We start from the raw sequence: 56,024 nt of genomic DNA, 5'->3' as shown, positions 1-56,024 counted from the left end.
AACATAGGCGGGAGCCAGTTCGTCAGGCTGTCCGGCGCGCCCGAATGGGGTGTCGGAACCAAACTTTTCTACTTTTTCAGCTGAAAAAGTAGAAGGAATCAGAGGCGTCCAAATAGGCCCCGGCGCCACACCGTTTACGCGAATGCCGTCTTTAGCCAGCGAGCCGGCAAGAGAACGGGTAAAGGAGACGATTGCTCCTTTGGTCGCCGAGTAATCAATGAGCGCTGGATTGCCTTGATAGGCGGTGATAGAAGCTGTATTAATAATGCTTGCCCCTTTTTTCAAGTGAGGGAGCGCGGCTTTTGTCATATAAAAGTAGCCAAAAATGTTTGTGCGGAAGGTTTTTTCCAGCTGCTCGGCTGTAATATCCAGCAGGCTGTTTTGCGGATGCTGTTCGCCCGCATTATTGACAAGCACGTCAATTTGTCCGAATGTATCAAGTGTTTTCTGAATGGCTTCTTTACAAAAATCTTCAGAACCAATGTCGCCGGAAATGAGCAGACATTGCCGGCCTTCCTGCTCGATCAGCTTTTTTGTTTCCTTCGCATCTTCGTGTTCTTCTAAGTAAACAATCGCCACATCGGCCCCTTCCCGGGCAAAATAGACGGCCGCCGCCCGGCCAATGCCGCTGTCAGCACCTGTCAGCAAGGCTTTTTTTCCTTCTAGCTTGCCGCTTCCTTTATAATTGTTGTCAATATGATCAGGCTGCGGATTCATCAGCTCAGTTTTACCAGGCTGTACGTCTTGGTGCTGCTTAGGAAAGGTTTGCTTTTGTTCACTCATCTAATCACTCCTTCTGTAAATTCGTTATCCACTGTATGTTTACCCGGAGTGTCTGTATTTAACCATGAGAAAACCGGCAGGAAGGGCTCCGGCCGGTTCATAACAATATTAGCGAAAGTTTACAAATTGCACATCAACCGTCAAATCGGTTTCGCGGACTGCAGCCATCACTTTTTGCAAATCATCTTTATTCTTGCCGGTGACACGCAGCTGATCGCCTTGGATTTGAGACTTCACTTTAAGTCCGCTGTCTTTAATCAGGGCATTGATTTTCTTTGATGTTTCTTTATCAATCCCTTGGACTAACTTAGCGCGCTGGCGGACAGTGCCGCCTGAAGCGCCTTCTATTTTTCCGTAATCTAAATTTTTAACGGGAACCGCCCGTTTAATTAATTTGCTGAGCAGGACATCTTTCAATTGCTCCAGCTTAAACTCATCGTCGGAAGTAAGCACGATTTCTTCATTATCGAGAGACAGGTTGCTTTTGCTTCCTTTAAAGTCGTAACGGGTTTGAATTTCTTTTAATGCTTGAGTAATTGCATTTGTTACCTCTGAAAAATCAACTTTTGAAACAATATCAAATGAATTTTCTTTAGCCATTTCTTTTCCGCCTTTCTATTTGTTATCTTTAAGAGGATAGATCTGCATTTAAGAAAAATAAAGCAATGGTGCCTGGTCCGGCATGAGAGGCGATAGCTGATCCAATAATATGGGTAAAGATCTCTTGACAGTGAAACCGTTCATTGATCATGGATTTCAGCAGTTCCGCAGCCTCGGGATCGTCGCCGTGGCTGATAGCGATTCGCTGGCTGCTCAAATGTACGCCGCGCTGTTCCATTATATCGAGCATGCGATTAAATGCTTTTTTTCGGCCGCGGATCTTTTCAATCGGGATCAGCTTTCCGTCTTCGACATGAAGAATCGGTTTAATGTTTAATAGCCCGCCAATCCAAGCGGCTCCATTGGAAAGACGGCCGCCTTTGGCCAGGTGGCCCAAATCTTCAACAGTAAAAATGTGCTCCATGTGTTGACAATGGAATTGAATGTCCGCTACAATATCCTCCTTCGGCCATCCTTTTTGCAGACACTCAGCCGCCTGTCTGACAATCAAACCGTAGCCTAGGGAGGCGGCTTTTGTATCAATAATGGTCAGGTCAAGGTCAGAATATTTCTCTTGTACTTGATCACGAACCATTACAGCAGTTTGGTATGTACCGGAGAGGGCAGAAGAGAAGGCAAGATAAATACCTGGTTCGCCGCTCTCAGCAAGTTCTGTAAATAGCTTTTCAAGCAGAAGCGGGGAAGCTTGGGAAGTTTTTGGCATTTCTCCTTGGCGAATAGCCTCGTATACTTTTTTGGGATTAATGCCTTTTATATCTTCATAGTCTTCACCGTACAAATGAACACGAAGCGGAATGAGTGTGACCTGATGGCTATCAAAAAAATCGAGCGGCAGATCACAGCCTGAATCAGCAAATAGCTTCATTTGTTGAATACCCCCTTTATCTGTAATAATTGTAAAGGCTTCATCGAAAAATAACAATTAAATTTACCCCCGGCTGCAAAAGCAGCGGAGCAAGGAGGAGAGAAGTTGGTAAAAGAGTCTGTTTGGAGTGTAACTAAGAAAGTGATTATGGTGGTCATTGGCGCTTTTTTAAATGCCCTGTCCATGAATTTTTTCCTTATTCCGGCCAATGTATATGCCAGCGGATTTCAAGGCGTAGCCCAGCTGTTGTCAAACATTTTTACTTCCTTTACGCCGATTAGCATATCGGTAGGTTTTTTACTGGTCTTATTAAATATTCCTGTAGCAATTCTCGGCTGGATGAAAGTTGGAAAGTCCTTTACCATTTTCAGCTTTTTGTCTGTTGTCATCACGACGATCTTCCTTGAGCTGATACCGGTCAAAGCTTTATCCGAGGACATTATTTTAAATGCTGTTTTCGGCGGTGTGATCGGAGCAACAGGCGTTGGCCTCACCTTAAAATGGGGGGCTTCGACTGGCGGTCTTGACATTGTGGCTATGATTCTTTCAAGAATGAAGGACCGGCCGATCGGGAATTATTTTCTCATTATGAACGGGGTAATCATTGCACTCGCCGGCTTGATTTTCGGCTGGGAGAAAGCATTATATACATTGGTGGCATTATATGTTTCCACGCGTGTAGTAGATGCGATTCATACGCGCCATGCCAAGCTGACTGCCATGATTATTACGGATAAATCGGAAGAAGTAAAAACGGCGATTCATGCCAAGCTTGTCCGGGGAATTACAGTCGTACCGGCAAAAGGAGCGTTTTCAGGCAAGGAACGCGAAATGCTGATCATTGTCATTACCAGATATGAACTGTATGACTTGGAAAGAATTTTAAAAGAAGTCGATCCGAATGCTTTTACCAACATTGTAGAAACGGCAGGAATTTTCGGCTTTTTCAGAAAAGAGTAAAGACGAGAGAAACGCCGGCTTGTACGCATAAAAAGCGTACGATACCGGCGTTTCTTACATGGCAGACTTTTCATCCGCCGCCAAGTTTAATTTATGCTCCAAAAAGGCGGCAACCCCGTCTTCTTCGTTAGTTAAAGTAATTTCGTTGGCAATGTTTTTGAGCTCATTGATGGCATTGCCCATTGCCACGCCGGTTCCGGCATACTCAATCATTTCTAAATCATTGTCCTCATCGCCAAACGCGATAATCCGCTCTTTAGGAATATTTAAGTCAGCTGCCGCCCGCTGAATGCCGATCGCTTTATTCAAGCCTAATTTTACAAGCTCAATGACGTGCCACGGAGCATTCCATCGTCTATGGTGAATGACTTCGGCATGTACCTCGCTTAAATGGCCGCGAATCAACGGAGCTGTTTTTTCGGTAGCCTGGATCAGCATGCAAGTAGGATCATCCATGAGCATTTGACGCAAATCGCCGGTTGTAACGGCGGGATTGCCCAGATTGAACAGATTGATGAGCCGTTCATCATGATAATGAAAATACAAATCATCCTGCACTTCGGCAATGATATTGTGAAAGTCGAAGTCATGGCAGGCATCTACGATTTCGGCAGCCGTTTTCAGATCCATCGGTTCATGGTACAGTCCCCAGCTATTATTTCTTGGATGATGCACAAAGGCGCCATTGAAATTTACCATTGGCGTGACAAGACCTAACTCTTGATAATAAAGCCCGCTGGAACGATAAGGCCGCCCGGTGGCAATCATTACTTCATGGCCTTGCTCCATTGCTTTTCTCAGCACCTTTTTTGTACGGACAGAGATTTTTTTGTCATCTGTCAGCAACGTGCCGTCTAAATCGACGACGATTAAATGTTTTTCAGCCATTGACCTGAAGACACTCCCTTTCATCGTTTTCTTTTTTAAGTGTACGCTTAATTCCATACTTATGTCCAATGAAGCCTAGTTATTTGCATGAAATTTACCTGTTGGCTGGAAAATAAGCGTTACAGGTGATAATTTGTCCCAAGCTTTGTTATCATAAGGATAATGCGAAGCCAGAAGGAGGAAGAAAATAATGGAGCAGGATTTAAAAGAAAATATTTTGGGAGCGCTGGAGCAAGTAATCGATCCTGAGCTTGGTATTGACATTGTCAATCTTGGCCTGGTGTATGATGTTGATATGGATGAATCCGGACATACAAAAATAACGATGACGTTGACTTCCATGGGCTGTCCGCTTGCCGGGGTCATTGTCGACCAGGTAAAGGCGGCGCTTGCTGATATTCCGGAAGTGAAGGATGCAGAAGTGGATATCGTCTGGAATCCGCCATGGTCCCGGGATAAAATGTCCCGCTACGCTAAAATTGCGCTCGGCATTCAATAAGAAAAAACTGCCCGCAGAGATACTTGCGGGCAGTTTTTTTGTATTTGACAGCACCGGCAGCTGACTAATTAAAGAAAGATCAGCGCGAGCGGTCCGACGATAAAGCAATAAATGGCGAAGTATTTCAAATTCCCTTGCGCCATGATATTCATGAACCATTTTAAAGAAAAATAAGACATGACGAATGAACCGATGAAAGCTACTGTATAAGGAATGGCCAGTTCTTGCAAATTAGGGTTGCCAAGAATGTCCGAGAAGCCTAAAATCATGCCGCCGACGCTGACCGGAATAAACAACAGAAAGGAAAAGCGAAGAGCGGTTTCTTGCTTCATGCCAAGTCCCATAGCAGCTACAATTGTGGCTCCGGAACGGCTGATGCCGGGAATGAGGGCAATCGCCTGGGCACAGCCGATAATAATGGCGTCTCTCATACGCATGTCGCCATCGTTCTTGCGTCCCCGCAAATTACGAATCGTCCATAAGGCGATTCCCGTAATGATCAGTGTAATGGCTACCGTGCGCACACTGGATAATTGCTGCTCGATAAAGTCGCCGAATACGACGCCGATGACTCCCGCAGGAATCGTGGCAATAATTAAATAGATAATAAACATGAACTCGGACCGGTCTTCAGGCTGCCGGGTTTTTACATAATTCAGCCCGTTTGTTGCCAGCCGCATGATATCGGCGCGGTAAATAACGAGCACGGCAAGCAAGGAAGCAGAGTTGACGAGCAGTTCAAAGGAAAGATCCTTCATTTCTATCCCGAAAAAGTGCTTAGCCAGCTGTAAATGACCGCTTGAAGAGATCGGAATGGGTTCAGTAAATCCTTGAAACAAACCTAAAAATAAATATTTTAATAGCAAATAAGCATGATCCACAATAAAATCCTCCGTTTAATCCATTTCGCTAGAGTGATAGGGCAGCATAAGCCCGCTTCTTGATTGATCGGCACAATAAAGATAAAGGAGTCCAAGACGAATAAGGCATTCACTTTTATACTTTAGCATGATTGGGAAAGAAAGTATAAAGATATCCTTTTTTACAAGCAGTTCATTCAATCAAATTTCTTTGCTAGTCCCCCTTATCGCTTTACATTTTATGTGATCAGCCTCTATAATTTAATAAAAGGTCAAAAAAGGTCAAAAGAGGTGGAGAGAGTTGGATATCGAACGGATGACGTTATCAGTGCAGGAAGCGTTGGCAGGGGCCCAAAGGATAGCGGAAGAGAATCAGCATACAGAAATTGACTTAGCCCATTTTTTGCTCGCGCTGATCGACCGCCCGGATAGCCTGATGGCAAGAATTATTGAAAGGACAGGCAGTCAGCCGGCTCGTTGGCTGGAATTTCTTCGAGGCGAACTGCCTAAGAAACCGTCCATTGCCGGATCGGGAGTAAAGTATGGAGCTTACCTTACAGCGGCTTTGCAATCAGCCTTGAATGAAGCGGAACGGTTAAAAGAAAAATGGGAGGATGACTATCTTTCTGTCGAGCATATTGCATCGATCCTCCCTGGCACCACCGATTACGCGATCAACAGTTTTTTGCAGAAGGAACAGCTTACACAGGAAAAAATCAATGAAGCAATCAAAGAAATAAGGGGGAATCAAAAGGTGACATCACAACAGCCGGAAGCAGGATATGAAGCATTAAAAAAATACGGACGGGATTTAGTGGAAGAGGTTCGTTCCGGAAAGATTGACCCGGTGATTGGCCGTGATAATGAAATTCGCCATGTGATTCGCATTCTTTCCCGAAAGACAAAAAATAATCCGGTCTTAATTGGAGAGCCCGGGGTTGGGAAAACGGCTATTGTGGAAGGATTAGCACAGCGGATTGTCCGTAAAGATGTGCCGGAAGGGCTGAAAGACAAAACAATTTTCGCCCTTGATATGAGTGCGCTGATTGCGGGCGCAAAATTCCGCGGAGAATTTGAAGAGAGGCTGAAGGCTGTTTTAAACGAGATCAAAAAAAGCGATGGACGCATCTTATTGTTTATTGATGAACTTCATACAATCGTTGGAGCCGGAAAGACAGAAGGGGCCATGGATGCCGGAAACATGCTAAAGCCAATGCTTGCCCGCGGAGAGCTGCACTGCATTGGTGCAACTACGCTTGAAGAACACCGGAAATATATTGAAAAAGATCCGGCGTTAGAGCGCCGCTTCCAGCAGGTGCTCGTTCAAGAGCCGACACCGGAAGATACCATTTCCATTTTACGCGGCTTAAAGGAACGCTTTGAAATTCACCATGGCGTCAAGATCCATGACCGGGCGCTTGTTGCCGCCGCCGTGTTATCCAACAGATACATTACCGACCGTTTCCTGCCTGATAAAGCGATCGATTTAGTGGATGAGGCATGTGCCACCATCCGGACAGAAATTGATTCTATGCCGAGCGAACTAGATGAAGTGACCCGGCGTGTCATGCAGCTGGAAATTGAAGAAGCGGCTTTGCAGAAAGAGACAGATATATCCAGCAAGGAAAGGCTGGAGCAGCTGCAAGAAGAGCTGGCGAATTTAAAAGAGAAAGCTGCTGAAATGAGAGCGCGCTGGGAGGCTGAAAAAGGAGCAATCGGGCAAGTTCAGGAGAAAAGAGAGCTTCTTGAACGGCTGAGAAGGGAACTGGAGGATGCTGAAGGCCGTTATGATTTAAACAAGGCTGCTGAGCTTCGCCATGGGAAAATCCCGGCTGTTGAGAAAGAACTGGCTCACTTGGAAGAAGAAATGGAGAAAGCGAACGAAAGTGAGAACCGTTTGCTGCGAGAGGAAGTCACAGAAGAGGAAATTGCTGATATCGTTGCCCGCTGGACCGGCATCCCGGTTACCAAGCTGGTCGAAGGAGAACGGGAAAAGCTGCTGCGCTTAGAGAGCATTATGCATGAGCGGGTCGTCGGACAAGATGAAGCAGTTCAACTGGTCAGCGACGCCGTCCTCCGTGCCCGGGCAGGAATTAAAGATCCAAACCGGCCTATCGGTTCCTTTATCTTTTTAGGACCGACTGGCGTAGGGAAAACGGAGCTCGCCAAAACACTTGCGAATACACTGTTTGATAGCGAGGAACAAATGATTCGCATTGATATGTCCGAGTATATGGAAAAGCATGCGGTATCCCGCTTAATCGGCGCTCCTCCCGGATATGTCGGCTTTGAAGAAGGCGGTCAGCTGACAGAGGCGCTGCGCAGAAAGCCGTATTCGGTTGTGCTGCTTGATGAAATTGAAAAAGCGCACCCGGAAGTATTCAATATTTTGCTTCAGATGCTCGATGACGGACGGATTACTGATTCCCAAGGGCGGACGGTCGACTGCAAGAATACAGTAGTCATCATGACATCGAATATTGGCTCCGAGTATTTGCTGGACCGCAAAGAGAATGAGGAAGAGATCCAAGAGGCAACGAAGGAAAAAGTGATGCGGCAGCTTCGCAGTCATTTCCGGCCGGAATTTTTAAACCGTGTGGATGACATTGTCCTCTTTAAGCCGTTAAGTCTCGAAAATATTAAAGGCATTGCTGAGCGAATGGTCAATGACTTAAAGCGCCGGCTGGAAGATCAGCAAATCAGCCTTGTTTTGACTGAAAAAGCGAAAGAGTTTATTGCACAGGAAGGGTTTGACCCGGTGTATGGAGCACGGCCGCTGAAGCGGTTTATCCAGCATCAAATTGAAACGAAGCTGGCACGCGCCATTATTTCCGGCGATATTCTTCCTCATAGTGAAGCGGTAGTGGATGCGGAAAATGGAGAGCTTGTCATTAAATAAAACCTGATTAAACCAAAAAAAGCGGCTGCTTGGGCAGCCGCTTTAAATTGAAGCTGAAAACTTTCAGCTTAATGCTGTTCAGCCTGATCGTCTGTGATAAGCGCAGAGAAAATGAACAGAAGAATAGTTGCAATGATTGAAAGAATCAAGCCTGTCATAAAGTTGAATTCAGCCCCGTTCATTGAGCTGACAACATATGTTAACATTTCAGTCAATAAAAAAGTCCAAAAGAAAGTCATGATATATTGCATCGAATATCCCTCCTCCAAAAGAAGATATGTATATAAACCACCATTAATCATAGCACATAAAAGAAGCAGATTTAAATGAATTTTTGTCATTATTTTTAACATTTTTATTCATCCTATCCGAAAAAACTTTTTCTTCTCAGCAAATACAGTTAAGATATAAAAGGTAGGGGTTGTGTATAAAGGAGAAAGAATATGTACAACAAAAGATTACTGCTTATATTAGGAATTTGTTTACTCGTATTTCTTGCAGGTTGTTCAGAGGAAAAAGAGTCAAAGAAACTGGAGAAAGTCGGTTTGCTAGTTCCTGATACTATTAATGACCAAGTATGGGGAACGAACGGATACATGGGCATGTTAAAAATCCAAAAGGCGTATGGAACCGATATTTTTTATAAGGAAAATATCCATTCTCAAGCGCTGGTCGAACGGGCTGTAGAGGAATTTTCACATAAAGGCATCAATATTGTATTTGGCCATGGCAATGAATACGCCGATTATTTCAATAAACTGGCCCCTGATTATCCGGATATGCATTTTGTCAGCTTTAATGGCAATGCCAGCGAAAAAAATACAACAAGCTTAAAGTTTGAAGCGCATGCTATGGGGTTTTTCGGCGGGATGACAGCTGCTCACTTTTCTAAAACCGGCACGGTGGGTGTGGTAGCCACTTATAAATGGCAGCCAGAAGTCAAAGGGTTTGTTGAAGGAGCGAAATTTGAACGGAAAGACATCCATGTAGCCGCTCGATATGTAGAAAACTGGGATGACAGCGAAAAAGCGCTGCAGCTGCTGGATAAGGTAATTGCTGAAGGCGCAGATGTTGTTTATCCGGCTGGAGATGGCTATAATGTAGCTGTTATTGACAAATTGAAGGCAAAAGGCCTGCATGCAATCGGTTATGTATCAGACCAATCGGATCTCGGAAAAGAGACGGTTTTGACAAGTACTGTCGAGCATGCCGATAAACTGTATTTGCTTGTTGCTGACCAGTTTGTTAAAGGAAAATTGAAGTCTGGCAATCTTCATTTTGACTTTGCAGACGGGGTGATTTCATTAAGCCCCTTCAGTGAAGAAGTAGATAAAGATTTTCAAAAGAAAATCAACGGGTATATTGACCAGTATATCAAGACAGGCAAATTGCCAAACAAACAAATGGAGGAATAAAAATGAACGAAAACAAAAACATGGAATTTGTTCAAATTGCGATGAAATATTTGCCGGAAGCACAGGAAAAATTAAAAGAAGCGGGAATTGACTTTTCTGTAGATTTAATAGAGCCATTTATGGGGCTGTTTTTAAATGTTATGAATGAGGCCTATGAACTGGGTAAACAAGATGCTCAGCAAGAGAATCAATAATAGAAAAAAGGACCGCCCCAACCGTGAGGGACGGTCCTTTTTCTATCGTTCGAGCAGGAAGCGACAATATTCGCCTATTGCAAAAACGGTCTTTCTTCAGTAAAATTAGTACCAAGTCTTAATAATTGATTATATAATAAAGCACTTGAAAGAAGGGGTCCTGATGAACGCAGGAATTATTGGTATGGGCCAATTTGTGCCTGAAAAAGAATTAACAAACTTTGACTTGGAAAAAATAATGGATACATCCGATGAATGGATACGGACAAGAACAGGCATTGAAGCGAGAAGAGTTGCCGATGATGATATGGATACATCCGATATGGGGGTTAGAGCAGCTGAGCAAGCTGTAAAGAACGCAGGCATTTCTCCGGAGGACATTGACTTAATTATTGTAGCAACCGTTACTCCGGATTATCGTTTTCCTTCAGTAGCCACCATGATCCAGCACCAAATTGGAGCGAAAAACGCTGCAGCTATGGATATTAGTGCTGCCTGTGCCGGCTTTATGTATGGCATTGTGACAGCGAAGCAGTTCATAGAAACGAACGATTACAAATATGTGCTTGTTGTAGGCGTAGAAAAGCTCACAAAAGCAGTCGATTGGTCAGACCGCAATACAGCGGTTTTATTCGGCGACGGTGCGGGTGCCGCTGTTGTAGGACAAGTGTCGGAAGGACGGGGAATCCTGGCCTTCGAGTTGGGTGCGGACGGTTCTGGATTAAAGCATCTATACCAAAAGGAGTATATTCAAATGAATGGCCGTGAGGTATTTAAGTTTGCGGTTCGCCAGATGGGAGAATCTTGCGTAAATGTACTCGAAAAGGCAGGGCTTCAAAAAGAGGATGTCGACTTTTTGCTTCCGCATCAGGCTAATATCCGTATTATGGAGGCAGCCCGCCAGCGGCTCGATTTACCACAGGAGAAAATGTCGGTGACCATTAATAAATATGGAAATACCTCCTCTGCTTCTATTCCGCTCACTTTAATAGAGGAGCTGGAATCAGGAAGAATTAAAGAGGATGATGTATTGATCATGGTAGGCTTTGGCGGCGGACTTACATGGGGCGCAATTGCCATGAAATGGGGACGCTAGATTTATATAGTAATGGAATAACTGTGAAGGAGTGGAAATAGTGGAAAAACGAAGAGTAGTCATTACAGGGCTCGGAATTGTTTCGCCTGTTGGAAATACAGTAGAAGAAGCCTGGGCTAATATTTTAAGCGGTATCAGTGGAGTTAAGCCGTTAACGCGAGTGAATCCGGATGATTATCCGGTAAAGGTAGCAGCTGAAATTGATGATTTTAACCCGGAAGACTTTATGGATAAACGGGATGCCCGCAAAATGGACCGCTTTACGCAATACGCGGTTGCTGCAGCCAAGATGGCTGTGAAAAACGCAGATTTAACCATCGATGAATCAAATGCTGACCGTATTGGTGTCTGGGTCGGCTCTGGAATCGGGGGCATGGAAACATTTGAAAATCAATTCAAAACCTTCCTTGACCGCGGATATCGGCGTGTCAGCCCCTTCTTTGTTCCCATGATGATCCCGGATATGGCGGCTGGACAAGTCTCTATTTTTCTAGGGGCCAAAGGGGTTAATTCTTGTACCGTAACCGCGTGTGCAACCGGTACGAATTCCATTGGTGATGCCTTTAAAGTGATTCAGCGCGGCGATGCTGATGCAATGATCACTGGAGGAAGCGAGGCGCCAATTACTCAAATGTCTGTCGCAGGCTTCTGTGCCAATACCGCTTTATCCACAAATCCTGATCCGAAAACAGCAAGCCGTCCATTCGATGCTAATCGTGATGGCTTTGTTATGGGAGAAGGAGCAGGCATTATTGTATTGGAAGAGCTTGAACACGCGAAAAAGCGTGGAGCGCATATTTATGCAGAAATCGTTGGATACGGAGCTACCGGTGATGCCCACCATATTACAGCACCGGCACCGAATGGGGAAGGCGGCGCAAGAGCCATGAGTATAGCGCTTGAAGACGGCGGAATTCAGCCGGAAGAAGTCGATTATATTAATGCCCATGGAACAAGCACCCCGTATAATGATGAATTTGAAACAGCAGCCATTAAACACGTATTTGGTGAACATGCTTATAGCTTGGCAGTCAGCTCGACAAAATCAATGACAGGCCATTTGCTCGGCGCAGCAGGAGGCGTAGAAGCCATCTTTACGGCATTGGCCATTAAGAACAATATGCTCCCGCCGACAATCAATTATGAAACACCAGATCCGAAGTGTGATTTGGACTACGTGACGAATGTGTCGCGGAAAAAAGAAATCAATGTGGCCCTCAGCAATTCTCTCGGTTTTGGCGGCCACAATGCAACCATCGCTCTGCGTAAATACAAGCCGGAATAAGAAGCATGCAAAAGGTGAATCAAAGCCGCTCGGCTTTGATTCACCTTTTTTTATTGCGCTATTCGCTGTTGGTCCGTGCTTTTTGGCATTTTCTTTATTTGCCGGCATACATATATAGGACAAGCTGCTGCAGCCTAATCAATTGATAAAGGAAGAAGAAAATGGCCTTACGCCTAGTTGCCTTTTTAATCGGCTTTGGTTGGTCCATCCTCGGCGGGGTAAGCTGCATTATGTATTTAAATTTGCTGACAGCCGGGTTTTCTATAGGAGAGTACGTCCAATTTGTTTCTGAACGGGTGGAGTGTTATTTGCTGGCCGCTGGGATTTTCATGATGACGGTCGCTATTTATTTTCCCACAAGGCAATAAAGAAAAATTAGTCGCTGAAGGAATAATTTTACTTCGCGTTGCCCATACTTGAAGACAAATAGATGAAGAAGTGAGGAGGTTCATTATGTTATATCTTCATGATGTTTGGGTAAACTGGTTTGAAGGAGAGGAGAACGGATACAATGTGTGCCACTATCATGAATGGCGCAAGGAGGATGCCGTTGAGCTATTGGATCAAGTGCCTCTGCTTTTAATAGACGAGGAATTATTTAATTATATTGAAAATCATCTAGCTGAATTGCCGAAACAATTGCTTGAGGACGTACGCAGAAAAGCCTTTTTGAGAAGAAACCACGAGCGAATACAGCTTGAGCACTGCTTTGTCGTTACAGATGGAAAAGGCATACTTGCTGTTGATACGATGGGGTATACGATTCCGGTTCGGAAAAGCCGGCTTGTGCCGAGACAGGAACAGCTCGCTTTTGAAATGTTTGAGGTTCATCCGGTTACAACGTATGAACTCGAATGGGAAATGGAAGAAAAAGAGTATCACATTTTATCTCTTTCCCCTGAATGCATGAAAGGGCTGACGAGAAAGGAAAGACAGCTGAAACAGCTTTTATTTATGGCGCTGGATCAACTGTTTGCGTCAAAAAATTCAGCAGAAATTCGCTATTGGTATACGGAGTGGATGCCGGAGCGTTACGCTGATATTCAAACGATGAACGTAGAGGACATCAAGCGGATCTTCATGGAAGAAACGATGGAAGGGTGGACAGGCCGTCACAATCGCCTTTGTGAAAACTTGATAAAAGGGCAGCCCTTTTTCGAAAAACTGTGGGAAACGGAGCATACCTCAAAAATGAATCAATTGAACGAAAAAAGCTGAACCTGATTTGTCAGGTTCAGCTTTTTGTGCGGCAAGGCGGATAAGCAGCTCTTATCTTCTTTTTCTGCCAAGGCCCATGGCATTTTCCATTTTCTTTAGCATTTTGCCGGCCGTTTGATTCGCTTTGAGCGCTCCTTCATCAAGGATATGGTCCAGTTCCTCAGACTCAAGCAGCTCATAGTAGCGCTTTTGAATCGGTTCTAAATGGCGGATGACTACTTCAGCCATTTCAGCTTTAAAGTCGCCGTAGCCTTTTCCTTCGTAACGCGTTTCCACTTCCTCAACCGATAATCCGCTGAGCACAGCATAAATAGAGATCAAATTAGAAATGCCCGGTTTGTTTTCCTTGTCATATTTTACGATGCCATCTGAATCGGTCACAGCGCTTTTGATTTTCTTTTCGATTTGCTTCGGCTCATCGAGTAAGGAAATAAAGGCTTTTGTGTTTGGATCTGATTTGCTCATTTTTTTCAATGGGTCCTGCAGTGACATTACGCGGGCGCCCGATTTCGGAATACGGACTTCCGGAATAGTGAATATATCGTTATATTTGCGGTTGAATCTTTCGGCAAGATCTCTTGTCAGCTCCAAATGCTGCTTTTGGTCTTCGCCAACCGGCACTAAATCGGCGCTGTACAATAAGATATCAGCAGCCATAAGCGGCGGATAGGTAAGCAATCCAGCGGAAACAGCTTCCTTGCCGGCAGATTTGTCTTTAAATTGTGTCATGCGCTCTAACTCGCCAATATAGGCCACGCATTGAAGCATCCAGCCGGCCTGAGCATGGGCGGGCACCTCGGATTGAATAAATAGGGTGGCTTTTTGAGGATCAATTCCGACAGCTATGTATAAAGCGGCAAGACTGCGAATATTTTGGCGTAATTTAAGGCGGTCTTGCGGCACTGTAATCGCATGCTGATCGACAATGCAGAAGTAGCAGTGATAGTCATCCTGCAGTTCAGTAAATTGCTTAAGGGCACCAATATAGTTGCCAAGGGTGATTGTACCGCTCGGCTGGATGCCAGAAAATATTGTTTTCATAAATAATCCCTCACTTCTCAGTTGACAAAATTATAAACAAATCCTCTCTAACTTTCAAGGCAGTCCGGTAATGGATAGGAGCAAAACAGCGTCTTGCCGCTTTTAAAACTGACAGGGGCCGGGTGTTTGCCCGCTGTTTTCTTTTGCAGCCATTTTACAAACTGTCAAAAGAAGTGATCGGCCTCATCTTATTCATCAAAAAGAATAAAGATACAAGTATAGGGGTAGGGGAAAGAGATATGTTTTAACTTAGCCTATTTCCATTAAATAATAGAAATATAGCAAAAACAGGAAATGATTATGGCTTTTTGTTATAATGAAACTCTGAAATAAAAAAGGGATTCTTTAATAAAGTTATACCATAAAAGTTTTAATAGAAAAATTATTCGGAATAATTAGTAAATGAAAGCGCTTTATCACGGTGAATTATTATTCAATTAAATTCAAAACCTGTTAACAAGCGTGTTTTAGGGGATGTAACATTTGTGTAACAAAAACATATTTATTTTTTTGAAAAATTTCAAATAATTATTGCAAAAAAACTAAGAAAGTTTATAATTAGTAAAGAAATCTTCTGAATAATCAGGAAGAAAATAAAGAATAAGGGGGATTCAGATGAAGAAAAGAAAATATGCTCTTTTTCTCGCTTTATTGCTTGCGCTAAGTACGTTCCTGGCAGCCTGTGGCGGCGGAAACGGCGGCGGTGGCGACAAAGCCGGAGGAAATGGGAAAGAGGATAACAAAAAAGAATTAAAAGTCAACATTAAAACAGAGCCGTTTTCTATGCATCCGGGCTTGGCTAACGACAGCACATCCGGATCTGTATTGAGAAATACGTTTGAAGGGTTGACGCGAATCAACAAAGACGATAAGCCGGAAAATGCAGCCGCTGAAAAAGTGGATGTATCTGAAGACGGAAAAGTGTATACGTTTACAATTCGAGATCATAAATGGTCAAACGGCGATCCTGTAACAGCCCAAGACTTTGAATATGCGTGGAAATGGGCGCTTGATCCGAAAAACCAATCTCAATATGCTTACCAGCTTTATTATTTAAAAAATGGTCAAGCAGCGAACGAAGGAAAAGCTAAAATTGAAGATGTAGGTGTTAAAGCGAAAGATGAGAAAACACTTGAAGTAACGCTTGAAAACCCTACACCTTATTTCTTGGAATTAACTGCTTTCTATACTTATTTACCTGTTAACAGCAAAGTGGCTCAAAAGAATCCAAACTGGTATAAAAATGCCGGCGAGGATTATGTATCCAACGGTCCTTACGTGATGGATCAATGGGAGCACAGCGACAAAATCGTTCTTAAGAAGAATGACCAGTACTGGGATAAAGACACTGTCAAGCTTGATAAGATTGACATGCTGATGATCAATGACGTAAACACAGAGCTATCCATGTTCAAAAAAGGCGAGCTTGACTGGGCAGGTTCACCGTTCAGCGCGCTGCCAACTGATGCAATGGAAAGCTTAAAGGCGGATAAAACTTTAAATATTAAACCAATTGCCGGTGTTTATTGGTACAAGTTTAATACTGAAGTGGAACCGTTAAACAATGTGAACATCCGTAAAGCGCTTGCTTATGTAATTGACAGAAAGTCTATTGTAGAGAAGATTTCAAAAGGCGGTCAAATTCCAGCGATGGCTGCAGTTCCGCCAAGCATGTTTGAAGAAAATGAAAAAGGCTACTTCAAAGATCATGATGTGGAGACTGCAAAAGAATATTTAGAAAAAGGCTTGAAAGAGCTGGGAATGAAAGATGCTTCAGAGCTTCCGGAAATTACGATTTCCTACAATACAGATGAAGCTCACCAAAAGATTGCTCAAGCAATCCAAGACACTTGGAAGAAAGAATTAGGCGTTAAAACAAAGCTTGGAAATGAAGAATGGGCTGTCTACATTGAAAAACTTCACTCCGGTGACTATATGGTTGGACGTATGGGCTGGCTTGGAGACTTCAATGATCCAATCAACTTCCTTGAGCTGTTCCGTGAGAAAAAAGGCGGAAACAATGATACAAACTGGGAAAATCCAGAGTTTAAGAAATTGCTAGTTGATTCTCAAAAAGAAATGGATCCTGCCAAGCGTTCTCAAATGCTGAAGGATGCAGAAAAAATCTTTATCGATGAAATGCCAGTAGCTCCAATCTATTTCTATACGAACTCTTGGGTACAAAGAGATAACCTGAAAGATGTAGTGATGTCCGGTCTGGGCGACGTACAGCTGAAATGGGCTCACTTTGAGTAATTAATTTCTTAATCAAGGGTATGTGGGGAATTTCCCGCGTACCCTTGAGTTTTGACTTTCCTGCATAATATTGGAGGTGCACACAATGATCAAATATTTTGGCAAGAGATTTTTCTACATGTTTTTGTCCTTATTAGTCATCATTACAGCAACATTCTTTCTTATGAGGCTTGCTCCAGGAAACCCTTTTACCTCTGAAAAACAATTACCCCCAGAAATAGAAGCAAACTTAAATGCTCATTATGGGCTTGATCAGCCATGGTATGTTCAATACTTTGATTATTTAAAAAGGATTGCTACTTGGGATTTCGGCCCTTCGTTTAAATATAAAGGGCAAACGGTTAATGATATTATCAGCGAAGGTTTTCCAGTGTCGTTAGCGCTAGGAATTGAAGCCATTTTTATTGCTTTAGCATTGGGCGTTTTGCTCGGCGTTCTTGCCGCCCTTTATCACAACAAGTGGCAGGACTACTCATCAATGATATTCGCCGTTGTCGGCATTTCAGTCCCATCATTTATTATGGCTGCCTTGCTGCAGTATATCTTTGCGATTAAACTCCAAGTGCTTCCTGTAGCCCGATGGGATTCGTTTGCACATACCATTCTTCCTGCATTGGCATTAGCGACTACTCCGCTGGCGTTTATTGCCCGGTTAACTCGTTCATCCATGCTTGAGGTTTTGTCCAATGACTACATTAAGACAGCCAAAGCAAAAGGATTGAGCCGCGGGGTCATCACTGTTAAGCATGCGGTCCGCAATGCGATGATGCCAGTTGTTTCTTATCTCGGCCCATTATCGGCGGGAATTATTACCGGAAGCTTTGTTATCGAGAAGATCTTCGGTATTCCGGGATTAGGATCGCATTTTGTCACCAGCATTCAAAACCGCGATTATACAGTGATCATGGGTGTTACCGTGTTTTACAGTATTTTGCTACTTTTATCCATTTTTATCGTGGACATTATCTATGGATTAATTGATCCGCGGATTAAATTAAGAGCACACAAGAAGGGAGCCTAAGCTGAAATGAGCGCATTGCCAAATAAAAAGGATAAATTTGTAGTTGTCGGTTCACAGGCAGATCATGCTGAAAAAATTAATAAACCGAGTTTGTCATTTTGGAAAGAAGCTTGGCTTCATTTTAAAAAGAATAAATTAGCTATGTTTGGCGCACTTCTTCTGATTGTACTGATTACTATGGCGGCTATCGGTCCTCATATCGTGAAATATGATTACGCCACAAATGATTTAATGAATTCAAACCAGCCGCCGTCTAAGGAGCACTGGTTTGGCACCGATGACCTTGGCCGTGATGTCTTCGCCCGTACATGGGAAGGCGCGAGAATTTCTCTCTTTATCGGGATTGCCGCTGCTTTAATCGATTTGGCGATCGGCATTATCTGGGGAGGCATTGCTGGTTATAAAGGCGGCCGTGTGGATGAGATTATGATGCGTATTGCCGATATCTTATACGGTATTCCGAACCTTCTTATGATCATTATTCTCATGGTCGTGCTCGGGCAAGGACTGGGAACGATGATTTTAGCAATGACGATTACCGGCTGGATTGGCATGGCGCGGATCGTGCGCGGACAAGTGCTTCAACTGAAAACACAAGAATTCGTATTAGCTTCCCGCACGTTGGGCGCTGATTCCAGAAGAATTCTCTTTAAACACTTGATTCCTAATTCAATGGGGCCGATTCTTGTTACTCTTACTTTAACTATTCCAACCGCTATTTTCACGGAAGCCTTCTTAAGCTTCTTGGGATTAGGGCTAAATCCTCCTCTGGCAAGCTGGGGAACGATGGCTTCAGATGGATTGCCGGCGCTTGAGTATTTTCCATGGCGGTTATTTTTCCCGGCAACCTTTATCTGTTTAACGATCTTTGCTTTTAACGTAATCGGAGACGGCTTAAGAGACGCGCTTGATCCGCGGTTAAGAAAATAGGAGGAAATATGCGATGGAAAAGCTACTGGAAGTAAAAAACTTAGAAGTCGGATTTCAGACGTATGGCGGTTATGTACAGGCCGTCAGAGGCGTCAGCTTTGATGTAAACCGAGGAGAAACACTCGCGATTGTTGGTGAATCCGGATCGGGAAAAAGTGTAACTACACAGGCGATCATGAAGTTGATCCCAATGCCGCCAGGTGAAATTAGAAACGGTCAAATTTTGCTGGATGGAGAAGATTTGGTTCCGAAAACGACTAAACAAATGGAGAAAATTCTCGGACAAGACGTTAGCATGATTTTTCAGGATCCAATGACTTCTTTAAATCCTACGATGAGAGTTGGCGCACAAATTACAGAAGTAATCTTAAAGCATAACAATGTCAGCAAGGAAACAGCCAATAAAAAAGCGATTGAATTATTGGAGCTGGTTGGTATTCCAAGAGCCGAAGAACGGGTGAGACAATACCCTCATCAATTTTCAGGCGGGATGAGGCAAAGGGTCATGATCGCTATTGCTCTTGCAGCTAATCCGAAGCTGCTGATTGCCGATGAACCGACTACCGCGCTCGACGTAACTATTCAGGCACAAATATTAGAACTCATGAAAAGCATTAAAAAGGAAGTAGGATCTTCTATTATTTTCATCACTCATGATTTAGGGGTTGTTGCCAATGTGGCCGACCGGGTAGCAGTGATGTATGCCGGACAAATTGTGGAAATTGGCACAGTAGATGAAATCTTCTACGATCCGCGCCATCCTTACACATGGGGACTCATGGCTTCCATGCCTAGCTTGGAAACGGTGGATGAAGGACAATTGGAAGCGATTCCAGGAACGCCGCCTGATTTGACTAATCCTCCAAAAGGAGATGCATTTGCTCCAAGAAATCCGTATGCGCTGCAGATTGACTATGAAGAGGAGCCGCCGATGTTCCAGGTTTCTCCAACACACTTTGCCAAAACATGGCTTTTACACCCGGAGGCACCAAGAATCGACCCTCCTGAAGCTGTCCTTAAAAATAGAAGGAAGCTGGCAGGAACGTTTGAAAAGCCGGTTATGGTAATGGAGGTTTAACGATGAAAGAAAAGCTGATTGAAGTAAAAGGACTGAAACAATATTTTAACATCGGCTCTCCCAACGAAGTCCGGGCTGTAGACGATGTGTCATTCGATATTTATAAAGGGGAAACGCTCGGCCTTGTCGGCGAGTCTGGCTGCGGAAAATCAACAACCGGACGGACGATCATTCGGCTGTATGACGCCACAGACGGAGAAGTGCTGTTCAAAGGCGAAGATGTCCACGGCAAGAAATCAAAAAAAGCATTAAAAGAATTTAACCGAAAAATGCAAATGATCTTCCAAGATCCGTATGCTTCATTAAATCCGCGCATGAAGGTAGCAGATATTATTGCAGAGGGCATCGATATTCATGGCTTGGCCAAATCGAAAAAAGAGCGTATGGAAAAAGTGTACAAGCTGCTGGAAACAGTTGGATTAAACCGCGAGCATGCGAATCGCTATCCGCACGAGTTTTCCGGCGGCCAGCGCCAGCGGCTCGGCATTGCGCGCGCCTTGGCCGTGGAGCCTGATTTCATTATCGCAGATGAGCCGATTTCGGCACTGGATGTATCGATTCAGGCACAGGTGGTTAACCTGATGCAGCAGCTGCAAAAAGAAAAAGGCTTGACCTATTTATTTATTGCCCACGATTTATCCATGGTAAAGTATATTAGCGACCGGATTGGGGTTATGTATTTTGGCAAGCTTGTAGAACTGGCGCCAAGTAGTGTGCTGTACAAAAAGCCGCTGCATCCATATACACAGTCGCTGCTTTCAGCGATTCCGCTTCCGGACCCGGATTATGAACGGAATCGTGTACGGAAAACTTATGATCCCGCAGTTCACAACTATGCCGCCGGTGAAGAAGTAAAGATGAGAGAAGTAGCACCGGGTCACTGGGTGTATTGCTCTGAAAAAGAATTTCAACACCATAAAGCGACGTATTAATCACTAAAAAAGGAGTCTTCCATATGGCCAAATGATGGCCGGCTAGGGAAGATTCTTTTTTTGCGCAGAATCAGACGGAGGCAGAAAAACATTAGAAAGAAGCTTCTCCCGAAAAAATGGGTCAAAGGATAAACGTTCCATCATTTATCGACAGAATAGGTGGAGTAAAAGGCAACAGACGCGGGTAAAAAAGTAGTGAAAATGAAAGAAAAAAGGGGAGATAGGGAAAAAGACATAGCGGCATAGAACCATACAAATGACTGACAGAGTATGTTAAGGTGAAAAACAGGAAGCAGAAGGCCACACGTACTGCAGCCATTCACCTCTTACGACCTCAAGAATTTATTCTTTCGGCGCTGTGATTAGATGCTGTTGATTTCTTAACCGCTCATGTAAGCGCACCTGAAGCAAAATCTCTAGAAACATTCACCATATTATGTAACAGAGCCATTCTTTCTAATCAAGCGGCATAAACAAAAGGAGATTGTGGAAAGCTAGCACTAGGTGTATGCCTGATGTGGATGACACACTATGATAAGGAAAGGAAGATTCAATGCATTGGTATGAAAAATTAAATCAGTATTTCCCAATTGAAGAAATGAAATCAAAAGAACATATGGAATTGCTTCTAGAAGAACGAAGCGATATTTATCATAAAGATGAAGGGCCACACCACGTGCTTATTTATGTGGAATTTGATGAGTTTGTATTTGTTGATTACTTGTTCGTGTCCAAAGATGCCCGAGGCCAAGGACTTGGCCATCAATTGATTGACAAATTGAAAGCAAAAGAAAAAGCGATTATTCTCGAGGTAGAACCGGTGAATTATGAGGATACAGATAGTGAAAAGCGGCTGCGCTTTTATGCGAGAGAGGGGTTCAGCCATGCGTCAACTATTGGATATTCCAGGCGTTCACTGGCTACAAATGAAGTAAATGATATGGAAATCCTTTATTGGGCTCCTCACGATGAAACAGAAGAAAAGATTTATGAAAGCATGAAAAAAACCTATTCACTTATTCATAAATATAAAGACAAAGAACTATACGGCGAGCCGTTTGATCCGGTACAAGAGGTTTTATCCAGAGATAAAACTAGAGATGAAGATATATTAAAAGAGTTAATATAAAGAAAGGCGGTCCCAAATTAGAAAGCCAGATTCGATTGACAAAAAGAGCTCCATAACGAGCAGATGGAACCTGGCCATTTGAGGGCCGCCTTTTATTTTTTTAGTAAAATATTTATTAGTGGTTTAGACGGGAAAGAGAACGGGTAAAAGTAAGGAATAAGAGAATATAGAACAAGTCTATATTTCAGAGAACAAAGTGTAGTGAAACCGCTTATCGGCTATGGCTGGCTTATTCGGCCGCCGAAAGCCATTTAAAAAATGAAAAAAGTTTGTAATTATTATTACAATGTAATGAAAACTGTATTCATGAGCCGTTCCATCATGTATAATATATATTGTAGCCGGAGCACTTGAAGCTATTGATATCGACTGCTTCATGAATGGATATTCCTCATGAAAAACAGGTATTATATTCTAATCTTTAAGGAGTGTGTTTGAGGAATGGTTACTTTATATACTTCACCAAGTTGTACTTCCTGCCGTAAAGCAAAAGCATGGTTAGAAGAACACGAAATTCCATACGTTGAAAGAAATATTTTTTCCGAGCCTTTGAGCATCGAAGAAATTAAAGAAATATTGCGAATGACAGAAGATGGCACGGACGAAATCATTTCCACACGCTCAAAGATCTTCCAAAAGCTCAATGTAGATCTTGAAGCGCTGCCTCTGCAAAACCTGTTTGAACTGATCCAATCTAATCCAGGGTTGCTTCGCCGCCCGATCATTTTGGACGAGAAACGGTTGCAAGTAGGCTATAACGAAGATGAAATTCGCCGCTTCTTGCCAAGAAAAGTGCGTACATTCCAATTGAAGGAAGCGCAGCGGCTCGTCAACTAAAGAAGAGAACCTTCATACCAGAAGTATGAGGGTTTTTATTTTTATTTCCAGGTTGTAATTTTAGGAAAATTCGGATAGAATAACGAAACACTCTTTTTATTTTGGAATCATTATATTTTCATTTGTGGTGTGTTTAGCATACAATAGAATCAGGTAGATGTATACCATCAGGCCATTTAGGGCAATGCCTAATAATAAGGGGAGTCGTCCTCAGGTACCCTTAGACGGAAGGGAGAGGTAGTTATGGAAATCGAACGCATTAATGATAATACAGTGAAGTTTTACATTTCATACTTGGATATAGAGGAAAGAGGCTTTGACCGCGAAGAAATTTGGTATAATCGTGAGCGGAGTGAAGAGCTTTTTTGGGATATGATGGAAGAAATACACGATGAAGAAGACTTTACCGTTGATGGTCCGCTCTGGATTCAAGTTCAAGCTTTGGATAAAGGGCTGGAAATATTGGTGACTCAGGCGAACTTAACGAAAGACGGTCAACGAATCGAACTGCCGCTGCCCGGAGATAAGTACCGGGATTTCCCAGTTGATGACCGCTTAGAGGAGCTGCTTGATGAACATTTTCAAGCTAATGAAGACGATGATGAGCCCAAAGAACCAATGCTGGAATTCATGCTTTCATTTAATGACTTTGAAGATCTTATACAGCTAAGCAAGCGTGCCTTTCTTGATGAACTGGCTACACAGCTGTATGCTTATAACGGCAAATATTATTTATTTGTGGAATTTCCAGAGGAAACAATGGATGAAGAAAAAGTAGAGAATACATTAAGCTTGCTGCTGGAATATACAGATGAGTCCGGCGTTACTATCCACCGCCTTCAGGAATATGGAAAATGTGTGATGGAGAGCCATGTATTTGAAACTGTCCGTAAATATTTTAATTAATAAAGACCGCGCAGATTTCTGTTGAAATCCGCGCTTTTTTTATGGCATCCAGGCGATGAATCATCGGCGCCGGCTCATTTGCCGGCTTTCATACAGAAGTCAAAGAATATCCGTCTCTCTGCCGGAAAAAAGGGTATAATAGCAGGAAAGCAGTAACAGGGGCAGAAGAGGCAGGCGAGGAAGGATGAAAAATACGATAAAAGCGGCTGGCTTTATTGCAGCTATAATTGTCGCTTATATTTTATGGGCAGATCACTATATGGGCGGGCTGCTCAAATATATGAGTGTGGCGTTAACCCTTTCAGTGATCGTTATCAGCTTTTTAATCTTTTTTGAAAACAGGCATCCGACACAAACCGTTACATGGCTTGTTGTATTAGGAGCTTTTCCGCTTTTTGGATTTATTTTTTATTTGCTGTTTGGGAGAAACTATCGGAAAGAGCGGATGTTTAAGAAAAAATATATTCTTGACCAGGAAACATATCAAAAATACAGTTTTGCCCACACAACCGAAGATTTAAGGCAGCACTTTCAAAAGTACGGAGAGCATAAGATTTATGCATTGGCTGAACGGCTTGGGAATACGGAGATTTCTTTTCATACAGAAACAGAGCTGCTGACTAATGGAGAAGAAACCTATGAGTCCATCTTGAATGAGTTGCGAAAAGCGAGGCATCATATTCATTTAGAATATTACATTGTGCGGGCGGACGGCATTGGCCATGAAATTAAAGAGATACTTATTGCTAAAGCACAGGACGGGGTGAAGGTGCGTTTTTTATACGACGCCGTTGGTTCTTGGATGTTATCGAAGGGCTATATTCAAGAGCTGCGTAATGCCGGCATTGAGATGGTGGCATTTGGGCCAGTGAAAATCCCGCTTTTGAATAGCAAGTTTAATTTTCGCAATCACCGCAAAATTATTGTCATTGACGGAAAAGTAGGGTTTGTCGGCGGTTTGAATATTGGAGACGAGTATTTGGGGAAAGACCCCCAATTTGGTTTTTGGCGTGATACCCATTTATATGTGCGCGGGGAAGCGGTTCGGTCGCTGCAGCTGATTTTCCTGCAGGATTGGTATTATATGACCAATGACAGCTTTATTACACCGGGATATTTGACTCCGGAGCCAGAGAGGGAAGTGCGGCGGACGGGCGGCGTTCAAATGATTGCCGGCGGCCCGGACAATGAGTGGAGTGTGATCAAAAATATTTTCTTTTCAATGATTACATCGGCCCAGAAATTTGTTTGGATTGCTACCCCTTATTTTATTCCTGATGAGGACATCTTTTCGGCCTTGAAGATCGCTGCTTTAAGCGGAGTAGATGTGCGCTTGCTTGTTCCGAAGCGTCCGGATAAACGAATTGTTTTCCACGCTTCCCGGTCGTATTTTCCGGAGCTTCTGGAAGCGGGGGCGCGGATTTTTGAATATAAGGAAGGTTTTATGCACAGTAAGTTCATCATCGTAGATGGGGAAATAGCTTCTATAGGCACTTCTAACATGGATATGAGAAGCTTCCACCTCAACTTTGAGGTGAACGCTTTCTTATATCATACTCACAGCATTGAGTCGCTCGTGAGGGAGTATATTAACGACATCCATGCTTCTGATGAAATTAATCTGGAGGACTTTAACGGCCGCCATCTTGGTTACCGCCTCATTGAGTCGACGTCAAGGCTGCTGTCACCGCTATTATAAAGCATCATACGAAGGAAATGACCCGGAGGCGGCGCTTTCGGGTCATTTTGAATGTCAGGCAGAAAAGGCTTGAAGGCTCTCCTTTCTTAAACAAATTGAAAGAGAACCAGCTGTAAAAGCGGACGGCCCGGTAACGAAAGGGTTAACAGAAATGACATATTCTTAAATTATTTGTAATAAATAGAAGTGTTTGTTAAAATCATGTCGAAGTAGGTTTTTTTTATGGAAAAAGATGGTGATAGCAATTTTTTAAATAGATAGAAAGAGAAATAGACCGGGAAATTGAAAAGGGGAGATAACGAAGTGAGTAAAAAGAAAAAATGGATTATTGCAATTTCAACTATTATCATACTAGGCTTGGGGATTGGCGGTTACATATTCACAAAGTCCAAGTTTAATAGCGAAGAAGGCGCGGGAGAAATTTTCCCGACAAAGGTAAGCGATATGATGGGCGGAATGGAAGCTAGCGCCGGCGGTTTATTTGCCGGGGTAGTTGAGCCGAAGGAAACAGAGAAGATCTTCTTATCTTCAGAACGCGGCACTGTGAAAGAGGTATTTGTGAAAGAGGGGGACGTGGTTAAAGCGAATGACCAGTTGTTTTCTTATGAGAATGCCGAAGGGGAGATGGAGCTGAAACAAAAGGCGATCGACCTCGACATTGCCAATAGCAGCGTTAAGCAGAAGAAATCAGAAATTTGGTCGCTGGAAAAGCAAATCAAAAATGCGGCTGCTGAAGAAAAATCTGCGTTAAGAGAGCAAGTGGCACAAGCGGAAACAGATTTAAAACTAGCTAAATTCGAAGTGGAAAAAGCAAATTTAGAGTACCAGGAAATGAAAAAGAAAGTAAACAATAACATCGTTAGAGCGAAAGTAAATGGCCTGGTGCAAAAAGTTGATGAAGAACAAAAGCAATCAACGGGCGGAGAGAATCAAGGGGAGCAGCAGCCGTCAGGCCCCTTTATGCAAATTTATAATACGGATGCCTATTTTGTAAAAGGAAATGTCAATGAGCTGATTAAAGATGAACTCCAAGTGGGACAAGAAGTGAATGTAGTCAGCCGAAAAAACCCGGAACAAAAATGGCCGGGAAAAATTATTGAAATCGGCAAGCTGCCGGTAGATGAAGGCACTGATGAGATGGGCGGTATGGGAATGGACGAGATGGCAATGAATCCGCAAGCATCCAACTATCCTTTCCAAGTCCAGCTCACAGAGCATGAAGGGCTGGAATTTGGCTATCATGTATTCATTGAACTAAAAGGGGAAGAAGCTTCCCAGGAAGTGATGCTTCCAACGGATATGATTGTGATGGACGGAGAAAAGCCATTTGTATGGACGGTTGCAGATGAGAAAGTGAAGAAACAAGAAGTCGAGTTGGGCAAGGAAATGCCGGATATGATGATGACGGTCATTAAGAGCGGCCTAACTAAAGATGATTACGTTATATTCCCTGATGACACAGTAAAAGAAGGAAAGAAGGTAACTATTGATGATTCACTTGAAGAACATCAATAAATCATATTGGATTGGAAAAGAAGAAGTTCCAATCCTTCATAACATTAATTTGTCTATTGAAGAAGGCGAATACGTATCGATTATGGGACCTTCCGGATCAGGGAAATCGACGATTATGAATATCTTGGGCTGCCTGGATACCCCTACATCAGGAGAATATATATTAGATGGAAACAGCGTGCTCTCGCGCAAAGAGAACGAGTTGTCCAAAATTCGAAACGAATATATCGGCTTTGTTTTCCAAAACTTTAACTTATTGCCGAGGTTAACGGCATTAGATAATGTGCAATTGCCTCTAGTGTATGCCAAGGTCAATAAAAAAGAGCGAAAAGAACTGGCAATAGATGCACTGGCCAAGGTAGGGCTGAAAGATCGGATCAACTTTAAGCCAACGCAATTATCGGGCGGGCAAAAGCAGCGGGTAGCTATTGCCCGGGCACTTATTAATAAACCAAAATTTATTTTAGCGGATGAGCCGACAGGGGCGCTCGATACTGCTTCAAGCGAGCAAGTGATGAATTTGTTTACAGAGTTGAATAAAGAAGGCGTAACCATTGTTTTAATTACCCATGAAGAGGAAATTGCACAATACGCCAAACGAAGCATCTTTCTGCGTGATGGGGCCATCATCAAAGATGAAAGGAGAGAGTTGCATGCTAGATAATTTAAAACTATCCTTTCAATCTATTTTTGCCCATAAAATGCGTTCTGTTTTAACAATGTTGGGAGTCATTATCGGGATCGCTTCCATTATTGCGATTGTAGCGATGATTGAAGGCCAGAAAGAAAGCTTGAAATCAAGCCTTGTCGGAACAGGAAACAATTCGATCGCTATTATGTTTCAATCGCCTGAAGCAGCCGCAATGGGCGGCAGCGATATGGTCATGATGGGCGGCGGTGAGGAAAATCCGCCTGACGTCATCCCAACAATTACCGATGAACAGCTTGAGGAAGCGAAAGTGCCGGACTTAGTCAAATCGATTGCTGTCTTCTATCAAAACTATACACAGGCTTATCATCTAAATAACTTGTCGGATTCCGAACTTTATGCGGTCGATGATAAGTATTTTTCAATCTTTCCAATTAAGATGTTGGAAGGAAGAAAAATCGCGCCGGTTGAGCACAAGAATGGCAGTCAAGTCGCCATGATTAATGAAGCGACCAGGGACGCTTTGTTTCCTGAAGGAAGCGCGATTAATCAGGTCATTGAACTGAATAAAGTGCCTTTTCGCGTCGTAGGCGTATATGCAGATGAAAAAAGTGAAGAAGATAATATGTTTATGATGGATGCAGGAATGGGGAAAATCTATTTGCCGAAGTCCGCATGGCCCCATTTAGGAAGCTTCAATGATATCCCTCAAGTGCTCGTTCAGGCTTATCATTCAGACCAGCTGGAGGAAGCTGGACAAGTGGTTGCCGATTCCTTGAACAGCCAGCTGCCTGCGACGTCCACTTGGCAGTACAGCATTCCGGATTTGCAGCAAATCATGGAAGACATTAATGAGTTTAACCAAGCCTTTACGCTGTTATTGGGGGGGATTGCAAGTATCTCCTTGCTTGTCGGAGGCATTGGTGTAATGAATATTATGCTCGTATCTGTGACGGAAAGAACGCGGGAAATTGGCATTAAAAAAGCTCTTGGAGCGAAGCGGTCTGTTATTCTTTGGCAGTTTTTAACAGAGTCAGCCGTGCTTACCAGCATCGGCGGCATTATCGGTGTACTGGTGGGATTAGGGGGCGCCAAGGCCATCTCCTACTTTGCACACCTGCCATTTGCTGCGCCGGTCCCTGCCATTATCGGATCTGTTGTTTTCTCCATGGCAGTCGGCATTATTTTCGGTTTAATTCCATCCATGAAAGCAGCAAAAATGAAGCCGATCGATGCCCTTCGATATGAATAATAAGATGGCTGAATCTGAGGCACCCCTTTCCCTATGCAGGGAAAGGGGTGTTTTTAATTCAGAAAAAAACAGCTTGCTGATTAAGCATTATTTTCTTAGTGAATGGAGCGCGAGCCAGCAGGAAAGAGCGAAGAAGGAGCGAATAGATGTAAGTATGAAAGGAGTGGTTGCAGATGCTTATTGCTATCGATCAATCTGGCGAGGTCATTAGTTTAGCCCAACAGCCCAATGAACAAATGCTCGGAAAAATTCGTGCTTCCATTTATTTTTGCCCTGCATGCCGCGAGCCGGTCATTTTAAAGGCAGGAGCTGTCAAAATACCTCATTTTGCCCACAAACAATCACACGCATGCAAGTCATTTTCAGAAGGAGAGTCCGCTCGCCATTTAAAAGGCAAGTCCGATTTATACCGATGGATTCGCTCCACTCATGAAGTGAAGCTGGAAGCTTATTTGCCGGAGATTGCCCAGCGTCCGGATTTGCTTGTTGAAGAAAAAACAGCTATTGAATACCAATGCTCCGCTTTGCCAGCGGCCCTATTTTTGAAAAGAACAGAAGGCTACAGGCAGCAGCACGTTTTTCCCTTTTGGATTTATGGCGGGCCGCCAATTAAAAAACAAGGACCATTCTATAGCTTTTCTCTGTTTCACCGCCTCTTTTTTCATTACTCTCTGTCCTTCGGGTTTTGGCTCTTAGCTTATTGCCCTGATCAGGAATGCTTTACACTCTACTCACAGCTTACTCCAGTATATCCCTCTCTTTACGCAGCTGCCGTACAAAACATCCCTCTCTGTTCTTTAGCTTATCCCCCAGCCTTTGATGCGGCTTCCCCTTTCCAGCCTTTTTCTTTGTCCGACTGGTTTCTTAGGACAGAACGATGGCTGCAGCAGCAAATATATTTCACCAAAGGGCTATCCGGCCCGTTTTTCCATACTGTTTATCAGTCGAAGAATCATCCTTCCTTGTTGCCTCTTTGTATTGGTTTGCCTGTCCGCTTTATGGCTCTCATTAAAAGCCACCCGATAGAATGGCAGTTTTATTTATGGCACGATTTGCTGGCCTATCAGGAGAACGCAACGGCAGAGGAGGCAGCAGCCGTTATTAAGAAGAGGATCAAAAAAGGGGATGTGCAGCTTAACCAGCTACCGCTGTGCTTATCACCGGATCTTCCCGATGTGATGGAAGAATATTTAGCGATTTGGCGGGCGGCGGGCGCAGTAAATAAAGAGCCGTGCCGGACAGTATGCGAACAAATGGAAAGGAAAAGAGCATTTATTCGAAATTTTGAAGAGTTCATCATTTCCCGGCTTATTTTTTGAGTTTTTCCGCATACAATAATATGATGAAGAGGAAGAGAAAATATGGAAACAGGAGGGACTTGGGATGACAAATGAACAAGCAGTCAAGCAGCTTCCGTCAAGGGAGAGTGTGCCAGAACAATTGACATGGCGCCTGGAGGATATTTTTGAAACGGACGAGCGCTGGAATGAGGAATTTGAACAAGTGAAAAAGCTGTCAGAGCAAGCGCAAAGCTATCAGGGGAAGCTCGGCGAAAGTGCTGAAAGCCTTTATAATTTTTTCACTTATCAGGACGAGCTGCTTGAGCGTATGGGCAAACTGTATACATACTCTCATATGCGCTACGATCAAGACACGACAAACTCTCATTATCAAGGAATGGATGATCGTGCAAAAAACCTCTATACGCAAATTGCAAGTGCGCTTTCTTATGCAGTGCCTGAAATTCTAGCGATTGATGAAGAGCAACTAACGAAGTTCGTGGCAACCCACGAAGGGCTGGACGTATATCGCCACGCCATTGAAGAAATTAATTTGCAGCGTCCGCATGTGTTATCAGCATCAGAGGAGAATTTGCTCGCCCAGGCGTCCGAAGTGACCTCTGCCTCGAGCAACACCTTCAGCATGCTGAACAATGCAGATTTGGAATTCCCGGCCATTAAAGATGAAGAAGGAAATGAGGTCCAAATTACACATGGGCGTTATATTCAGTTTTTAGAGTCGGACGACCGCCGGGTACGGGAGGAAGCCTTTAAAGCAGTGTACAAAACGTACGGCAACTTTAAAAACACGTTTGCGAGCACGCTTAGCAGCCAAGTGAAAAAAGATAATTTTTATGCCCGTGTCCGCCATTACAATAATGCCAGAGAAGCAGCTCTTGCAGGCAACAATATTCCGGAAGCGGTATATGATAACCTGGTGAAAACCGTCAATAACCACTTGCCTTTGCTTCACCGGTACGTGGAGTTAAGAAAGAAAGTGCTCGGTGTTGACGAGCTTCATATGTACGATTTATATACACCGCTTGTCAAAGATGTAAAAATGAAAGTAACTTATGATGAAGCGAAAGAGTATATGATTAAAGGGCTGGCTCCGATGGGAGAGGAATACACCGAGGTATTAAAGACAGGCTTGGATAACCGCTGGGTCGATGTGGTTGAAAACAAAGGAAAACGCAGCGGTGCTTATTCTTCTGGCACTTATGGGACAAATCCGTATATCTTGATGAATTGGCAGGATAATGTCAATAACTTATTTACACTGGCTCATGAGTTTGGACACAGCATGCACAGCTATTTCACGCGGGCGTCTCAGCCTTATGTGTACGGCAATTATTCGATTTTCGTCGCAGAGGTGGCGTCCACATGCAACGAAGCCTTGCTGAATGATTACTTGCTTAAAAATGTAGACGACGAAAAGAAACGCTTGTATATTCTAAACCATTATTTAGAAGGCTTCCGCGGCACTGTTTTCCGGCAGACGATGTTTGCTGAATTTGAACATCTGATTCATGTGAAGGCGCAAAATGGGGAAGCGCTGACTGCTGATGCGCTGACGAAGGAATATTATGAGCTGAACAAAAAATATTTTGGCAGCGGCATGGTGATTGATGAAGAAATCGGGCTTGAATGGGCGCGCATTCCGCATTTCTATTACAACTATTATGTATATCAATATGCGACCGGCTTTAGCGCAGCTACAGCGCTAAGCAAGCAGATTCTGGAAGAAGGGCAGCCGGCCGTCGACCGCTATATCAAAGAATTCCTGAAAGCGGGAAGTTCCGATTACCCGATCGAAGTGTTGAAAAAGGCCGGAGTTGATATGACGACTGCCCAGCCGATCGAGGAAGCTTGCAAGGTATTCGAGCAGAAGTTAAATGAAATGGAGCAATTGCTGTCGTAAATAAGAAAAAGAGCGCCTGGAAGCATGCGGGCGCTCTTTTTCATTTCCAACGTTTTTGCCGGTTGATCAGATAAACGGGAATGAATAAGACAAAAAATAAAGTGGGTGCTGTGACATACAATGGATATAAGTTCAGAAGACCGAGTAAATTAAACAGTAGGGCAATGCCTGCGAGTGAAAAGTAAGACCAGAGAAAAATCCATTTCATAAAGTAACCTCCTGCAGCAGGTACCATTATATGTTAGTTTACGCTTTCTATTCCATTGTTATGACAAATATGTGAAATCCGGCACAATCACTTGTTTTTAAGGGAGGGGGCATGATAATATAAAAATCGTGAAGTTGATCACATACAAACATATACCCCTTTGTTTGACCGTGAAAAATTTCTCCCATCCCCTTTGTTCGTGAGAAAAGGCCTTGTAATGATACAAGGTCTTTTCTTTTTTTTATGTAAAAGGATCTTATTGCTTTCCATTTCAGGCGCTTCGCTTTCCGCGGGGCGGGCGGCGAGCCTCCTCGGCGCTAAAAGCGCCTGCGGGGTCTCGCCTGTCCCGCTGATCCCGCCGGAGTCTGTGCGTCTTCCATTTCAATCATCATGAGTATAAAAAGAGGGCAACTGTATAATGATGCTTGTTTGAAAATAGATCATCCTGCCGTCATCAAGCGGCTGAATGAAACATCAGCAGCCTTTTTTCTTTTCTATGTAAAAGGGTCTTATTGCTTTCCATTTCAGGCGCTTCGCTTTCCATTTCAATCATCAGGAGTTATGAAGCCGGCGGTTGATTTTTCTTTTATGATGGCTTATAGAATGCGGTTTTCATAGTAAAGTGCCGCCTTTCTCCATCCTAAAGGGGGTTGGAATAAGCTCCTTCGGAACCCCTTTGCTGCCATAAAAAAACAGCCTGGAAGTCCAGGCTGTTTTTTTATGAAAAATGCCGGAACGGGCTCCCGGCTAATCACTGATCAATAAATTCCCATATGGAACCGAATTTCATCGGTATTTTGCGCACTTTGCGCTGGAGAAGAAGCTTCTTCATTTCTTTTTCTACTTCCCGTTCATTCCAATTGTATACGACGCCGATTTCCTTTGAAGAGGTGAAGCGGAATTGCTTCAGAAAGTCTTCCAGAGCAGGCGGCTGCTGCGGCTCTGGCAGTTCATCCAACATTTCTTCAATAATCTGGACATAAATATCATAAGAATAAAGCCCGGTAATTTTAATGCCTTCTTCTTCAATGTTCTCGTTAAAAAAAACGAGTGTCGGCGTTTCGTCTACTTCCATTTCGGCAGCGATTTTCAAGTCGCATTGAAACGCTTTGGCCGCGCTGGAAGAATGCATGTCATTCAGAAATTCAGCTTTGTCTAGTCCAGCGTCATCAGCACAGTCATTTAAAACGTTAAGATCGGATACATTTTGCTTTTCAATAAACAAAACCTCCTGAAGCTTGCGCAAAAAGCGGCTTCCGGCCCGGCGTCCTTGCAGCTCTGCTGCCTTGATAGCAACCGAAGCAAGGAAAGGGGAGGAAACAGGATAGTCCATCCAAAGAGCACCATCACATGACATGCCAGATCTGGCTGCATTTGCTTCCCATCTTCGCAATTTGGAATCGGGGAGGTTCAATGCCGCAAGATTACCGGTCAACACCTGCTTTAAACGAAAGTAACGGCCATATTCAATGTGCAATTTTCGGATGAACGGCTCAAGCGCCCAGCATTCCGGACAGAGCGGATCAACAAACCAATAAATTTCCAAAGGCTTTTGCTGAGTGGAACACATCCGATTAAGCAGTAATGATGGTTTCAATAGTCTTCACCTGGTCCTTCCGGCTGGTTCACCATATGATTAGCCGTCAGTTCGAGACGATGATAGAAAAAGTCCCGTAAGTCACCATGCAGCTCGACTTCATCCATAGCTTCTCTCATACAAGAGAGCCAAGCGCGGGCGCGTGTAGGAGTAATCGGAAAAGGCAAATGGCGTGCCCGGAGCATCGGGTGGCCATGTTCTTCGGTATATAAAGGAGGCCCGCCCAAGTATTGTGTAAGAAACTGCTTTTGCTTGCGGGCTGTTTCTGTTAAGTCATCAGGGAAAATTGGAAATAAATCAGGATGCTGACTAACTTTTGAATAGAACGCATCAACTAGTTTTGAAAGTTTTTCTTCACCGATGTATTCAAATGGTGCTATTGATTTTTCGCCCATACCAATAACTCCTTTTTTCCTTGTAGTGTAAATTTATTTTATCAAGGGGGCTGTTATAACACAAACAAAGTGCTTGTGCCTATTTTTACAAGTTTCGGGCGGGGAGGAGTTATGCATATAAAAAAACAGACCAGCGAAGGGTCTGTCTTGGTTTAAGCATAATAATGAGAAGTAATTTTTTGCACATAATTTCGGGTTTCTTTAAAGGGAGGGACGCCCCCGTATTTTTTGACGTTGCCCGGCCCGGCATTATAAGCAGCAAGTGCGAGCTTAATATCTCCGTTAAATTGGTCAAGCATTTGACGGAGATATTTCGTGCCGCCAAAGACATTTTGCTCAGGGTCGTAGGCGTTGGACACGCCGAGACCGCGTGCAGTGGCAGGCATCAGCTGCATTAGGCCGGCTGCTCCGACGTAGCTTCTGGCATTCGGGTTAAAGTTGGATTCCTGGCGAATGACCGCTTGAATCAGCTTTTTCGGTACGTTGTACTTTTCCGCTGCCCGGGTAATAATATCATCAAAATCTGTTTTGACATTTGTATTCACCGTTTTTAACAGGTCTGCTCCCGGCTTCGTCGGCAGAACAGCCGACGGTGCAGCAGAAAAGGATGGAGTATCGCCATTTGTGCTTTCTAAAGAGTTTGCTACCGATCCTCCACCGATGAGTTCCAGTCCTTCTATTAATGCCTGTTGCAGAACAGCGCCGAATACTTGGTTTGGAGCCGTTCCTGAAGAAGCTGTTGTATTGGGAGAAGGCGACATACTTTGCATGATGCCTGTGGCAAACATAGTTTGAAATGGATTACTGCTCATAGTTCGCTCCTTATTAATCTTCAGCTGCCTGCCGCAGCTTTTCGTTATAAAATCTTCTTACCTTATTATCGGCCTGCCTGATTGGAAGTTGATAGCTTTTTAGAAAATTATTGAAAATTTCTTCTCCGCTTTTTCTCTCTGCGGCTTCATATTCAATTTCAAAGTCTTCACGTCCTAAATAGAAGCTGTTATCAAACACAAGCAATCCGCCTTCATAATCTATCTCTGCTCTTTTCGTAGACAAGGTTCCAAAAGGTTTTAATTCGGCCAAATCGGTTATGACATATGAAAGGGCTGTTTTTACCGGGCCATCCGGGAACGCCTCGCCGGCTAATAGCTCCTCTGCTTCTTGGCGAAAGAGCGGTTGTGATGTCTCCAGCAATCCGTCTTTAGCAGGCTCTTTCAGCGTTAACTCAAAGTCCCCATTTTTCTCGCGAATGCGCAGGGCACATCCTGCCTGCTTCAGTAGAAAGCTTTTTGTATCAAAGTAGTGGTTGTGCTGAAGGCAAAAATCTTCCGGTCCCAGGTGAAAGGCATCCGCCAGCCGTTCAAAGTCTGTTTGGCTGACTATATTTTTGAACTCGATTTCTAATTCCTGACTCATGCTTTTTCCTCTTTCTTCAATTTAGTTTCGTCGTTCATAGCTCTGTATTTGAAATAGACAGATGTGTTAAAATATGAAATGAGTTTTCATACTGTTTGGTTGCAGCTATCGCAAGGCTATAGGCCGTTCCGTCTGCACAGCAGAAAAATGTTCGTTCACCCGCTGTTTTTTTACAGCCGGCGGGCACCTTGCCTTTTCAGGTAAATTCAGGCCAGGCGCTTCCGCCTTTAAGTTTATCATAGCAGGCACGGAGAGGGGAAAAAGAGAATGAGAAAAACAATTCATTTTACAAACGCATTGTGGGATGAGGATGGAGTGAAACTGCATGCAAACATGCCTGTGCAACTGTCAGGTGTTCAAGCAGCAGAGCAAATGATCGTTGATTCCGACGAAAAAGCCTTTGTTTATTTAGCAGAAGAAAAAGACGAATTTATCTATTTATACATACATGAAACAGTGTGGGAAGATCTTGAAAAAGCCTTGAAGGAAGAAGCCCGATTGTTTGTTTCAGGCGAAGACGTTACTCTCGAACTGACTGGCTGGAAGGAAGAGCTTGGTTATTTAATCGGCAATATTGAAGGCAATAGCAATTACGGAGAGGAAATGGTGAAAAAGGTAGAATCCGTCTTTTTGCATCATCAATAATGCAGCTGCGTCTGAGAGGGAAGAAGAATGAAAAATTGGGATGAATTTTTAATACCTTATAAGCAAGCGGTGGATGAGCTGAAAGTGAAGCTTAAAGGGATGCGCACACAATTTGAACACGGCGATGAGCATTCTCCGATTGAATTCGTGACGGGGCGCGTCAAGCCCGTGGCCAGCATTCTTGACAAAGCGAGAGATAAAAATATTCCTTTGGACCGCTTGGAAACGGAGATGCAGGATATCGCCGGTGTCCGCATGATGTGCCAGTTTGTAGATGATATTATTAAAGTCGTTAAAAAGCTGCGCATGCGCAAGGACTTTAAAATTGTTGAAGAGAAAGACTATATTTCCCACAAGAAACCGAGCGGCTACCGTTCGTATCATATGGTCATTGAGTATCCGGTGCAAACCATTCACGGCGAAAAGAAAATATTAGCGGAAATTCAAATCCGGACGCTTGCCATGAATTTTTGGGCAACCATTGAGCACTCATTAAATTATAAATACGAGGGGCAGTTCCCGGAAGAAATTCTTATGAGGCTGGAGCGGGCAGCTGAGGCTGCTTTTCGCCTGGATGAGGAAATGTCGCTCATCCGTGAGGAAATTAAAGAAGCACAGGCGTTTTTCACGAAGAAGAAAGAGCAAGTAAAGGATCATAGAAGAAAAGAGTAGAAAGAAGGTGAACGGAAATGAAATTTGCAGTAACGTCCAAGGGAGATGCCAAGTCTAATGCTTTAATGCACAAAATCCGCGCTTATTTGCTTGACTTTAAGCTAACATATGATGAAAACAAGCCGGATATCGTGATTTCTGTCGGGGGAGACGGAACGCTTTTGTACGCCTTTCATCGTTACATTGAACGCCTCGATAAAACCGCTTTTGTCGGTGTTCATACAGGCCATCTCGGCTTCTACGCAGATTGGGTGCCTGATGAGATTGAAAAGCTGGTCATCGCTATTGCCCGCACACCGTATCAGATTATTGAGTATCCGCTGCTTGAAGCCATTATCCGCTATCAGCATGGCGGCAAGGAAACACGGTATTTGGCGTTAAATGAATCTACCGTCAAGGCCGTTGACGGAACGCTTGTTATGGATGTAGAAATTCGCGGCGATCAATTTGAGCGCTTCCGCGGCGATGGGCTGTGCATTTCCACTCCTTCGGGAAGCACGGCATACAATAAAGCGCTGGGCGGTGCTATTTTGCATCCGTCTATCCGCGCGCTGCAATTGGCAGAGATGGCATCAATTAACAACCGTGTATTTCGGACGGTCGGCTCGCCGCTTATTTTGCCGGCTCATCATACATGCATGCTGAAGCCGGTAAATCGCTCGGATTTCCTCGTGACCATTGATCATCTGACGCTGCTTCATAAAGATGTGAAATCCATCCAGTACCGGGTAGCGAATGAAAAAATCCGTTTTGCCCGTTTCCGGCCCTTCCCGTTCTGGAAACGAGTCCATGATTCATTTGTGAGCAGCTGATCATATGAGGTTTCAATTGAATTGGACAGCGGCGGAGCAAGATGAAGGGAAGCTGCTGCGCGACTTTTTAATGGAGCAGCATGTCTCCCGGCGGGCACTGACAGATATTAAGTTCGGCGGCGGCTGGATTTCGGTCAACGGGCACGAGGAAAATGTCCGTTTTCAGTTGGCGCAAGGAGACAAGGTGACGGTGCTTTTCCCGAGGGAGGTGCCGAGTGAAGGCATTCTAAAAGAACACTTTCCGCTTTCGGTTGTGTTTGAGGACGAATACTTGCTTGTTGTGGAAAAGCCGGCGGGCATGAATACGATCCCTTCCCGGGAGCATCCGTCAGGCAGTCTCGCTAATGGCTTGCTCGGGTATTATGAAGAACGGGGAATTGAGGCAACCGTCCATGTGGTGACAAGGCTGGACCGTGATACATCAGGTCTTGTGCTGATTGCGAAGCACCGGCATGTCCACCATTTATGTTCGGAAATGCAGAAGCGGAATGAAATATCCCGCGCGTATGAAGCGCTGGCAGAAGGAGTCATTTCTTCTGCCAGGGGGATCATAGAGGAGCCGATCGGGCGGAAAGAAACGAGTATTATCGAACGGGAAGTAAGAGCGGACGGCCAATATGCGTGCACTGCATTTAAAGTGCTTCAAACGTTTCCTGATTTCACCCGGGCAGCTCTCAAGCTTCGCACCGGGCGGACGCACCAAATTCGTGTTCATCTGTCTCATATAGGCCATCCTTTGCTTGGTGATGAGTTTTACGGAGGCTCCTTGGCTAAGATTGACCGCCAAGCCCTTCATTGTCATCAGCTCGCTTTTTGCCATCCAATCACACAGAAGCCGCTTTATTTTGAGTGTCCGCTTCCGCAAGATATGCAGGCAGTAATCGACCAAGCAGGTGGAGCGTAAAAACCAGTGAAAACAGCACGACAATCCGATGAGAAACAATGATTAGTGGTCCTCCGGTCGCTGACGGCGGACCACTTTATTTATTATTTCAGCCTATTGGCCGAAATTTTTCGGCGACAAACGGCATGGAAGAAGGAACAGAGACGGTTTCTTTTTCAGGATAGCGAAAGGCGGTCAAGGCTCCGCCAAAAACGGCCCCTGTATCGATATTGGCTGTATGGCGGACGATCCGGACTTCTTTTGTCGGTGTATGGCCATAAACGATCCATGGCTTCCCCTGGTAATGCTTGGCCCAGTCGCGCCGGACAGGAAAGCCGTCTGCATCGGCAGCGCCGGTAATGTCCCCGTACAAGACAAAGGTTTTAACTTTGGAGCTGTACTTGCCAATATAGTCTTCACGAATGCCGGCATGAGCGATAATTAACTGGCCGCCATCAAGCACCTGGTAAAGCGGCGATTGTTCATACAGAGTGATAAATTGCTTTTTGACCCGTTTGTAATCGCGGTTATTTAATGCGTCTAATTCAGCGGCGGTTGTTTCTAATCCGTTATTGATCCGGACTTTGTTGCCGATCAGCATCCGGTACAGCTTGTTGCAATGAATGCCGGGGGAATAGTAGGCAAGCTTCTTTTCCCATAAGCCGTAGACAGTTTCAATCACGCGTACAGATTCCGGTCCGCGGTCCGTTAAATCACCGACAAACCCGAGCACCCGGTTTTCGGGGTGAAGGGGCAGGCCGCTTTCCCACGAATAGCCAAGCTTTTCCGTTAACTGCCGAAATTCGGCAAAGCAGCCGTGGATGTCTCCGATAATATCAATATTCATCTGGCAGGCACTCCTTTTCGTTATCATTTTTATCATACGGCAAGTTATAATGAAAGAACATATCCACCGCTTTTGGTTACAGCAGTGACAGAAAAAATTATGAAAAAGGAGGGAGTTTTATGGCAGAACATGCTTCATTGCTTTCATTAGTTATTGTGATCGTTGCCGCTTTTTTAACTCCCATTATTTTGCATCGGCTGAAGCTGAATTTTATCCCAGTCGTGATTGCAGAAATTATTGTCGGTTTGGTTATTGGAAAGAGCGGTTTCAACATGGTCTCCCAAGATGTCTGGCTTGATACATTGTCGACTCTTGGCTTTTTATTCTTAATGTTTTTGAGCGGGTTGGAGATTGACTTTACAGCCTTTTCCTCTAAGAAAAAGGGGACGCCGAAAATGGTTCCGGACAAAACAGAACCGAATGCCTTTGCCGCTGCCCTGATTATCTTCAGCGGGATTCTCGTTTTGTCTTTCGGCTTGTCATATTTATTCGTGCTGCTTCACCTGATTGAGGATGCGTTCTTAATGACACTTATTATTTCAACCATCTCACTTGGGGTGGTTGTGCCGACGCTGAAGGAAGCGCATTTAATGAAAACAGTCATTGGGCAAATTATTTTGCTCGTTGCGGTGATCGCGGATTTGGTGACGATGATTCTCCTGGCTGTTTTCGTATCGGTCAATGGCTCAGGTGGAGGAAATATGTGGCTGCTGCTCGTGCTGTTTGCTGCCGGCGTTCTTCTTTATTTCATTGCCAAGCGGTTTAAGAATAAGCCTCTCTTTGAAGCATTATCCACAAGCACGGTGCAAATCGGAACACGGGCCGTTTTCACCCTAATGATCGTGCTTGTTGCTTTATCAGAATATGTCGGGGCAGAAAATATCCTTGGCGCTTTTCTGGCCGGTGTGCTTGTTTCGCTCCTGGCTCCGAATCACGAGCTTGTTCGTCAGCTGGACTCGTTCGGCTACGGCTTCCTCATTCCGATTTTCTTTGTCATGGTCGGAGTGGAGCTCGATTTATGGTCATTGTTAAGTGATAAAAAGATGCTGATGCTGATTCCGCTGCTGATGCTTGCCTTCTTTATTTCCAAGGTTTTGCCGCTTCTTTATTTGAGAAAGTGGTATGACCGGAAGACGGTTATGGCGTCTGCCTTTTTGCTTACATCTACGCTATCGCTTGTGATTGCCGCCGCCAAAATTGCGGAACGGGTGGGAGTCATTAGTTCACAAATGAGCGGCTTGCTCGTTTTAGTGGCCGTAATCACTTGTTTAATCACGCCTGTCGTCTTTAAGAAGCTGTTCCCGCCGCATATGAAAGAAGAAAAACGGATCAAAATCGCTTTCATTGGAGCGAATCAGTACACCATGCCGATTTCTAAAGAAATGAAATCTGCTTTATATGATACCGTGGTTTACCGGAAAAAATCAGAAGCGGAAGAAAATAATTTAAGCAACTCCACTTTTGATGTAGAGGAGCTTGAGGACCTGACGGTGGAAACACTGGAGGAAAACGGCATTTTTATGGCTGACATTCTCGTCTTTGCTACAGGAAACCTGGAGCAAAATGCAGAGCTGGCAATGGCAGCAAAAGAAAGAGGAGTGGAGCGCGTGATCGCGCATGTAGAAAAAGAAGAAACGGAGAAAAGGCTCCTCGAGAACGGCATCGAAACCTTCTCTTATTTCCTTTCTGCTAAGGCGCTTCTTCGCGCTTTAATCGAGTCGCCAAGCATTATCAGCATTTTGACCAATAAAGAAACATCGTTGTATGAGATAGAAATGCTCAACGGCAATTATGAAGGATTGGCTCTGCGAAACTTCCCGTTTACCGGAGATGTGATCTTTGTCCGCATTTTCCGCGGAAACGAATCGATCGTTCCTCATGGAGACACGGAGCTTCGCCTGCACGACCGGCTGATTTTGACCGGATCGAAAGAATATGTGGATGAATTAAAAGTAGAATTGGAGTATGGCGGATAAAATAGAAGCGCGCCTTGAAAGCACAGTCTTTCGGGCGCTTTTCCTTTAAGGGCGTGTCCGCTTTTTTTAAAACGATGCTTTTCAATCCATCGTTTTCCTGTTAATATTATTACTAGGTACTAATAACTTGTATTAATGGGAGGAACAGAGATGACTTTTTCTTTAACGGGGAAAACATTCGTTGTTATGGGAGTTGCCAATAAAAGAAGTATTGCCTGGGGAATCGCCCGCTCACTGCATGAAGCCGGCGCCCGTTTGATTTTTACATATGCAGGCGAACGCCTTGAAAAGAATGTTCGCGAGCTTGCAGAAACACTTGAAGGAAATGATTCTTTAATTTTGCCGTGTGATGTGACCGTCGATGAAGATATCGAAAAATGCTTCGCGCAAATTAAAGAACAAGTAGGAGTCATTCATGGGCTTGCTCATTGCATTGCTTTCGCTAATAAAGAAGATCTAGATGGAGATTTTGTTGATACATCCCGTGAAGGCTTCCTCCTTGCCCATAATATCAGCTCGTATTCACTGACAGCCGTAGCTAAATACGCGAAGCCGCTTATGACTGAAGGCGGCAGCATTTTGACTATGACGTATTTAGGCGGAGAACGCGTCGTGAAAAATTACAATGTGATGGGTGTAGCGAAAGCGTCGCTTGATGCCAGCGTCCGTTATTTGGCTGCTGATCTTGGCCAGCACGGCATTCGCGTCAACTCCATTTCTGCCGGTCCGATTCGTACACTAGCGGCTAAAGGCATCAGTGATTTCAACTCAATTTTAAAAGATATCGAAGAAAGCGCCCCGCTGCGCCGAACAACAACACAGGAAGAAGTAGGAGATACAGCTGTATTCCTTTTAAGCGATATGGCTCGCGGAATTACCGGCGAAAACATTCATGTTGACTCCGGCTTCCACATTATTGCGAAGTAAATATCCCGAGAAATAGCTCTTAGTTTAAAAACCAGCTGACAGATCAGCGGGTTTCAGACTGTAGACAAGCTCAATGAAAATTGAGGCTTGTCTACAGTCTTTTTTAGTTTATTTGTGGATGGGTCTGTTTCTTTCCATTCCAGGCGCTTCGCTGTCCGCGGGGCGGGCGGCGAGCCTGTCCCGCAGATCCCGCAGGAGGCTGCGCGCCTTCCGAATCTCTTTTCTTTTTTTCATGAAAGAGAAAGAACAGGCATATAAATGAAGAGAAAGCCTGTCAGGAGGTGTAAGCATGGAAAAAAATAAAGAAAAGCGCGAGCCGCTTATGTATATTCATCAGCCTAAATTTGTTTTTCCGGAGCCGGTCATGCAAAGCACTTACCATGCAAAGGATCGCTCTGAGCAGAAGAGAGAGGTGCAAGCTGAGGAAAAACAAGAAGAGAAGATACAGGAAAAGGCCATTCATCAGGCGGTCAAAAAGGAAAAGCCAATGATGGCCGAAACGCCGCCGAAAAAGAGAAAAGAGCGAAAGCAAGTCCCAATCCCAATAGCCAGTGAACCGCCTGTACAAGAAAAAAGTGAAGCGGAGGAGCAGCCTGTATGGAGCGGCATGCGTCCAGTCAAGCGTTTCAATGATATGGAGATGGATGAAAAACTCCAGCACTTAATGACCCAATTTACTTCTATTCCGTGTATTTTTGATTGTGGGAAAGTTTCACATAAAGGAATGCTAAGTGAAGTCACGCCCGACAATATTGAAGTTAAGTCATTAAAGGGGGAGAATGTCACAATTGACCGGAAGGAACTCCAGCATATTCACCTGCTCGGTCCGCTCTAAAGCGGGTACTATTCAGGCGGCAGGGTGTTCATCAAGAAAGCGCAGCGGCTTTTGAGACCGGCCGATAAATAAAAAAAGCAACGGCAAGAAACCGCTGCTTTTCTCTTTATTAATCGCAAATATCTAAATCGATATCTTTAATACATTGAACAGCACAGAAGCAATTTAAGTCAACAGTGATACAGCTGAATGTCTTCTCAAAAGTTTCAACTTCACATACTTTGCAAAGATCAATGCCATATCCGTCAGCAAGGTTGACAACTCTGCCGTCTTTTATCGGTCTTAAGGCGCGAAGGCGGGCACAACAGTTGTCAAACACCTCTTCTACGCGGAAGAAAATAGAGACGCAAGCGTCACAGTGGCCGTGGTGGGAATGTTCTGGTTTAAAGAAAGCAAAGAACGGGGAACCATCTTTCAGTGTCAAAGTGAATACGCGCGTATCAGCGGTATCACGCACTCCCGCTAAATCTCCAAGCGGCTCTGCCAAGCAGTCTTTACAGCCGCGGCAATCATCGCGGTCGGCTGCATCCTGAAGATCTTTAATCGCCCGCAGTACCTCACAAACGCAACTAGAATGTCTATCGTTGCCTTTACAGCTCATTGGTAAGCTCCTTTCTTTGAGTTATTTCTTACATTACTAACATATGGGGTTTTCATTAAATGGGTACGGACAATTGCCGCTTTTATCAGGAAAATTTATCTCTGAAAAACTTTATTACAAAAGAAAGTGTTGAATAAATATACACAATTGCTGATTTGCTCTTAAATGGGTGATTTCAAGAGAGAGGATGGACGATGGCTATTACAATAATTGACTTAGTTGTTCTTTTCCTGGCCTCATTCCGGCTGACGAGATTGCTCGTATTTGATGACATTATGGAAGGCGTTCGCGCTCCTTTTTTTACAGAGGTGAAGGAGAAAACAGAAGCAGGAAAGACAGAAGTATATATAGTACCGAAACGGCGGGGCTTAAAGGGATGGATCGGCCGCATGCTGAGCTGCTATTGGTGTACGGGAGTATGGGTTTCCGCCTTTTGCTGCTTAACGGATTTGTTCTTGCCGCGCATTGGCGGTTTCTTTCTGCTTATTCTTGCGGTCGCTGGCGGCGGGGCACTAATTGAGTCATTTGTCCAACGGTTGATTGGGGAAATGGACTAACTCATTTAAGCAGGAAATCATATAATAATGTGATAGGGATACAAAGGAGTGATAAATAAATGAGTGGATCCCTCCATCAGAATAATGGGCACGAAAAGCCTAAGAAGAAATCCTGCGGCTGCACGAAGAAAAAGAAAAAGAAAAAATCGACCCAATGAGGACAATTTTAGACTGTAGACAAACCCAATGAAAATGGAAGTTTGTCTACAGTCTTTTTTAGTTTGCTTGTGAAAGGGTTCTGTTGCTTTCCACTCCAGGCGCTTCGCTTTCCGCGGGGCGGGCGGTGAGCCCGCTGGAGTCTGCGCGCCTTCCATTCCAATCAACAGAGTGCATAAAAAGAGGATAGTCGTATAATGATGCTTATTTGAAAATGGAATCATCACACCGGCATCCAGCTGCTGAATAAAAAATCAGCCGTCCTTTTTATATTGTGTATGGATGGGTTCTGTTGCTTTCCATTCCAGGCGCTTCGCTTTCCGCGGGGCGGGCGGTGAGCCTCCTCGGCGCCCAAGCGCCTGCGGGGTCTCACCTGTCCCGCTGATCCCGCTGGAGTCTGCGCGCCTTCCATTCCAATCAACAGAATGCATAAAAAGAGGGCAGTCGTATAATGATGTTTGTTTGAAAATGGAATCATCACACCGGCATCCAGCGGCTGAATAAAAAATCAGCCGTCCTTTTTATATTGTGTATGGATGGGTTCTGTTGCTTTCCACTCCAGGCGCTTCGCTTTCCGCGGGGCGAGCGGTGAGCCTCCTCGCCGCCAAAGCGCCTGCGGGGTCTCACCTGTCCCGCTGATCCCGCCGGAGTCTGCGCGCCTTCTATTCCAATCAACAGAGTGCACAACAAGAGGGCAGTCGTATAATGATGCTTGTTTGAAAATAAATAGATCAAACGCTTGGGGTAAGGAAGTGGATTTTTCTTTTATTGCTGGCTTGATGGAAGAAGTGTAGTCGGAAGCGGGGCGTCCAAGCATCGATCCTGTGATTTTAATTAACTGGTCCATCTTTGATAAGAACTGCGAGCGCCGTTTTAAAGATACCGACCTGTTTGAGCGGGGCTTCTATCGTATGTTAAAAATAGCCGCCAAGAAAAAGCTCATCCGTGCAGAACGCGTTTTTGTGGACTCTACCGATGTGAAAGTCAGTGCGAATAAGTGTAAATTCGAAAAAAATAGTTCGCAAAGAAATGATCGAGCGTGTATTTGCAGATGCTTACTTTCGCTGCGATGACTCTCAAGTAAATGGCCAATTGGACTTGGCAGGACCCGAAAATGGGTTCGAAATGATTCTATTCCGAATCCCTTTTGTCGATAAATTGAAATCGCTCCAATAAGGGCGATTTTTTCTTTTTTCCTCTAGATTAAGCCTTTAAAGATTTTAGATAAATAAAAACAGGAAATCGGAAAAAACTAAATGTAAATGGCGGAAGAATGGAGGAAGAACATGAGAGCGGTCATTTATTTATTGACAGCGGTGCTTCTTGCGGGCTGCGGCTTTCAGAAGGAAAGAGAGGACAGCCGGCTTGCTTTGCTGAAAACAACAAACCCGGAGCCCATCCAAATTGAAAGGGACGGGATATCTGTAGAAAAGATTCGCGAAGAGGTGGAAGCGATAAACGAAATTTATGACGCGGCTGTCATCAAAGGAGATCACAACGTCCTCGTCGCTTATAAAGTCCGGCATTTGGATCGTTTTCAAATGAAGAAAATCGAAAAAAGCTTAAAGGAACGGCTTGATAAAGAATATGGCGATGAAACATTTGTTGTATCAAGCGACTACAAAATCTTTCTTGAAGCAGTTCGGCTTCGTGAAGATATGGATGCCGGCAAAACGAATGAGAAAGAAGCAGACAAGCGTCTTCATGAAATTATTCGTTTAAAAAGAGAGAAAACGTAAAGGAGAATTCTATGAGTAACAATGAAAAGAAGACACCTGCCCAGCAGCAGTATGACAAGCTGAATCAAAAGCATGAGCTGAAGCGTCCTGTATTGAAAAACTGCTTGCGTGCCTTTTTTGTTGGCGGTCTTATCTGTACAATCGGCCAGGCGATTACTTACTTTTACATTTACTTTTTTGATTTCACGGAGCAAACGGCCGGCAATCCGACAGTGGCAACGGTCGTATTTTTGGCGATGCTGCTTACGGGATTTGGCGTTTATGATCATTTAGGGCAATATGCAGGAGCGGGAAGCGCTGTGCCGGTATCAGGGTTTGGCAATGCGGTGGTTTCCGCAGCGATTGAGCATCGGACAGAAGGCTTTGTCTTAGGGGTTGGCGGCAATATGTTTAAGCTCGCCGGTTCCGTTATTCTGTTCGGCGTATTCTCTGCCTTTGTGATCGCTTTATTCAAAACGATTTTGATGCAGTGGGGCGGCCTGTAAAGAGTTGCACACTTTTCTGGCTGTTCGATTCGGGCATGTTTCACCTTGAGTGCAGCTATGCCAGTGAGTCGAGCGGTTGAAGCCCTCCTCATATTCAATAGAAAGGAGAGAAGGTATATGCTGGCAATGTTTTTTTGGGCCTTTGTGATCGGCGGTTTGATCTGTGTGATCGGCCAGCTTATGATGGATGTCGGCAAGCTTACACCGGGCCATACACTCAGTGTACTAGTGGTAGCTGGTGCAATTCTGGCTGGATTTGACTTATATGAACCTTTAATTGATTTTGCCGGAGCTGGAGCGACTATCCCGATTACCAGCTTTGGCAATTCACTCGTTGCCGGCGCGATGCAAGAAGCGGAGCAGCATGGGCTGGTCGGTGTTTTGACAGGAATGTTTGAAGTGACAAGCTCGGGGATTTCCGCAGCTATTATCTTCGGATTCATCGGAGCAGCTGTCTTCAAGCCAAAAGGCTGATCCATATGGCGTTTGCCCAAACGTATCGTCATTTTTCTCATATAGTAACAGTGTACAGAGGAAAAGTGAGGTGATAAGAATGGGCTTTGGTTACGGATATGGTGGCTTTGGCGGCTTTGGTGGCTGCTGCGGAGGTTATGGTTATGGCGGCGGTACATCAACATTCGTGTTAATTGTTGTGCTTTTCATTTTGTTAATTATTGTCGGAGCAAGCTTTTATGGCTGCTAATGAACGATTGGGCTGACGTAAACGGACCGTGCAATTTCCGTTTGCGTTGGCTTTTTTGCTGTCTGCCAACAGATAGACAAGCGCTGCCCAATGACGGGCACTTTTTCAGGAGGGACGCATAAGATAAAAAAGAGAAAAAGGAGGAGGAGCAAAGGTGGAAAACGGATTTTTCAAAAATATTGAACAAAAAACAGGTGTGCGGATGAAAGATATTATGGAGTTGGCCAATTCTTTGCAAAATGCCAATTTTAAGGATGAAAAAACGGTCCGGCATATTATTAAGCGTGTATCGGCCCTTGCCAACAAATCGGTGCCGCAGCAGCTGGAAGATCAAATTGTGCAGTCCATTGTGAAAGATGGACAAAAGTTAGATATGCAGACAATTACAGATATGTTAAATAAAAAGAAATAGAAGGAAAAATCAGAAAAATGTTTAAATAATTTAAAAAGGGGAAAATGTAAGAAAAAGCGAAAAAAAGAGGGGGGAGAAGAATGGGCTACATCCTGCCGATTCCGCATTATCAATATAGTCAATACCGCGAACGGGTCGTGAACCACGCCGGTGACAGCTATTCATCTATTGAGCCTGTTGAAAGAGTATCCTTCAGTAAAATTCTCGATAACAGTTCGGATGCATCAATGGCAGCGGATGACCGTACAGAGGCCCGGCTCTCAAAGAAAAAAGAATATGAGGCGTTTCAACTGCACGCTGCAAAGGTCAGCGGCAAAGGAATCTTCGTGAACAAGTTTGCATAAAGAAAAAAGCTGTTCCGCTTCTGCGGAACAGCTTTTTTTTGGTGTTTCAGGCGGCTGTCCTCTGAAGGACAGCCACTTCGTTTAAAGCGTTTTTTTCATGGATTTATGGGGAATGCCGGCATCCATAAACTCATCAGAGATGATTTCATAGCCGAGCCGCTCATAAAACGGAATGGCATGAACTTGGGCATCAAGCTTCAAAGCAGTCAATTGTTGTTCACGGGCCTGTGCCTCGACTGCTTCCATAATCAGCCGGCCAGCTCCCTTGCCTCGATACTCGGGCAGAATGCAAATGCGCTCTGCCTTACCCAGTCCATCCTTCGTGCGAAAGCGGCCGGCGCCGCATGGTTTGCCTTCATCGTATAAGACAAAATGCACCGCCTCCTCCTCATGCTCATCAATTTCCAGATCGAGCGGAACACGCTGCTCTTCCACGAAAACTTTCTTGCGGACAGTATAGGCGTCTTCACGTTCCCGAACATTTTGTACAGTAATGACTTTCACGAGTGATTATCCCTTTCCGAGTAAGAATGTTTCATACACAGTCCATGATCCGTTTTCCAGCTGATACAGCAGGTGGAAACGGTCAGTTGTTTCTTCATGGTCAATCGCCAGCATTTGCAAGGAATTATACACATCGTCATGCTCTAAATTGGATAGCTTTTGTCCGATCGTCAAATGAGGGACAAATCCGTATTCCGGTTCGCCGCCGATCATGCCTTCCCCGTAAAGATCTTCGTTTAAAGTGGTTAATGCTTCGCTAGGATCAACCTTTAGATAAATAACATTATTTAAAGGATGAAATGTTTTTACTTTGCTGAGATGGAAAGAAAACGGCTGGTGTTTCTTCGCGATTTCCTCCAGCTTGCTAGTTAAAGTTTTCAAATCGCTTTCATCGGCATCAAATGCACTTTTTAATGTGATGTGAGGTGGAACGAGCGCATAGTGAGGGTCATAGCGCTTTCTGTAGGAATTGACAAAATCCTGAAGTTTTTTTGATGGAAAAATAACGATACCTAATTTCATGTTCTCTCTCACTCCTTATAAGTAAAAAATCATTATGAATCTTCTTTTTATTATAGCAAATTTTCTCATTATTCCATAGAAAAGACACTTTTCCAGGAAAATGTTTTTACTCAAACATGGTGAGCAAGGCGCGTTTTAAGTCCGGCTGCCATGTTTTCCACGTGTGCCCGCCTGATAGTTCATCATAGAAGCATTCGAATCGCTTCTCATCCAAAAGGCGATGCAAGGTGCGGTTTGGCGTCAGAAAATCGTCTACCTCTCCATTCATTCGTGTCACGGTCGTTTCCTCCAAGCCAATCACATGATAAAGGCTTAGCTGCTTATAATCCTCTGCTTCATTGACCGCCTTCAGCACGTTCTCATCAACGTGCGGCGAGTGCATGATCACTTTTCCGAACGTATGCGGATAGCGCAACGCGGCCATTAATGACACAGTAGCCGCCAGGGAGTCGCCGGCAAGCGCCCGGCCATAGCCAACATGGTAGACTGGATATTTTTCATCAAGAAAGGGAACAAGCTCATGGGCTAAAAAGCGAATGTAGGCTTCTTGCTTCGGACCGTCGGGATGATATTTTTCCCAGCGGTCTTGGACGCCACGGTAAGGAACCCCAACAATAATGAGATTCTCAATTTCTTCCTCAGCCAGCAGTTCATCTGCCAGGCGCGGAAGACGTCCCATCTGGAAATAGTCTTTCCCATCCTGGGCAATTAACAGCGAATATTTATATAGTGGAGAAAAATTCGCCGGAAGGTATACGAGCATCTCGATTTCTTCATCTAGCTCTTTAGAATAAATTGTTTCATCGATAATTGTGCCGCGCTTTATCGTCATAAAGACCCTCCAAACAATTAATTAGTGGTTCAGCATTGATTTTAGCATAAATAGGTTTGGCAGTATTTGTTCTCAGGCTTGAGGATTTTTCCTTTCGCTAAAATCAATCCTGATTTTTCCATAGCCTTTTATTATAATGAAATAAACGGCCGGCTCTAAGAGCATCAGGCCGGCCGGATCTTCCTGCGCAGCACAGAAGCGGGATAAACAGCGAGTATATTGGAAAGCAGAAAGCGGCGATTTTGTTTTCGATAAAAGCAATAAGCATACACAGCCGAAGACGAAAGCGACTTCACTATGATTGTTCTTTTAGTGATCGTTCCGTCCTGAGCTTGATACATAATGACGAGCGGCAGCTCTTCACGCTGGCTTCGCAGCAGGAAAGCATTCATAGTAATCAGCTCCTTGTTCTTATTATATACGAACAAGTGTTCTTTACGCAAGCGGGGAAACCGCGTTTTGGGAGGGAAATATGGGGACAATTATTGAAGCAATAGAGGCTGGTTTTTCGATCAACGGACAACCGCTTCTAAAAGAGATCACGATGGAAATTGAAGACGGAGCGGCTATCGCAATCACAGGAGCGAACGGTTCGGGGAAAAGCTCGCTCATTAAGCTGCTCGCTGGAATGAGTGAACCGCAGAGGGGAGAGGTGCGGCGGAACTTTTCTTCGTATGCCTATGTGCCCGAGCATTTTCCTGAACACCTTTCCTTTACGGTGAGAAGGTATCTCGCACTGCTGGCTGAAATGGGCACTTCAGCAGAAGCGGTCTCTGTTTACACACGGATGTTTGATCTTGATCCATTTCTTGATACACCGTTAAAAAAATGTTCAAAAGGCACAAAGCAAAAGGCCGGGTTCATCCAAGCGCTTTTGAAAAACGGGGACGTGCTGTTTCTTGATGAGCCGTTCACAGGCATGGACGAAAAGGCAATCCGCACGGCCGTGGACCTCTTAAGGCAGCAGAAAGGGAAAAAGACAATTATTTTTGCTGTTCATGAGACAGAGCTGGCGGCTGAGCTGGCCACCCATGCCGCAGTTTTGGATAATGGCCGGCTTCTTTCTCTGTCACCTGTGCAGCCAACAGTCCGGACAATGGAAATTACATATGAGATGGATGAAAACAAGCTGGGGGCCACTCCAGTAGCAGAGCGGCTCTACCGCATTATGGCCGAGGAAGCTGTTTCAGATCAAAGGATTGGCGATATTCTTAAGCATGGCGGCCACATTATCGGAGTGAAGAAAGGGGATCAGCGATGAAATCCTTTATTGTTTATCAGGCAGGGTCTTTTTTCTATTCATTAAAGTGGATGCCGCCTGTTATTCTGTATATCACCTGGCTCTTCAGCCAATACTATTATCAGCATTTGCCGGTTGCTGACAGCCATGCCATTTCGGCCTTCGCTCTTTTTCCGGTTATGGTCTGGATCGCCATGATCGTCTGCTCATTGGAAAGAGGCAGCGAAAAGCTGATTTTGCTGTCATATATGCGAAGAAGGGAACACTTTCTCTACGGCAAGCTCCTTGTCATTTTTCTGGCAGGCCTTGCACTGTCAGCTGTTTCATTTACGCTGCCGCTGCTGCTTGGAATTTTCAGCGAACCGCTCTCGATCGGACAAGCAGCGCGCTTTTTATATGGCCACACCGCCTTAAGTCTGCTCGGTCTATTCATAGGAGTCCTGTTCAGTGCCACAAGCCTGGGCGGAAAAAAATACTCCTGGAGCGGCAGCGCCTTTGTCGTCTGTGCCGCTGTCGCCGCCCCTCGAATTGCTGAAGCCCTTCCCGCCGCGCTCCAGTGGATCGTGCTCACGCTGCCGCCCGTTGCTGCCGTAACAGACGCTATTAAGGAAGGAATCTTTGCCCATCCGGCGGGAAGTACATGGACCGTGATCTACATAACAGCCAGCTTCCTGGTCCTGCGATACTTATTTTTAAAAAGAGAAAAAATAAATTAATAGATCATCTGAAGAAAACAGAAAACTTTTCCTCAAAAAAATAAAATACCCGTTGACAACTGACAAGAATTTTCATAGAATAGAACTTGTCAGTTGAACGATTCCGTAGCTCAGCTGGGAGAGCGCTACCTTGACAGGGTAGAGGTCGCTGGTTCGAACCCAGTCGGAATCATATCTTGAGAGAAGCCGCAAGCCTTGATATATAAGGGGTTGTGGCTTTTTTATTATGAACTATTATAATTAGAAAAATCATCCGTTTAAAAACTTGCACAAAATCTGCACAAGAGATTTTCCACTTGATTTTAGCTGCTGCTTTTCATGAGTGCTTCTTCAAATCTTACAGCTACTTGTTCCTGTAAATCATCACTTACATGGGAATACAGATCCAATGTTATACCAACACGAGAATGGCCCAGCCGCTCACTCACAACTTTTGGATTTTCCCCTTGCTGCATAAGAATCGTGGCGTGGGTATGGCGAAGATCGTGGAAACTTATCCTTGGCACATTGGCTTCTTCTATTAAACGATAAAATTGCGGTAGCAAATTTCTAGGATCAACTGGCTTTCCATCCTGAGTACATACAACTAATCCTTGATCTTTATAGTAGCCTTCGTGCTTTTCTTTTAATCCTTTTTGCTTTAATTTATGCTGTTCCAACACATCAACAACATACTTGGAAATGGAAATTTGCCTTTTTGATTTCTGTGTTTTTGGTTCTTTGAAAATAATTCCTTCGCCTGAAACGTATGATAAACTGCGTTTAATGTGAATCTTCTTGTTAGCAAGGTCAATATCATCCCATTTTAAGCCTAATACTTCTCCACGTCTCATGCCTGTAAAGATAGCAAGGAGATAGGGGAGTTCTAACGAGTTATTTTTTACTCGTTGTAAAAATAGGTTTGTCTCGTCTACCGTCCAAGTCAACTTCTCTTCACTTTTGATTTTAGGCGGTTTGGCATTTTTAACTGGATTTACTTTAATTAAAGACCATCTAACGGCTTGATCAAACGCTTGATTTAGCAAGTTATGCATCTGTCTAATATATGCCCCTGAATACCCATCATCTAATTTGTCTACATATAAGCAATCAATATCAAAGGTATTAATTGCACTAATACTTTTCCTTTGAAAGTGATCCAGTAGATGGGTATTAACTATATACTCTCTGCTTTTAGCCGTCGTAATTTCCACTGATCTTTTGTAAGAGGTATCAAACCAGCGTTTTAGATAGTCGGAAAAGGTTTCCGTACTATCTAAAAGTAAGTATGACTGTCAACTGCATTCTTAATCTTAATTAGTTCTTTTTTTGCCTCGGTTTTTGTACGAAATGGACCAAAACTTTCTTGCTTACGTTTACCTGTAGCCGGATTAAGGCCCACGTCAATCCGAAAGTAAAAGCCTTTTTTCTTTTTCTTAATTAACTTTTCAAAATCCATAAAAATACACTCCATTCCTGATAATTGAAATTGGGAATGTGTGTAGTATGTGGTTAAAGTAATAGTAACAAAAAAAGGATGAGATGGAAAAGGAAAAAATGTACAATGGCAGCCATAGTTATGTTGTTAATCGTAAGTTATTATGTAATTGCAGTCCTATTAATAGGAGCTGCTTTTAAGATTATTAACTAGAGAAAACGTATTTTTCAAGTTCATCCGTTGATTTCCGGATTAATTCTTGATCAGAGTGGGAGTAAAAATCAAGCGTTACTTGAATTCGGGAATGACCCAATATATCACTAACAACTTTTGCATGGGTACCGAGTTTCATTAATAAAGAAGCATTTGTATGTCTTAACCCATGCAGTGTAATTTGTTTAACATCAATTGATCTTATAATCTCTCTAAACTTTTTTGTCAGATAATCGGGAGAAAACGGTTTTCCATCAATTTTAACAAATACATAGTTGTCTTTATTAAAGTTCTCATCTGATTTTTTCTTCATTTCCATTTGAGTTACTTTTTCTTTTTGTAGAACATCTATCACTATATCAGGAACTGTAATCACTCGATTGTCGGAGCTTTCTGTTTTGGTATTATCTTTATATTTTATCCCTTCTCCTTTTTTACGATATAAGGAACCATTGACTGTAATGGTTTTCTCGTCGAAATTGATATCAGTCCACTTTAGTCCGGATAATTCCCCTCTTCGTAAGCCGGTCATAACATCCACCAGAAAAGGGGCGGTTAAGTTTTTCTTGGATGCTGCTTCTAGAAAAAGGTTTAGTTCATCTTTAGTCCACGATTTATTTTTTTTGTTTTTATTGTTTTCAATTTTAGGTCTTTTTTTGCCGTCCAGCGGATTTTTTTCAATAAGACTCCATGACACAGCGGTAGCAAAGACTTGTTTAAGTAAATCATAGATAATATTCAGATATGAACCTGACAATTCTTCCTTTTTCTCTGGTTTACTATTGTTTGCTTTTTTTGATTTTCTTCCACTTGATCTTAAATAGATGAAAAATTTATCGATTTGTTTGCTGTCAATTTCATCGATAAGCGTTTGGCCGAAATAAGGGATAAGCTGACTGTCAATAGTATATCTTCTTGTTTCTAGCGTTGTTTCTTTTTTGTCTTGGCGATAAATAACATCAAACCACTCATTTATAAAAGGCTCAAAGCTTTTTTGAGAAGAGATAAAGTACTTTCCTGCTAATACTTCTGCTCTTATTGAAACTAATTGCTTCTTAGCTTCTGTTTTTGTTCTATACGGTCCAAAGGATTTTTGTGTTCTTTTTCCGTTAATAGGATTTTTGCCTACATCTATCCGGAAATAAAATCCTTTTGCTTTTTCTTTAATCAACTTGTCAAAGTCCATAATCGGATTCCTTTCTAAATAATTTGATAAAATCTCTTAGGCTTTTGTAAGTGTATTCAGCCACTGGAAAAATTCATCATGGCTAACACGCATTGAACGACCGAATTGGATAAGCGGAAAACCATCTTGTTTCATTAGCTCATATGCTTTTGGTTTTGAGATTTTTAATAATGATGCAAGATCGTCCGCTGTTAAAAACATTGGCAATTCTTCATGGTTTTTATATTGCATGTCAACCCTCCTAAAATAAGTTAATAGAGTTTGATTAGTGAAGCTTAAATACTATAGCGTCGAATTTTTTTCATTCGAAGGGTTTTTAAGAAATAAAAAAATTCTGTCAATTTTAAAGGTATTTAGTAATCGGGTTCACATGGGTTTTATTTAGGTTTTAATGTAGGAAACGGAAATATTGTGGTGTAGAATCGGAGAAACAGTCACAAATGGATGTTATATTATCATGCATGCCTGTCACATTCTTTTTTTAGTTTTTCTCTATATTTTAGTAAGAGCTTAAACTATGTGAAGCGGGATGGTAGCATGAAAGTATACCATTTTATCCTTGGCGCTTTTTATGCAGCTTTGGTTTATGTATTAGTATCTATTTAAGTAATCTTTTGGACTTTTGGTAAGGCATTAATAGTCATCTTAAAAGGAGTGTTTTTATGTCTAAAGAATGGAGGAAAACTGGTATCGGCTTCAATATTAAAGATATTAAGGAATCCAGACCAGAAGTATGGAACAAGTATAAAAACGATTTAATAAAAGGATATCCTCAAATTGATGAAATGGATGTAGTCTTTATGAATGAACTAGTTCCGCATATCGACGGAAGATTGTTGCGACAGTTTTTAAAAGATTGTTTGCCAGAAAAATCACGTGAGGAAGTAGAATCATGGGAGAAATTGGGTACGAGTAAATAACTTTATATGATAAGAAAAAGTAAAGATATTAGAACAATTCTTCACTTTTTTATTTTACAATGTTCGAAGAGCGCGCGAAAATTACCATTCTCCCACTCTTTTATTAACTGGCATCTCTGAATTGGAGTTAGTATAGTTTCATGGACACAGTTTAATTAAGTCCTTACAATTATTTTGAGAGGATGTGTCCGAAATGGAACGTAAGCCTGCAGGCAAAAAATATAATGATGACTTT

64 protein-coding genes and 1 tRNA gene (1 of these 65 running past the window's edge) are annotated in these 56,024 nt (G+C 43.6%); 42 read left to right on the top strand and 23 right to left on the bottom strand.

Going from position 1 to position 56,024, the window contains the following annotated elements; all coding sequences use genetic code 11:
* The 3 genes from B1A98_RS12725 to B1A98_RS12715 form a co-directional block, all read right to left on the bottom strand.
* Positions 1–783 carry the 5' portion of an SDR family oxidoreductase gene (locus B1A98_RS12725; protein WP_063383915.1) on the bottom strand. Its footprint begins 78 nt before the window's first position, so 783 of the gene's 861 nt are visible here — the first part of the coding sequence; it begins with the start codon at positions 781–783; its stop codon lies off the left edge, out of view.
* Positions 784–891: 108 nt separating this feature from the next.
* A complete protein-coding gene (locus B1A98_RS12720; RefSeq protein WP_063383916.1) occupies positions 892–1,383 on the bottom strand; it encodes a YajQ family cyclic di-GMP-binding protein in 492 nt (163 codons plus the stop codon).
* A 28-nt stretch (positions 1,384–1,411) separates the two neighbouring features.
* Positions 1,412–2,326 (bottom strand): DegV family protein, encoded by a 915-nt coding sequence (locus B1A98_RS12715; protein WP_305954917.1) that lies wholly within the window; start codon positions 2,324–2,326, stop codon positions 1,412–1,414.
* Between the two features lie 90 nt (positions 2,327–2,416).
* On the opposite strand from B1A98_RS12715, the gene B1A98_RS12710 reads away from it, so the two are divergent.
* A complete protein-coding gene (locus B1A98_RS12710) occupies positions 2,417–3,229 on the top strand; it encodes a YitT family protein (protein WP_041100230.1) in 813 nt (270 codons plus the stop codon).
* Positions 3,230–3,283: 54 nt separating this feature from the next.
* Here B1A98_RS12710 and B1A98_RS12705 read toward each other — a convergent pair whose 3' ends face one another.
* Positions 3,284–4,117 carry a Cof-type HAD-IIB family hydrolase gene (locus B1A98_RS12705; RefSeq protein ID WP_041099193.1) on the bottom strand — a complete coding sequence of 278 codons (834 nt, stop codon included), beginning with the start codon at positions 4,115–4,117 and terminating at the stop codon, positions 3,284–3,286.
* A gap of 190 nt (positions 4,118–4,307) precedes the next feature.
* Here B1A98_RS12705 and B1A98_RS12700 point away from each other — a divergent pair, with 190 nt between their 5' ends.
* Positions 4,308–4,616, top strand: coding sequence for a metal-sulfur cluster assembly factor (locus B1A98_RS12700; protein ID WP_063383917.1), 309 nt, complete (start codon positions 4,308–4,310; stop codon positions 4,614–4,616).
* A 68-nt stretch (positions 4,617–4,684) separates the two neighbouring features.
* Here the strand turns inward: B1A98_RS12700 and B1A98_RS12695 are convergent, their stop codons facing one another.
* On the bottom strand, positions 4,685–5,497 hold the full coding sequence (locus B1A98_RS12695) for an undecaprenyl-diphosphate phosphatase (RefSeq protein WP_063383918.1): 813 nt from the start codon (positions 5,495–5,497) through the stop codon (positions 4,685–4,687).
* Between the two features lie 280 nt (positions 5,498–5,777).
* Here B1A98_RS12695 and clpB point away from each other — a divergent pair, with 280 nt between their 5' ends.
* Positions 5,778–8,375, top strand: a complete 2,598-nt coding sequence (clpB, locus tag B1A98_RS12690) for an ATP-dependent chaperone ClpB (protein ID WP_063383919.1) — start codon at positions 5,778–5,780, stop codon at positions 8,373–8,375.
* 68 nt (positions 8,376–8,443) lie between these two features.
* Here clpB and B1A98_RS12685 read toward each other — a convergent pair whose 3' ends face one another.
* Positions 8,444–8,626 carry a YjzD family protein gene (locus tag B1A98_RS12685; RefSeq protein WP_063383963.1) on the bottom strand — a complete coding sequence of 61 codons (183 nt, stop codon included), beginning with the start codon at positions 8,624–8,626 and terminating at the stop codon, positions 8,444–8,446.
* Positions 8,627–8,818: 192 nt separating this feature from the next.
* Between B1A98_RS12685 and B1A98_RS12680 the strand changes: the two genes are divergently transcribed.
* From B1A98_RS12680 to B1A98_RS12655, 6 genes are all read left to right on the top strand, one after another.
* Positions 8,819–9,790: a BMP family ABC transporter substrate-binding protein gene (locus B1A98_RS12680; protein ID WP_063383920.1), complete on the top strand. Its 972-nt coding sequence runs from the start codon at positions 8,819–8,821 to the stop codon at positions 9,788–9,790.
* A 2-nt stretch (positions 9,791–9,792) separates the two neighbouring features.
* Positions 9,793–9,984 (top strand): ComZ family protein, encoded by a 192-nt coding sequence (locus B1A98_RS12675; protein ID WP_041099204.1) that lies wholly within the window; start codon positions 9,793–9,795, stop codon positions 9,982–9,984.
* 163 nt (positions 9,985–10,147) lie between these two features.
* Entirely contained in the window at positions 10,148–11,080 is a 933-nt protein-coding gene (locus B1A98_RS12670) for a beta-ketoacyl-ACP synthase III (protein ID WP_063383921.1), read from the top strand.
* A gap of 40 nt (positions 11,081–11,120) precedes the next feature.
* Positions 11,121–12,365, top strand: a complete 1,245-nt coding sequence (gene fabF, locus B1A98_RS12665; protein WP_063383922.1) for a beta-ketoacyl-ACP synthase II — start codon at positions 11,121–11,123, stop codon at positions 12,363–12,365.
* 161 nt (positions 12,366–12,526) lie between these two features.
* Positions 12,527–12,733, top strand: coding sequence for a YuzI family membrane protein (locus B1A98_RS12660; RefSeq protein WP_041099210.1), 207 nt, complete (start codon positions 12,527–12,529; stop codon positions 12,731–12,733).
* Between the two features lie 85 nt (positions 12,734–12,818).
* Complete coding sequence (locus B1A98_RS12655; RefSeq protein WP_041099212.1) at positions 12,819–13,583, top strand: YjbA family protein; 765 nt, start codon at positions 12,819–12,821, stop codon at positions 13,581–13,583.
* A 51-nt stretch (positions 13,584–13,634) separates the two neighbouring features.
* Here the strand turns inward: B1A98_RS12655 and trpS are convergent, their stop codons facing one another.
* Positions 13,635–14,624, bottom strand: a complete 990-nt coding sequence (gene trpS / locus B1A98_RS12650; protein WP_063383923.1) for a tryptophan--tRNA ligase — start codon at positions 14,622–14,624, stop codon at positions 13,635–13,637.
* Positions 14,625–15,239: 615 nt separating this feature from the next.
* Between trpS and B1A98_RS12645 the strand changes: the two genes are divergently transcribed.
* From B1A98_RS12645 to pepF, 14 genes are all read left to right on the top strand, one after another.
* Positions 15,240–16,880 carry a peptide ABC transporter substrate-binding protein gene (locus B1A98_RS12645; protein ID WP_063383924.1) on the top strand — a complete coding sequence of 547 codons (1,641 nt, stop codon included), beginning with the start codon at positions 15,240–15,242 and terminating at the stop codon, positions 16,878–16,880.
* A gap of 85 nt (positions 16,881–16,965) precedes the next feature.
* Positions 16,966–17,901 (top strand): ABC transporter permease, encoded by a 936-nt coding sequence (locus B1A98_RS12640; RefSeq protein WP_041099218.1) that lies wholly within the window; start codon positions 16,966–16,968, stop codon positions 17,899–17,901.
* Positions 17,902–17,907: 6 nt separating this feature from the next.
* Entirely contained in the window at positions 17,908–18,831 is a 924-nt protein-coding gene (locus B1A98_RS12635) for an ABC transporter permease (protein ID WP_041099220.1), read from the top strand.
* A 13-nt stretch (positions 18,832–18,844) separates the two neighbouring features.
* Entirely contained in the window at positions 18,845–19,909 is a 1,065-nt protein-coding gene (locus B1A98_RS12630) for an ABC transporter ATP-binding protein (protein WP_041099222.1), read from the top strand.
* A gap of 2 nt (positions 19,910–19,911) precedes the next feature.
* On the top strand, positions 19,912–20,841 hold the full coding sequence (locus B1A98_RS12625; RefSeq protein ID WP_063383925.1) for an ABC transporter ATP-binding protein: 930 nt from the start codon (positions 19,912–19,914) through the stop codon (positions 20,839–20,841).
* 553 nt (positions 20,842–21,394) lie between these two features.
* Complete coding sequence (locus tag B1A98_RS12620) at positions 21,395–21,970, top strand: GNAT family N-acetyltransferase (protein WP_063383926.1); 576 nt, start codon at positions 21,395–21,397, stop codon at positions 21,968–21,970.
* A 441-nt stretch (positions 21,971–22,411) separates the two neighbouring features.
* Positions 22,412–22,807, top strand: a complete 396-nt coding sequence (spxA, locus tag B1A98_RS12615; RefSeq protein WP_041099230.1) for a transcriptional regulator SpxA — start codon at positions 22,412–22,414, stop codon at positions 22,805–22,807.
* A gap of 243 nt (positions 22,808–23,050) precedes the next feature.
* The gene (gene mecA / locus B1A98_RS12610) at positions 23,051–23,713 is read left to right on the top strand and encodes an adaptor protein MecA (protein ID WP_063383927.1); all 663 of its coding nucleotides are present in this window, start codon (positions 23,051–23,053) and stop codon (positions 23,711–23,713) included.
* 184 nt (positions 23,714–23,897) lie between these two features.
* Positions 23,898–25,412: a cardiolipin synthase gene (gene cls, locus B1A98_RS12605; RefSeq protein WP_063383928.1), complete on the top strand. Its 1,515-nt coding sequence runs from the start codon at positions 23,898–23,900 to the stop codon at positions 25,410–25,412.
* Between the two features lie 303 nt (positions 25,413–25,715).
* A complete protein-coding gene (locus B1A98_RS12600) occupies positions 25,716–26,927 on the top strand; it encodes an efflux RND transporter periplasmic adaptor subunit (RefSeq protein WP_063383929.1) in 1,212 nt (403 codons plus the stop codon).
* Positions 26,902–27,591: an ABC transporter ATP-binding protein gene (locus tag B1A98_RS12595; protein ID WP_063383930.1), complete on the top strand. Its 690-nt coding sequence runs from the start codon at positions 26,902–26,904 to the stop codon at positions 27,589–27,591. Before B1A98_RS12600 ends, B1A98_RS12595 begins: the two co-directional genes overlap by 26 nt.
* Positions 27,581–28,828: an ABC transporter permease gene (locus B1A98_RS12590; protein ID WP_063383931.1), complete on the top strand. Its 1,248-nt coding sequence runs from the start codon at positions 27,581–27,583 to the stop codon at positions 28,826–28,828. The genes B1A98_RS12595 and B1A98_RS12590 overlap by 11 nt, the downstream gene beginning before the upstream one ends.
* Before the next feature lie 173 nt (positions 28,829–29,001).
* A complete protein-coding gene (locus B1A98_RS12585) occupies positions 29,002–30,147 on the top strand; it encodes a competence protein CoiA (protein WP_063383932.1) in 1,146 nt (381 codons plus the stop codon).
* A gap of 64 nt (positions 30,148–30,211) precedes the next feature.
* Positions 30,212–32,029, top strand: a complete 1,818-nt coding sequence (pepF, locus tag B1A98_RS12580; RefSeq protein ID WP_063383933.1) for an oligoendopeptidase F — start codon at positions 30,212–30,214, stop codon at positions 32,027–32,029.
* Positions 32,030–32,069: 40 nt separating this feature from the next.
* On the opposite strand, the gene B1A98_RS20495 is transcribed toward pepF, so the two are convergent.
* The 5 genes from B1A98_RS20495 to B1A98_RS12550 form a co-directional block, all read right to left on the bottom strand.
* Positions 32,070–32,237 (bottom strand): hypothetical protein, encoded by a 168-nt coding sequence (locus B1A98_RS20495; RefSeq protein ID WP_169713113.1) that lies wholly within the window; start codon positions 32,235–32,237, stop codon positions 32,070–32,072.
* A gap of 751 nt (positions 32,238–32,988) precedes the next feature.
* Positions 32,989–33,807 (bottom strand): ClpXP adapter SpxH family protein, encoded by an 819-nt coding sequence (locus B1A98_RS12565; RefSeq protein ID WP_052475277.1) that lies wholly within the window; start codon positions 33,805–33,807, stop codon positions 32,989–32,991.
* Positions 33,808–33,830: 23 nt separating this feature from the next.
* On the bottom strand, positions 33,831–34,229 hold the full coding sequence (locus B1A98_RS12560) for a globin domain-containing protein (protein WP_041099250.1): 399 nt from the start codon (positions 34,227–34,229) through the stop codon (positions 33,831–33,833).
* Between the two features lie 152 nt (positions 34,230–34,381).
* Positions 34,382–35,041, bottom strand: a complete 660-nt coding sequence (locus B1A98_RS20920) for a lytic transglycosylase domain-containing protein (protein WP_063383935.1) — start codon at positions 35,039–35,041, stop codon at positions 34,382–34,384.
* Positions 35,042–35,054: 13 nt separating this feature from the next.
* Positions 35,055–35,645 carry a CYTH domain-containing protein gene (locus B1A98_RS12550; protein ID WP_063383936.1) on the bottom strand — a complete coding sequence of 197 codons (591 nt, stop codon included), beginning with the start codon at positions 35,643–35,645 and terminating at the stop codon, positions 35,055–35,057.
* A gap of 267 nt (positions 35,646–35,912) precedes the next feature.
* Here B1A98_RS12550 and B1A98_RS12545 point away from each other — a divergent pair, with 267 nt between their 5' ends.
* From B1A98_RS12545 to B1A98_RS12530, 4 genes are read left to right on the top strand one after another with little or no spacing between them, the layout of a single operon-like run.
* Complete coding sequence (locus tag B1A98_RS12545; protein WP_041099256.1) at positions 35,913–36,290, top strand: UPF0738 family protein; 378 nt, start codon at positions 35,913–35,915, stop codon at positions 36,288–36,290.
* Positions 36,291–36,317: 27 nt separating this feature from the next.
* Positions 36,318–36,962, top strand: a complete 645-nt coding sequence (gene yjbM / locus B1A98_RS12540) for a GTP diphosphokinase (protein WP_041099258.1) — start codon at positions 36,318–36,320, stop codon at positions 36,960–36,962.
* Positions 36,963–36,979: 17 nt separating this feature from the next.
* On the top strand, positions 36,980–37,774 hold the full coding sequence (locus tag B1A98_RS12535) for an NAD kinase (RefSeq protein ID WP_041099260.1): 795 nt from the start codon (positions 36,980–36,982) through the stop codon (positions 37,772–37,774).
* A 4-nt stretch (positions 37,775–37,778) separates the two neighbouring features.
* Positions 37,779–38,678, top strand: coding sequence for an RluA family pseudouridine synthase (locus B1A98_RS12530; protein ID WP_063383937.1), 900 nt, complete (start codon positions 37,779–37,781; stop codon positions 38,676–38,678).
* A gap of 88 nt (positions 38,679–38,766) precedes the next feature.
* On the opposite strand, the gene prpE is transcribed toward B1A98_RS12530, so the two are convergent.
* Positions 38,767–39,504 (bottom strand): bis(5'-nucleosyl)-tetraphosphatase PrpE, encoded by a 738-nt coding sequence (gene prpE / locus B1A98_RS12525; protein ID WP_063383938.1) that lies wholly within the window; start codon positions 39,502–39,504, stop codon positions 38,767–38,769.
* Positions 39,505–39,623: 119 nt separating this feature from the next.
* Here prpE and B1A98_RS12520 point away from each other — a divergent pair, with 119 nt between their 5' ends.
* The 3 genes from B1A98_RS12520 (at position 39,624) to B1A98_RS12510 (ending at position 43,242) form a co-directional block, all read left to right on the top strand.
* Positions 39,624–41,480: a monovalent cation:proton antiporter family protein gene (locus B1A98_RS12520; RefSeq protein ID WP_063383939.1), complete on the top strand. Its 1,857-nt coding sequence runs from the start codon at positions 39,624–39,626 to the stop codon at positions 41,478–41,480.
* A 150-nt stretch (positions 41,481–41,630) separates the two neighbouring features.
* Positions 41,631–42,407 carry an enoyl-ACP reductase FabI gene (gene fabI, locus B1A98_RS12515; RefSeq protein ID WP_063383940.1) on the top strand — a complete coding sequence of 259 codons (777 nt, stop codon included), beginning with the start codon at positions 41,631–41,633 and terminating at the stop codon, positions 42,405–42,407.
* Between the two features lie 289 nt (positions 42,408–42,696).
* On the top strand, positions 42,697–43,242 hold the full coding sequence (locus B1A98_RS12510) for a CotO family spore coat protein (protein ID WP_063383941.1): 546 nt from the start codon (positions 42,697–42,699) through the stop codon (positions 43,240–43,242).
* A gap of 109 nt (positions 43,243–43,351) precedes the next feature.
* Here the strand turns inward: B1A98_RS12510 and B1A98_RS12505 are convergent, their stop codons facing one another.
* Positions 43,352–43,843, bottom strand: coding sequence for a CotY/CotZ family spore coat protein (locus B1A98_RS12505; protein ID WP_063383942.1), 492 nt, complete (start codon positions 43,841–43,843; stop codon positions 43,352–43,354).
* Between the two features lie 194 nt (positions 43,844–44,037).
* On the opposite strand from B1A98_RS12505, the gene B1A98_RS12500 reads away from it, so the two are divergent.
* Entirely contained in the window at positions 44,038–44,400 is a 363-nt protein-coding gene (locus tag B1A98_RS12500; RefSeq protein WP_063383943.1) for a DUF1360 domain-containing protein, read from the top strand.
* Positions 44,401–45,064: 664 nt separating this feature from the next.
* On the opposite strand, the gene B1A98_RS20490 is transcribed toward B1A98_RS12500, so the two are convergent.
* The gene (locus tag B1A98_RS20490) at positions 45,065–45,403 is read right to left on the bottom strand and encodes a hypothetical protein (protein ID WP_063383946.1); all 339 of its coding nucleotides are present in this window, start codon (positions 45,401–45,403) and stop codon (positions 45,065–45,067) included.
* Between the two features lie 140 nt (positions 45,404–45,543).
* Between B1A98_RS20490 and B1A98_RS20280 the strand changes: the two genes are divergently transcribed.
* The 7 genes from B1A98_RS20280 (at position 45,544) to B1A98_RS12455 (ending at position 48,239) form a co-directional block, all read left to right on the top strand.
* Positions 45,544–45,732 carry a hypothetical protein gene (locus tag B1A98_RS20280; RefSeq protein ID WP_125474327.1) on the top strand — a complete coding sequence of 63 codons (189 nt, stop codon included), beginning with the start codon at positions 45,544–45,546 and terminating at the stop codon, positions 45,730–45,732.
* Between the two features lie 110 nt (positions 45,733–45,842).
* Complete coding sequence (locus B1A98_RS12480) at positions 45,843–46,295, top strand: YhcN/YlaJ family sporulation lipoprotein (RefSeq protein WP_063383947.1); 453 nt, start codon at positions 45,843–45,845, stop codon at positions 46,293–46,295.
* Between the two features lie 11 nt (positions 46,296–46,306).
* Positions 46,307–46,780 (top strand): stage V sporulation protein AC, encoded by a 474-nt coding sequence (gene spoVAC, locus B1A98_RS12475; protein ID WP_063383948.1) that lies wholly within the window; start codon positions 46,307–46,309, stop codon positions 46,778–46,780.
* Between the two features lie 117 nt (positions 46,781–46,897).
* Complete coding sequence (gene spoVAE, locus B1A98_RS12470) at positions 46,898–47,254, top strand: stage V sporulation protein AE (RefSeq protein WP_041099285.1); 357 nt, start codon at positions 46,898–46,900, stop codon at positions 47,252–47,254.
* Positions 47,255–47,333: 79 nt separating this feature from the next.
* Positions 47,334–47,483, top strand: a complete 150-nt coding sequence (locus B1A98_RS12465) for a YjcZ family sporulation protein (protein ID WP_041099287.1) — start codon at positions 47,334–47,336, stop codon at positions 47,481–47,483.
* 154 nt (positions 47,484–47,637) lie between these two features.
* Complete coding sequence (spoVIF, locus tag B1A98_RS12460; RefSeq protein ID WP_063383949.1) at positions 47,638–47,895, top strand: sporulation-specific transcription regulator SpoVIF; 258 nt, start codon at positions 47,638–47,640, stop codon at positions 47,893–47,895.
* A gap of 80 nt (positions 47,896–47,975) precedes the next feature.
* Entirely contained in the window at positions 47,976–48,239 is a 264-nt protein-coding gene (locus tag B1A98_RS12455; protein WP_063383950.1) for a hypothetical protein, read from the top strand.
* Positions 48,240–48,320: 81 nt separating this feature from the next.
* Here B1A98_RS12455 and B1A98_RS12450 read toward each other — a convergent pair whose 3' ends face one another.
* The 4 genes from B1A98_RS12450 to B1A98_RS12435 all read right to left on the bottom strand — a co-directional run bounded on the left by B1A98_RS12450 (position 48,321) and on the right by B1A98_RS12435 (position 50,489).
* Positions 48,321–48,743 carry a GNAT family N-acetyltransferase gene (locus tag B1A98_RS12450; protein WP_063383951.1) on the bottom strand — a complete coding sequence of 141 codons (423 nt, stop codon included), beginning with the start codon at positions 48,741–48,743 and terminating at the stop codon, positions 48,321–48,323.
* Positions 48,744–48,749: 6 nt separating this feature from the next.
* Positions 48,750–49,265 (bottom strand): YjcG family protein, encoded by a 516-nt coding sequence (locus tag B1A98_RS12445; protein WP_063383952.1) that lies wholly within the window; start codon positions 49,263–49,265, stop codon positions 48,750–48,752.
* A 106-nt stretch (positions 49,266–49,371) separates the two neighbouring features.
* Positions 49,372–50,097 (bottom strand): alpha/beta hydrolase, encoded by a 726-nt coding sequence (locus B1A98_RS12440; protein WP_041114083.1) that lies wholly within the window; start codon positions 50,095–50,097, stop codon positions 49,372–49,374.
* 164 nt (positions 50,098–50,261) lie between these two features.
* Positions 50,262–50,489, bottom strand: a complete 228-nt coding sequence (locus B1A98_RS12435; protein ID WP_063383953.1) for a hypothetical protein — start codon at positions 50,487–50,489, stop codon at positions 50,262–50,264.
* An 80-nt stretch (positions 50,490–50,569) separates the two neighbouring features.
* Here B1A98_RS12435 and B1A98_RS12430 point away from each other — a divergent pair, with 80 nt between their 5' ends.
* From B1A98_RS12430 to B1A98_RS12420, 3 genes are all read left to right on the top strand, one after another.
* Entirely contained in the window at positions 50,570–51,358 is a 789-nt protein-coding gene (locus B1A98_RS12430; protein WP_063383954.1) for an ATP-binding cassette domain-containing protein, read from the top strand.
* Entirely contained in the window at positions 51,355–52,053 is a 699-nt protein-coding gene (locus tag B1A98_RS12425; protein ID WP_063383955.1) for a hypothetical protein, read from the top strand. The genes B1A98_RS12430 and B1A98_RS12425 overlap by 4 nt, the downstream gene beginning before the upstream one ends.
* Before the next feature lie 99 nt (positions 52,054–52,152).
* A tRNA-Val gene (locus tag B1A98_RS12420) sits at positions 52,153–52,225 on the top strand.
* 130 nt (positions 52,226–52,355) lie between these two features.
* On the opposite strand, the gene B1A98_RS12415 is transcribed toward B1A98_RS12420, so the two are convergent.
* The 4 genes from B1A98_RS12415 to B1A98_RS12405 form a co-directional block, all read right to left on the bottom strand.
* Positions 52,356–53,246, bottom strand: a complete 891-nt coding sequence (locus B1A98_RS12415; RefSeq protein WP_240492410.1) for a tyrosine-type recombinase/integrase — start codon at positions 53,244–53,246, stop codon at positions 52,356–52,358.
* Positions 53,247–53,308: 62 nt separating this feature from the next.
* Positions 53,309–53,491: an Arm DNA-binding domain-containing protein gene (locus B1A98_RS20775; RefSeq protein WP_240492412.1), complete on the bottom strand. Its 183-nt coding sequence runs from the start codon at positions 53,489–53,491 to the stop codon at positions 53,309–53,311.
* Between the two features lie 184 nt (positions 53,492–53,675).
* Complete coding sequence (locus B1A98_RS12410; protein ID WP_082821638.1) at positions 53,676–54,869, bottom strand: site-specific integrase; 1,194 nt, start codon at positions 54,867–54,869, stop codon at positions 53,676–53,678.
* Between the two features lie 36 nt (positions 54,870–54,905).
* Positions 54,906–55,100: a helix-turn-helix domain-containing protein gene (locus B1A98_RS12405; RefSeq protein WP_063383957.1), complete on the bottom strand. Its 195-nt coding sequence runs from the start codon at positions 55,098–55,100 to the stop codon at positions 54,906–54,908.
* Between the two features lie 431 nt (positions 55,101–55,531).
* Here B1A98_RS12405 and B1A98_RS12400 point away from each other — a divergent pair, with 431 nt between their 5' ends.
* Positions 55,532–55,789: a hypothetical protein gene (locus B1A98_RS12400; protein WP_063383958.1), complete on the top strand. Its 258-nt coding sequence runs from the start codon at positions 55,532–55,534 to the stop codon at positions 55,787–55,789.
* Positions 55,790–56,024 lie beyond the last annotated feature (235 nt).

It is taken from the genome of Pseudobacillus badius (assembly GCF_002189605.1).
Lineage (GTDB): Bacteria > Bacillota > Bacilli > Bacillales > Domibacillaceae > Pseudobacillus > Pseudobacillus badius.
Note: the sequence above shows the minus strand (reverse complement) of the source record. Positions and strands in the feature narration are given on the sequence as shown.

Bases quoted from the DNA above. Each gene is read 5' to 3' on its own strand.
- B1A98_RS12720 (WP_063383916.1), bottom strand. From the start codon at position 1,383: ATGGCTAAAGAAAATTCATTTGATATTGTTTCAAAAGTTGATTTTTCA.
- B1A98_RS12710 (WP_041100230.1), top strand. From the start codon at position 2,417: ATGGTGGTCATTGGCGCTTTTTTAAATGCCCTGTCCATGAATTTTTTC.
- B1A98_RS12705 (WP_041099193.1), bottom strand. From the start codon at position 4,117: ATGGCTGAAAAACATTTAATCGTCGTCGATTTAGACGGCACGTTGCTG.
- B1A98_RS12700 (WP_063383917.1), top strand. From the start codon at position 4,308: ATGGAGCAGGATTTAAAAGAAAATATTTTGGGAGCGCTGGAGCAAGTA.
- B1A98_RS12685 (WP_063383963.1), bottom strand. From the start codon at position 8,626: ATGCAATATATCATGACTTTCTTTTGGACTTTTTTATTGACTGAAATG.
- B1A98_RS12680 (WP_063383920.1), top strand. From the start codon at position 8,819: ATGTACAACAAAAGATTACTGCTTATATTAGGAATTTGTTTACTCGTA.
- B1A98_RS12675 (WP_041099204.1), top strand. From the start codon at position 9,793: ATGAACGAAAACAAAAACATGGAATTTGTTCAAATTGCGATGAAATAT.
- B1A98_RS12670 (WP_063383921.1), top strand. From the start codon at position 10,148: ATGAACGCAGGAATTATTGGTATGGGCCAATTTGTGCCTGAAAAAGAA.
- B1A98_RS12660 (WP_041099210.1), top strand. From the start codon at position 12,527: ATGGCCTTACGCCTAGTTGCCTTTTTAATCGGCTTTGGTTGGTCCATC.
- B1A98_RS12655 (WP_041099212.1), top strand. From the start codon at position 12,819: ATGTTATATCTTCATGATGTTTGGGTAAACTGGTTTGAAGGAGAGGAG.
- trpS (WP_063383923.1), bottom strand. From the start codon at position 14,624: ATGAAAACAATATTTTCTGGCATCCAGCCGAGCGGTACAATCACCCTT.
- B1A98_RS12645 (WP_063383924.1), top strand. From the start codon at position 15,240: ATGAAGAAAAGAAAATATGCTCTTTTTCTCGCTTTATTGCTTGCGCTA.
- B1A98_RS12640 (WP_041099218.1), top strand. From the start codon at position 16,966: ATGATCAAATATTTTGGCAAGAGATTTTTCTACATGTTTTTGTCCTTA.
- B1A98_RS12635 (WP_041099220.1), top strand. From the start codon at position 17,908: ATGAGCGCATTGCCAAATAAAAAGGATAAATTTGTAGTTGTCGGTTCA.
- B1A98_RS12630 (WP_041099222.1), top strand. From the start codon at position 18,845: ATGGAAAAGCTACTGGAAGTAAAAAACTTAGAAGTCGGATTTCAGACG.
- B1A98_RS12625 (WP_063383925.1), top strand. From the start codon at position 19,912: ATGAAAGAAAAGCTGATTGAAGTAAAAGGACTGAAACAATATTTTAAC.
- B1A98_RS12620 (WP_063383926.1), top strand. From the start codon at position 21,395: ATGCATTGGTATGAAAAATTAAATCAGTATTTCCCAATTGAAGAAATG.
- spxA (WP_041099230.1), top strand. From the start codon at position 22,412: ATGGTTACTTTATATACTTCACCAAGTTGTACTTCCTGCCGTAAAGCA.
- mecA (WP_063383927.1), top strand. From the start codon at position 23,051: ATGGAAATCGAACGCATTAATGATAATACAGTGAAGTTTTACATTTCA.
- cls (WP_063383928.1), top strand. From the start codon at position 23,898: ATGAAAAATACGATAAAAGCGGCTGGCTTTATTGCAGCTATAATTGTC.
- B1A98_RS12595 (WP_063383930.1), top strand. From the start codon at position 26,902: ATGATTCACTTGAAGAACATCAATAAATCATATTGGATTGGAAAAGAA.
- B1A98_RS12590 (WP_063383931.1), top strand. From the start codon at position 27,581: ATGCTAGATAATTTAAAACTATCCTTTCAATCTATTTTTGCCCATAAA.
- B1A98_RS12585 (WP_063383932.1), top strand. From the start codon at position 29,002: ATGCTTATTGCTATCGATCAATCTGGCGAGGTCATTAGTTTAGCCCAA.
- pepF (WP_063383933.1), top strand. From the start codon at position 30,212: ATGACAAATGAACAAGCAGTCAAGCAGCTTCCGTCAAGGGAGAGTGTG.
- B1A98_RS20495 (WP_169713113.1), bottom strand. From the start codon at position 32,237: ATGAAATGGATTTTTCTCTGGTCTTACTTTTCACTCGCAGGCATTGCC.
- B1A98_RS12565 (WP_052475277.1), bottom strand. From the start codon at position 33,807: ATGTGTTCCACTCAGCAAAAGCCTTTGGAAATTTATTGGTTTGTTGAT.
- B1A98_RS12560 (WP_041099250.1), bottom strand. From the start codon at position 34,229: ATGGGCGAAAAATCAATAGCACCATTTGAATACATCGGTGAAGAAAAA.
- B1A98_RS20920 (WP_063383935.1), bottom strand. From the start codon at position 35,041: ATGAGCAGTAATCCATTTCAAACTATGTTTGCCACAGGCATCATGCAA.
- B1A98_RS12550 (WP_063383936.1), bottom strand. From the start codon at position 35,645: ATGAGTCAGGAATTAGAAATCGAGTTCAAAAATATAGTCAGCCAAACA.
- B1A98_RS12545 (WP_041099256.1), top strand. From the start codon at position 35,913: ATGAGAAAAACAATTCATTTTACAAACGCATTGTGGGATGAGGATGGA.
- yjbM (WP_041099258.1), top strand. From the start codon at position 36,318: ATGAAAAATTGGGATGAATTTTTAATACCTTATAAGCAAGCGGTGGAT.
- B1A98_RS12535 (WP_041099260.1), top strand. From the start codon at position 36,980: ATGAAATTTGCAGTAACGTCCAAGGGAGATGCCAAGTCTAATGCTTTA.
- B1A98_RS12530 (WP_063383937.1), top strand. From the start codon at position 37,779: ATGAGGTTTCAATTGAATTGGACAGCGGCGGAGCAAGATGAAGGGAAG.
- prpE (WP_063383938.1), bottom strand. From the start codon at position 39,504: ATGAATATTGATATTATCGGAGACATCCACGGCTGCTTTGCCGAATTT.
- B1A98_RS12520 (WP_063383939.1), top strand. From the start codon at position 39,624: ATGGCAGAACATGCTTCATTGCTTTCATTAGTTATTGTGATCGTTGCC.
- fabI (WP_063383940.1), top strand. From the start codon at position 41,631: ATGACTTTTTCTTTAACGGGGAAAACATTCGTTGTTATGGGAGTTGCC.
- B1A98_RS12510 (WP_063383941.1), top strand. From the start codon at position 42,697: ATGGAAAAAAATAAAGAAAAGCGCGAGCCGCTTATGTATATTCATCAG.
- B1A98_RS12505 (WP_063383942.1), bottom strand. From the start codon at position 43,843: ATGAGCTGTAAAGGCAACGATAGACATTCTAGTTGCGTTTGTGAGGTA.
- B1A98_RS12500 (WP_063383943.1), top strand. From the start codon at position 44,038: ATGGCTATTACAATAATTGACTTAGTTGTTCTTTTCCTGGCCTCATTC.
- B1A98_RS20490 (WP_063383946.1), bottom strand. From the start codon at position 45,403: ATGGACCAGTTAATTAAAATCACAGGATCGATGCTTGGACGCCCCGCT.
- B1A98_RS12480 (WP_063383947.1), top strand. From the start codon at position 45,843: ATGAGAGCGGTCATTTATTTATTGACAGCGGTGCTTCTTGCGGGCTGC.
- spoVAC (WP_063383948.1), top strand. From the start codon at position 46,307: ATGAGTAACAATGAAAAGAAGACACCTGCCCAGCAGCAGTATGACAAG.
- spoVAE (WP_041099285.1), top strand. From the start codon at position 46,898: ATGCTGGCAATGTTTTTTTGGGCCTTTGTGATCGGCGGTTTGATCTGT.
- B1A98_RS12465 (WP_041099287.1), top strand. From the start codon at position 47,334: ATGGGCTTTGGTTACGGATATGGTGGCTTTGGCGGCTTTGGTGGCTGC.
- B1A98_RS12455 (WP_063383950.1), top strand. From the start codon at position 47,976: ATGGGCTACATCCTGCCGATTCCGCATTATCAATATAGTCAATACCGC.
- B1A98_RS12445 (WP_063383952.1), bottom strand. From the start codon at position 49,265: ATGAAATTAGGTATCGTTATTTTTCCATCAAAAAAACTTCAGGATTTT.
- B1A98_RS12440 (WP_041114083.1), bottom strand. From the start codon at position 50,097: ATGACGATAAAGCGCGGCACAATTATCGATGAAACAATTTATTCTAAA.
- B1A98_RS12435 (WP_063383953.1), bottom strand. From the start codon at position 50,489: ATGAATGCTTTCCTGCTGCGAAGCCAGCGTGAAGAGCTGCCGCTCGTC.
- B1A98_RS12430 (WP_063383954.1), top strand. From the start codon at position 50,570: ATGGGGACAATTATTGAAGCAATAGAGGCTGGTTTTTCGATCAACGGA.
- B1A98_RS12425 (WP_063383955.1), top strand. From the start codon at position 51,355: ATGAAATCCTTTATTGTTTATCAGGCAGGGTCTTTTTTCTATTCATTA.
- B1A98_RS20775 (WP_240492412.1), bottom strand. From the start codon at position 53,491: ATGGATTTTGAAAAGTTAATTAAGAAAAAGAAAAAAGGCTTTTACTTT.
- B1A98_RS12410 (WP_082821638.1), bottom strand. From the start codon at position 54,869: ATGGACTTTGACAAGTTGATTAAAGAAAAAGCAAAAGGATTTTATTTC.
- B1A98_RS12405 (WP_063383957.1), bottom strand. From the start codon at position 55,100: ATGCAATATAAAAACCATGAAGAATTGCCAATGTTTTTAACAGCGGAC.
- B1A98_RS12400 (WP_063383958.1), top strand. From the start codon at position 55,532: ATGTCTAAAGAATGGAGGAAAACTGGTATCGGCTTCAATATTAAAGAT.